Origin of the sequence: Okeanomitos corallinicola TIOX110 (genome assembly GCF_038050375.1) — a bacterium.
GTDB lineage: Bacteria > Cyanobacteriota > Cyanobacteriia > Cyanobacteriales > Nostocaceae > Okeanomitos > Okeanomitos corallinicola.
The window spans coordinates 173,015-230,514 of sequence record NZ_CP150886.1 but is presented as its reverse complement, the minus strand read 5'-3'; the positions used below and the strand labels follow the sequence as shown (position 1 = coordinate 230,514).

Genomic DNA, 57,500 nt, shown 5'->3' with positions numbered 1-57,500 from the left:
ACCAAGTCTGGTTCAGCTTTGTGGAAAATTTCTAAAGCTTCTTCTCCATCACCAGCTGTGACTACATCATAGCCAATCATGGACAGGCGCGTTTCTAAAATCCGCCTAATGCTGGCTTCGTCGTCTACTACCAGGATTTTTTCTTTATTACTTTCCAAGTTTCCCTACGCTCCCTAACTAAATTTTTACATTATGAATTTTATTACCATAATATTAAGATATCATTGCATTAGTTAATTAGAAAAAGCTGTAAACACTACTATTATTTAACTTGATTTTTTTCGGAAACTTAAGGAAAAGTTAAGATTTTTAAAGAAAAATTACACATGGCAAAGCCAAAAACTATTTTTATATGTAACAAGTGCGGGGCGGAATTCTCTCAATGGTTTGGAAAGTGTGCAAATTGCGATACTTATGATTCTTTGGTAGAAGAGAATGCTACACCCTTTGGGGTAGATATACCTACTAAAGGGGGTGTGGGTAATTGGCACGTTGCCCCAGGGGGGATTAAATCTAGTAGCAAGAAACCTGCCAAAGCAAGGGCATCTCTGACTTTTGACCAAATTAGCGATCGCCAAATTGCTCGCTGGGAATCTGGTTACGGTGAGTTGGATCGGGTACTCGGTGGCGGTGTTGTTCCCGGTTCAATGGTGCTGATTGGTGGTGATCCCGGTATAGGTAAATCTACTTTACTTCTCCAAGTTTCTAACGAATTATCCCAAAGATACCGTATTCTCTACGTTACTGGTGAAGAATCAGGACAACAAGTAAAATTACGTGCTTCTCGGTTGGGAATGTCTAACCCTATAAATGTTGATTCTGAGGCAGATGATACTAAAAAAGAAGCAATTAAAAATACAGAAAACAATGTAGAAAATACTGAAGATGACCTAGCACATCATAGCATTGCCTCAGACCTGTATGTTTTACCAGAAACGGATTTAGAGGAAATTCTCCGGGAAATTGATTCCCTCAAACCAAACTTGGCTGTGATTGATAGTATACAAACTGTCTTTTTTCCAGCTTTAACATCTGCACCCGGTTCAGTAGCACAAGTCCGGGAATGTACCGCTGCTTTGATGAAGGTGGCTAAACATGAAGATATTACAATGTTAATTGTGGGTCATGTTACTAAAGAAGGTACTATTGCTGGCCCCAGGGTTTTAGAACACTTAGTAGATACGGTTTTGTATTTTGAGGGCGATCGCTTTGCTTCCCACAGATTATTAAGAACTGTTAAAAATCGTTTCGGAGCTACCCACGAAATTGGTATATTTGAAATGGTATCTAATGGATTAAGAGAAGTACCCAATCCCTCAGAATTATTTCTAGGAAACCGTGACGACCCCGCACCGGGAACAGCTATTGTAGTAGCTTGTGAAGGAACAAGACCAATAGTAGTAGAATTACAAGCATTAGTTAGTCCTACCAGTTATACATCACCGCGCCGGGCTGGTACGGGCATAGATTATAATCGTTTAGTACAGATATTAGCAGTATTGGAAAAACGGGTAGGGATACCAATGTCAAAATTAGATTCCTACGTCGCATCTGCGGGGGGTTTGAATGTAGAAGAACCTGCGGTAGACTTAGGAATTGCGATCGCCATAGTAGCCAGTTTTCGGGATAGGATAGTTGATCCTGGGACAGTATTAATAGGAGAAGTAGGTTTAGGAGGACAAGTGCGATCAGTTTCTCAAATGGAACTAAGATTAAAAGAAGCAGCAAAATTAGGATTTAAACGAGCGATAATACCCAAAGGTCAGAAATTTCCTGATTTAAACATAGAAATATTAGCAGTTTCTAAAGTCATAGATGCCATTATTGCTGCCATTCCCCATCAATCTTTAGAAGATATAGATTTAGAAACAGATGAAGATGAAGAATAAAAAATATCTGCGTTTATCCGTGTTCATCTGCGTTTGATTTTAATGAAATGAACCGCACAGACGCAGAGGAGACAGAGTTTTTATCCCCCTAAACCCCCTTATTAAGGGTTAAGGGGATCTGATTTTTCAACTATCAAGAACTAATTTTAAAGCTTGATCCCATTCTGGGATTTTTAAACCAAAAGTATCAGACAATTTCTGATTATCTAATAAAGAAAAAGCTGGTCTACTTGCAGGTGTAGGATATTCTTGGGTGGTAATAGGAATTAATCTTTGTAATTTACGTTCATTATTGGAAAAATCATCATTAAAAATCGCTTTAGCGAAACCATACCAGCTAGTTTTTCCACTAGGAGATAAGTTATATATTCCCCCTTTATTACTGAAAAAATCAGAGGGGTTTTGTTGAAATTTAGCAACTATTTGAGCAGTAATTTCTGCAATCATTCTACTCCAAGTCGGTGAACCAATTTGATCATCAACAACCTTAATTTCTTCCCGTTCTCTAGCTAATTTTTGCATAGTTAATAAGAAATTTTTACCACGCAAACCATAAACCCAGCTAGTCCTGAAAATGATATGGTTGACACCAATAGAAGAAATAGCTTCTTCACCTACTAACTTTGTTTTACCATAGACATTTTGCGGATTTGTTAAATCACTTTCCCGATAGGGAGTATTTTGATTCCCATCAAAAACATAATCAGTAGAATAATGAATTATCGCTGCATTTAAACGTTTAGCTTCTTCAGCTATTATACCCGGAGCAACACCATTAATGGCCATAGCTAAATCTATTTCTGATTCCGCTTTATCCACCGCAGTATAAGCAGCAGGATTGACAATTAAATCAGGTTTAATATCTCTAATCGTAGTAGTAATTGTATCGGGTTGGGATAAATCTAATTGATTTCTTCCCATGTAAATTACATTTCCCAAACTCATCAAGCTACGTTGTAATTCCCACCCAACTTGGCCAGAAATACCAGTTAAAAGAATTTTCATGAATAAACCTCCGCTTCTGAAAACAACTTACCCACTTTATCCTTAGTAGATACAATCGGTTCACCATCAATAGGCCAAGAAATTCCTAAATCTGGATCATTCCAAAATAAAGTACGATCATATTCTGGTGCATAATAGTCAGTGGTTTTATACAAAAATTCTGCATATTCAGACAATACCAAAAAACCATGAGCAAAACCAGGTGGTATCCACAATTGATGTTTATTTTCAGCAGACAAATTCACACCTACCCATTTACCAAAAGTAGCAGAATTTTTTCGTAAATCAACAGCTACATCAAAAACTTCACCGACTGCAACCCGCACAAGTTTTCCCTGTGGTTGCTGAATTTGATAATGTAAACCTCGCAAAACATTTTTACTGGAACGTGAGTGATTATCTTGAACAAAAGAAAGTGATATTTCAGTGTTTTCTAAAAATGATTTAGCATTGAAACTTTCGTAAAAAAACCCCCTTTCATCTCCAAAAACTTTTGGTTCAATAATCAACACATCGGGAATTTTTGTTTTGACAACCTGCATAAAATAATTCCTTTTTCCTGAATTTTATTAATTAATAATCAATGAAAAGTAATTTCATCTTCTAAAAGTCTTCGTAAATAAAGACCATAACTACTTTTACCCATAGATTCAGCCAAATAACGTAACTGATGAGAATCAATATAACCTTGGTTATAAGCAATTTCTTCAATACAAGCTATTTTGAATCCTTGTCTTTGTTCTAGAGTTTGAATAAAATTTGCAGCTTGATGTAAAGATTCATGAGTACCCGTATCTAACCAAGCATAACCCCTTCCTAAAATTTCTACCTTTAATTGACCTTGGTTTAAATAAGCTAAATTCACATCAGTAATTTCTAACTCACCACGAGGAGAAGGTTTTAAATTAGCAGCAATTTCTGTAACTTGAGAGTCATAAAAATAAATACCCGGTACAGCATATTTTGATTTAGGATTTTTTGGTTTTTCCTCAATACTAATTGCTTTACCAGCAGCATCAAATTCAATCACACCATAACTTTCAGGTTGTGTAACTTTATAACCAAAAACTAACCCTCCCTGTTGCAGTTGAGCAGCACGATTTAAAACTTCCGTTAAACCATGTCCGTAAAATATGTTATCTCCTAAAATCAAACAAACCGAATCATTTTTGATAAAATCTTTACCCAAAATAAAAGCTTGTGCTAAACCTTCCGGTTTGGGTTGTTCCACATAACTAAACTTTAAACCCCACTGACTACCATCTTTGAGAAGTTGTTGAAACAAGGGTAAATCTTTGGGAGTAGAAATTATCAAAATTTCCCGAATTCCCGCTAACATTAAAACAGATAAAGGATAGTAAACCATCGGTTTATCATAAACAGACATTAACTGTTTACTGACAACTTGAGTTAAAGGATAAAGTCTTGTACCAGAACCACCAGCGAGAATAATTCCCTTCATTTTACCATCCTGATATGACGTAATAAATTATTGATTTTCTATCTAGTTTCATAATTTTGTTTAATCCAATTTTGGTATGTTCCCGTAAAAATAGACTCTACCCAAGCAGAATTATTCAGATACCATTGCACGGTTTTTAATAAACCACTCTCAAAATTTTCCTGGGGTTTCCATCCTAATTCTTGGTTAATTTTACTACAATCAATAGCATAGCGGCGATCATGTCCCGGACGATCTTTAATAAATGTAATTAAATCAGAATAACGGAAATTATTTTTAGGTGCTAACTCATCCAAAATTGCACAAATCTTGTTTACTACCACTAAATTAGTTTGTTCATTCAGTCCACCAATATTGTAACTTTCGCCAATTTTACCTGCTTTTAAAACCAGATAAATAGCATCACAATGATCACCCACATATAACCAATCCCGAATATTTTGACCATCTCCATAGATAGGTAAAGGTTGATCATTTAAAGCATTAAGAATCATTAAAGGAATTAGCTTTTCAGGAAATTGTAAAGGTCCATAATTATTGGAACAATTAGTGGTTAAAGTCGGTAAATTATAGGTATGATAATATGAACGAACTAAATGATCTGCACCAGCTTTAGAAGCAGCATAAGGACTATTAGGAGCATAGGGTGTATCTTCGCGGAAAGCTGTATCTGTTGGATTTAAAGAACCATAGACTTCATCAGTAGATATGTGTAAAAAACGGAAACTTTCCTGTTTTTCAGAGTTGAGTTTTTGCCAATATGTTTTACTAGCTTCCAATAATTGAAATGTTCCCACTACATTAGTCTGAATAAAATTTAAGGGAGTGAGAATTGAACGGTCAACATGAGTTTCCGCAGCAAAATTAATTACTGCATCTGGTTGATGTTTTTCTAATAAATAACTCACCAACTCATAATTACTAATATCTCCTTGCACAAAAGTGTAACCAGAGTCATTTTTTAACTCTGCTAAATTCTGAAGATTACTAGCATAAGTTAATTTATCTAAATTAATGATATTACCCCATTTTCCTTTTCTTGCTTGAAGTACAAAGTTAGCTCCAATAAATCCTGCACCACCTGTAACTAATAAAGTCGGGAGGTTATTTTTGTTAGGGTTTGACATATAAATTTATCCTTTCTTAGTTTCTTAGATAGCTTTTTTTAGATTTGATATTGAGTATTGATGTTTGATACATCTGAATAATTTATCAGTTAGGAGAAATCACAGAATGTTTGTGAAAGTATTGTCAATTCACAGATATATGAAATATAAACAGGATTTTTTCGTTCTAATTCGTAGGGTTAGATTTTTTCAATCCCAGTTTATAGGCAATTTTTCTAAGTGTATCTTTGGGAAACCAAACCATAAAAATTCCTCCTTTATCAAAAATTGTCAAATTCCAAATATAACCAAAACTAGCAAATAGTTTTAACAGTAAAATTTCCGCTAAAACATAACGTCTATTAACACGCGGTTGGTTTGGAGGATTATCTTCTGTACGCAATTGTTCTGGTAAACATAACCAATGTCCTGCTATTTTTCCCGGTTCAAAAAATTTCGCTTGTACAGATAATCCCATCAATCTATCAGCTGTCCAAAATGGTACATATTTGAATGGTCCAAATAAATTAAAAGTTGTGGCTATTTCTGGAAGTGTTGCTTGAACTAGCTCATTTTTCCAAACTTTTTTATCAAAGTTCTCTTGATGTGGTCCCCTGTGATCTTTACGTCCTCGAAATAGTGCAAAAAAGTCTTTTTTGTTATTCAAAGGAACAATAGGAACTTCTCGCATTGTATATTCTATTTCTTCAGGAGAATAAGTTTTTCCATCATTTCGTTTCCTGATTCCAATATCTTTAATATTTGCTAGAGAATTCCAATCTTTACCGATGGGGGCTTTGCCAAATGGGAATTGGACTTGATTTAATCTAAAGAAATAACTATCAGGAAAGTTGCTAAAATAGTCTTCTGTAATTGCTAATATATCTGGATGAATATATTCATCACAATTAATAGAAAGAACATATTTGCCTGAAGCATTCAGTAAAGCTGTTACCCTTTGCACAACTTCTCCCTTCAAAGGACTCTTAATTTGACGGAGACGAGGATCAATAACTTTGAAAAAAGGGACATGAGGAGGGTAAACTAAAATAAACTCAGTGCTACCTTGAATTTTTAATAGTTCTTGTAGCCATGAATCTTCAACGCCTCCCCTCATGGGAATAATGATTGAAAGTTGAGGATTTGTCATGAGGTTTCAATTATTAAATTTATGTGTATTTAGAAAAACTTTTTACTCTCAATTTTAAGGTGATAAAAACATTAAGAATAAGCTTAGATAATATTTTTGTGATTAAAATAGTTCTAAATACTTATTGTGTTAAAAAATCAGAAATTCTATATAATTACTCTTGAGAGGATATTGATACAGAATTTTTAATTAAATCAACTTACCTTAATAAACTTAAATAACTTAAATAATATGTAAATTATCCTCCTACTTGTCTGTCCTCAGTAAAATTATACACCCTATAGATGATCATTTATGTAGAAAATTTCATCAGTAACAATAACAGATTTTGCTATGACAAAGTAAAGTAAATACCTAGTATGAGCATAAGTTACATACAAAAGTATATGTGAAGTGTATAGGCTATAAATAGCAATGATTAAATTAAAAGCCCGTAAACAAGGTAATTTGTGGTTTGAACGGTTAATGGCAATTACCGCTACCGTCAACTTAGGGTTAGTATTCTTTGACTTGAGTTATGTACCTTGGAGAGATTATTACTTCCGCAGAGTTCCGCAAATTACCGAAATTTATGATCCAATTAAAGGTATTGAAGCCCATCGGGATACCAAAAGATATCTAGACACCGTAACTGCTTTAGAAGCACAGATTAGTCAAACAGGTTTAAAATCCCCTCAAGCAAAAACCCAGTTAGCAGAAATTAGCCGTCTTAGCATAGAGATGATTGATAGTAATCCCTTTGCAGGTGCTAATAAAAGTGGAACTTTAGAAAAAATCAAAAATAAGATGCGAGAACACGTTGGCCAAGAATCGGCAAAACTCGCTTTTGATACTTTCTGGAGTTCAGAATATTTATCTAAGCAAGGTTGGTTAAAAGAAATAGAGTTTTTCAATCAACAGATTCGTCCAGGCATAGCGGCTAACTATTACCGTAAAATTGGCGAAAATGGGGAATTTGTAGATGATTTTTGGTTAATTGACCTCCCATTTGTACTGATATTTGCCATAGAATTATTGGGACGCACCCTACACATTAAAAGTAAAAATCGCTATTTAAGCTGGATGGAAGCGATTTTATGGCGTTGGTATGATCTATTTTTGTTAATTCCCTTGTGGCGTTGGTTGCGAACAATTCCGGTATTGATACGTTTAGATCAAGCAAATCTCATTGATTTACATTTAGTGAGGAAACAAATACACCAAGCCATCGTCGCCAACTTTGCCGAAGAAATTACAGAGATTGTAGTAGTGCGGGTAATCAATCAAATGCAAGGTTCAATACAGCGGGGTGAATTAGTAAAGTTGTTATTGCAACCAGAAAAAGAACGTACATATATAGACATTAACAATATAAATGAAATTGAAGCGATTACAGGACTATTAGTAAAAACAATAGTTGATCAAGTTTTGCCAAAAATCCAGCCAGAAGTAAATGCGATTTTGCGCCACAATATTAACAGTGCCTTTGGACAAGTGCCTGTTTATCGTAACCTGTTAATGCTACCGGGAGTAGGGGAAACACAAACACAACTCAGTGATCAACTAGCTAATCAAATTACCACTAATCTTTATGCTGTATTAGTTAACGCTATCAAAGATCCGGTAGCAGCAAAGCTTTCTAGTCAATTATTAGAAAAATTTACTACTGTTTTAGGCTCAGAAATCCAGCAAAAGCACGTAGTATCAGAATTGCAAAGTTTGCTGAACGACTTTTTAGAAGAAGTCAAGATTAACTACGTCCAGAGATTATCCCAAGAAGACATTGATCAAATTATCGAACAAACCAGACAGATGCGATCGCAAGCTGCTGTCAAAACAGTTCTTGATAAAAATTCATTACCAGGAATTCGAGAGAAGTAGAGAGCTTAGGGTGATGGGGTAATGGAGAGAATAGATAACCCAATGCCCACTAATGAGTAATGACTAATGACTAACGAAAAAAATACGCTACACTCATGTTAGGGGCGAATCAATAACGGTTCGTCACAGAACTTCTTGGAAGATATCCCTATCGCAGGAAGTGGGTAAGAAGCCCACTTTTTTTATTGAATTCTCCCATGACTCATCCTCTAGTTACACAAATTATTGAATTAGCCAAACCAGTAGCAGAAGAACTGGAATTGGAAATTGTTGGCATAGTTTTTCATACTAACCAACGTCCACCAGTGTTGCGAGTAGATATTCGTAATCCTCAAAAAGATACTGGTTTAGACGATTGCGAAAGGATGAGCCGTGCCTTAGAAAATTCCTTAGACGCGACAGAGATCATTCCAGATGCCTATGTATTGGAAGTATCTAGTCCTGGCATTTCCCGACAAATAGAAACTGATAGGGAGTTTATCTCCTTTAAAGGATTTCCCATCATCATCTCCACTTCCCCACCCTACGAAGGAAAACAAGATTGGATAGGGAAATTAGTCCGCCGGGATGAAACAAAAATTTACTTAAATCAAAAAGGACGAATAGTTGGAATTCCCCGATCCCAAGTAACCAGGGTGCAACTGGACGAGGGCATTTAACTAAATTGAGATTTTAGATTAAGGGTTTTAGATGAGGAGTTTTAGATGAGGGGTTTTAGATAAAAATCTGAGATCCAAGATTGAAAATACAAAATTTTGCTGGTTAATGACATAGAAATTAAGGAGATAATGCGTATGTCAATGGTTACGTTACCTAAATTAAAAGAGTTAATCGAAACAATTAGTCAAGAACGAAATTTACCGCGTTTGGCTGTACAATCATCTATAAGAGAAGCATTACTAAAAGGTTACGAAAAATATCGCCGCGCCCAAAATTTAGAACGCAAACAATTTGACGAAGAGTATTTTGATAACTTTGAAGTAGAGCTAGACATAGAAAGCGAAGGATTTCGAGTCCTTGCCACCAAAACCATAGTGGAAGAAGTTAGTAACTCTGATCATCAAATTTCCCTAGAAGAAGTACAACAGGTAGCTCCTGAAGCCCAATCTGGAGATTCTGTAGTCTTGGATGTCACCCCAGATCAAGGAGAATTTGGACGCATGGCCGCCATGCAAACCAAACAGGTACTGGCGCAAAAATTGCGGGATCAACAGCGCCAAATGGTACAAGAAGAATTCCAAGATTTAGAAAGCACAGTTTTACAAGCAAGAGTTTTAAGATTTGAAAGACAATCTGTAATTTTGGCAGTCAGTAGCGGTTTTGGACAGCCAGAAGTAGAAGCCGAACTACCAAAACGAGAACAACTACCAAACGACACCTATAGGTCTAACACAGCCTTTAAGGTGTACCTGAAGAAAGTTTCCCAAGGACAACAACGCGGACCCCAGTTACTCGTATCCCGTGCCGATGCCGGCTTAGTAGTTTACTTATTTGCCAACGAAGTCCCAGAAATAGAAGACGAAGTTGTCAGAATAGTAGCCGTAGCCAGAGAAGCCAACCCACCTTCCCGTTATGTTGGCCCACGAACAAAAATAGCCGTAGACACCCTAGATCGGGACGTAGACCCAGTCGGAGCTTGTATTGGTGCTAGGGGATCAAGAATTCAAGTAGTAGTAAATGAACTACGGGGGGAAAAAATAGACGTAATTCGCTGGTCTCCAGATCCAGCAACCTATATCGCCAATGCTTTAAGTCCAGCCAGAGTAGATGAAGTCCGCTTAATGGATCCCGAAAGCCGACAAACCCATGTGTTAGTAGCAGAAGATCAACTCAGTCTAGCCATTGGTAAAGAAGGACAGAACGTCAGACTAGCAGCTCGTTTAACCGGTTGGAAAATAGACATTAAAGATAAAGCCAAATATGACTATGCCGCAGAGGATGCTAAATTTGCAGAAGTCAGAGCCAAATATCAACCGGAAGATGATGAAAATGAGATGGAGGAACTAGAAGATCAACAGCAAGAAGAATTAGAATTAGAAAATGATAATTTTGACATGAGCGAGGAATATCAACCCGCCAATGCCGATACTTTTGGTGATTAACTTTTAACAATCAACTGTTAAAGGTAAACTAGAAAGTAATTAGTCGGGGTCAAAATTAGTTCACACTAACTCTCAAAGACTACAAACTGCCGACCTCTAGCTGAACACAAATCCGATGAAACCAAATTATCGGCGTTGTCTGAGTTGTCGCCGAGTAGGACTTAAACAAGAGTTTTGGCGGATTGCCCGCGTCTTTCCATCTGGGAAGGTACAATTAGATCAGGGCATGGGGCGTTCTGCCTATATGTGTCCTACAAGTAGCTGCTTACAAGCTGCTCAGAAAAAAAATAGATTAGGGCGATCGCTACATGGAACAGTGCCAGAAACACTGTATCAAACACTGTGGCAGCGTCTAAATCAAAGCAATACCCAAGAAAAACAAATTTAATTGGAACATCTTGCAGACGGTAATTTCTAGAGAAATTGTGATGAAAGCCGAACAATTGGCTCTTTCATCACGTCCTCTGGTATCGTTGGGGTTAGTGCCAAAATAGTAAATGGGTGTAAAAGCAAGCGGCTCTCCAAAACTAAGGGAGACGAATCAGCAATACTCCCAGAAAGTTTTACTCGATTGTGTTGTGAAAGACTCAGAATCAGCAAAACCAAAAATTCAAGCATGGAAACCTGGTAGCGATCAAGCGCAATTCGGAGTAAAAGCTGGACAAAAACTCTTTAACTAGAAGTTCTTGTGCAAATCCGTCCAAAATCCTTCCTGATGGAAATACCAGCATTAAACCGAAACATCTCTCTTTCCTAAATGGAGGCACCGGCAAAATCACCAAGGGCAACCTAAAAAACAGTGATCAAAGGATGGAGATGTCGCCAACCAGGCAACCATCCGCTAAAACTGTAAATTAAAGGGGAAAGAGTGGATGAACAACGGCAAAGTTAGAATCTACGAATTATCAAAGGAATTGAATTTGGATAATAAAGAGCTATTAGCAATTTGCGACCAGCTCAGTATCGCGGTCAAAAGTCATAGCAGCACGATCTCAGAATCCGAGGCTGAACAAATTCGTGCATCTGCGGAAAAACTCGCAGTCACGGGTGTCTCGCCTAGAAATGAATTAGGTACAAACAGTAATAAATCAAATTTGCACCAAACAGGTGGAAGTAACCGACCTGGTACAAACCACAAACAGCAAATTTTGGAAATTCGTAAACCCAAAATCTTGAGAAACACTACCTCCAACGCACCAGATGCGTCAGTTGCTATAAATAATCAACCAGCTTCATCTGATAGCACAGATGATGAAGCTACAGTTAACTCTCCTTCTAATCCTTCACCTCCACGGCCTTTCGCTACACAAGTTTCGCCCATGAAGCCGACGGCACCACCAACTCGACCTGTATCTAAGAATCAATCAGAAACACCACAAAAACCCAGTGTGGTCAAACCTGATCATAAACCCAATGGTCAATCAGGAACAGATAAAATCAAAGCAGAAAAACCAGAAAAGGGTGTTTCTTCCAAACCAAAACCGGAAAAACCCCAAAAACCACAATTGGTTGCTCCACCAGCAAGACCACTAGAAGAAAACCTTACTGCCAAAGAACAGTTATCTCCAGCAGAGAAACCAATTCTCAAACACGAACGCAAGCGGCATAATCAAGAAGAAAGGGAACAGACAAAACCCAAGATTGGCAAAGGGACAGGAGAAGAGGCAGGACAAGGAACACCACAAAAATCAGGTCGTTCATCACCATCGAGACCAGAACATAGGGGTGCTAGATCTGCACCTACACCAATAACTGAGGTGCAACGGCCTAACAAACCTACCCGTTCTAGTGAAGGGGCAGTAGCAGCTATGCCAGTAGCTACTCCACCTAAACCAATGTCTGCCGGGCAGAAAAAAGATACATCTTCCAATGAAGTAATCAGCCCGGAATTACTGGACTTAAAACGTCCAACACCACCACGGCCAGCCAAAGGTGGTAAGAAATGGCAAGAAGAAGAAATAATAGACGAAATTAAAGAGAAGTCTAAGGTAGGACCAAAAGGCAAACGAGTTAAACCCATCGTCGAAGACGACTTTGAAGAAGACTTAGATGAAGAGGGTTTGGAAATTCCAGCTACCGTTCAGGTCAGTCTTTCCATTGCTCGTCCACCCAAACCCAAGTCCGCTAAACCAACACAGCAACCAACATTAGTTACTGCTGCCCCTACTAAAAATAGAAAGTCTGGCTCTTACCGCGACCAAAACCGTCGTCAACAGGAAGTAGAAGTCAAGCGAGAAAGACCAAGTACACTGGTCATCACCGGGCCAATGACTGTACAGGAATTAGCTGATGCCTTAGTTATGGCCGACACAGAGATTGTCAAAATCCTGTTCATGAAAGGCATGGCTGTCAGCATTACCCAAAATCTGGATATTCCTACCATTACCTTAGTGGCTAAAGAACTAGAGGTAGAGGTAGAAACAGTTGAACCAGAAGCAGAAGCCCGCAAAGTCACAGAAATGATTGACATTGCGGATCTGGATCATTTAATCCGTCGTCCTCCCGTAGTGACAATTATGGGTCACGTAGACCACGGTAAAACCACCTTGCTGGATTCAATTCGCAAGACTAAGGTGGCTTCTGGGGAAGCTGGTGGTATTACTCAACATATTGGTGCATACCACGTTGATGTGGAGCATGATGGCAAAAAACAACAAATTGTGTTCCTTGATACTCCTGGTCACGAAGCTTTTACAGCTATGCGAGCTAGGGGCGCAAGGGTTACAGATATTGCTATTTTGGTGGTTGCTGCCGATGATGGTGTGCGCCCTCAAACAGTAGAAGCCATTAGCCATGCTCAGGCCGCAGGTGTACCAATTGTTGTTGCTATCAACAAAATTGATAAAGAAGGGGCGCAACAAGAGCGAGTTAAACAAGAACTAACTAATTATGGGTTGACCGCAGAAGATTGGGGCGGTGAAACCATCATGGTTCCAGTTAGTGCCATCAAGGGCGAAAACCTCGATACACTCCTAGAAATGCTGCTGTTGGTAGCAGAAGTAGCCGAACTATCTGCTAACCCAGATCGTGTGGCGAAGGGAACAGTAATTGAAGCTCACCTAGATAAAGCTAAAGGTGCTGTTGCTACCCTACTGATTCAAAACGGTACTCTCAAAGTTGGAGATATGCTAGTAGCCGGATCTTCCTTTGGTAAAGTCCGGGCGATGGTAGATGACAGAGGCAAACGTGTAGATGTGGCGACTCCCTCCTGTGCAGTTGAGGTACTAGGTTTAAGTGATGTACCCGCGGCTGGTGATGAGTTTGAAGTGTTCGAGAACGAAAAAGAAGCCAGAGCGATCGCTGCCGAACGAGCTGACCAACAACGTCAATCTCGACTGTTGCAAGGAAGAGTTACCCTAACTACCCTATCTGCTCAAGCTCAAGAAGGAGAATTAAAAGAACTCAACCTGATCTTGAAAGGAGATGTCCAAGGTTCTGTAGAAGCTATTATTGGCTCTCTCAAGCAGATTCCCCAAAACGAAGTCCAAATTCGGATGTTGTTGTCTACTGCTGGAGAAATTACAGAAACAGATATTGACTTAGCCGCTGCTAGTAACGCTGTCATCATTGGTTTTAATACCACCTATGCTAGTGGTGCAAGACAAGCTGCTGATGAGGCTGGTGTGGATGTCCGGGAATACAACATCATCTACAAACTCTTAGAGGATATCCAAGGAGCTTTGGAAGGTCTCTTAGAACCAGAGTTAGTGGAAGAATCCTTGGGACAAACGGAAGTACGTGCCGTCTTCCCCGTTGGCCGTGGTGCGGTTGCTGGTTGTTACGTGCAATCGGGCAAACTCCTCCGTAACTGCAAAGTCAGAGTCCGTCGTGGCAGTAAGGTAGTATATGAAGGTGTTCTAGATTCCCTCAAACGGATGAAAGAGGACGTGCGCGAAGTCAACGCTGGTTATGAATGTGGGATCGGTATTGATAAGTTCCATAACTGGGCTGAAAGTGACATTATTGAAGCCTACCAAATGGTAACTAAACGCCGTACCCTCAACCTGACGAAGTAGTCAGGTGGTGAGTAAAGAGTGCTGAGTGCTGATTGAATTGATGAATGTTGAATTGACTTAGTTTTTGCTTCAACATTCCAACAATCTCAGCGCTCAAGGCTCTCAATACTACAGAAAACTGAAGATGTTTACAGATAGATCGGTGTTTAAATCCTCAGTGTGTGATATTTAAAGACTATTGAAGGATTAATGTTTACAGATTTAGTAGACGTAGAAACAAAAAAACACAAGAATCTATTTTTTAATTAAAAAAATAAGTGCTTTTGATGACTTGAACCGGGTATTTCCCTGGTTTTAGTGATCAATAACACAGAATTTTCTTTTAGATCAACGTTATCTTAATAAAAGATTAAGTAAGATTTTAGATTTTTAGGGTCTAGATGGATGACATCTTGCCCAATACACAGATGTAAGATTTGGTATTCTGAATTTATTTCTTTTGGGGAATAGAGTAAATCTTTAGTCTAAAACTCAAAATTCTTTAATTCTGGAAGTTAAAAATGAGGAATGAAAAAATTATGGCTCAAATTTCAGCTTCTAGCACTGTTCAACTTTCTCCTGACATAAATATTTGGCAAAGCCTAAAATATGCAATTTCTGCTAGTTCTGGGTTTCAAAGCTGGCAGTTAGAGAGCAATGATCAAGTCAAGGGTTTACGCTTAGAGCAGCAAGTACAAATATACCTGAGAGAGACCCTAGAAACTTTAGCTTACTAATAACTGTCGAAAAGGTTATGGGAAAACTTGATCTATAGCTTATGACGGAATAAACAAGAATAAAATTGTATAACCACAGTAAATTTAACTTTTTTTACATTGAATAAGATTCAGTTAATACCATACTCAGCATGATGGTGAAAATTAACTGAATCTTATTGTTTTTTAACAACTATTTTCACTGAATAACAGTCTTTGATGGAGTATGCTTTTGCATGAGTTTTACAGTTAGACATTCTTACTTTAGACTGTGTGGAAAGTACAGCAAGCAAGTACATCAAAAATATGAAATCTAGGGGTTTTAACATCTCTCGTTTATCCGTAACCAGCAGTCTAACAGCTTTGTTGGTCGTTGCTGGTAGTTTTATCCTGCCACCTAATCAGGTACAAGCTGGTTATAGTCCTCAGTTTATTGCCCAAATTCCCGCCAGTGCAACATTAATTTATGTTAATCCTGCCATTGGTCAAGATCGTTCTGGTGCTGGTTTGACTGAGGGAACACCTTATAAAACTATTACCTTTGCTCTTTCGCGGGCGCAGTCGAATACAGTTATTAAACTAGCTCCTGGTAGCTATACCAAAGACACTGGGGAAACTTTCCCTTTAATACTTAAACCAGGTGTAATACTTCTAGGTAATGAATCTACCAGAGGTCAGGGAACAGCAATTATTGGTGGTGGTTATTACACCAGTCGTACTTTTGCTAGACAGGATGTGACAATCTTAGCAGAAAACAATACTACTATTACAGGTGTAAATATTACCAATCCTAATTTACGGGGTACTGGTATTTGGGTAGAATCTAGCAACCCTACTATCAAAAACAATACTTTTACTAATAGTGGTAGAGAAGGGGTTTTTATCACAGGTGAGGGAAATCCCAAAATTGAAAATAACATTTTCTTTCAGAATCGAGGAAATGGGGTTTCTGTAGCTAAATCTGCCCAGGGAGAAATTAGAAATAACTCATTTGAGGATACTGGTTTTGGTTTGGCTATTGGTGGTGATTCTATGCCTTTAGTGGAAGGAAACCAAATTACCCAAAACCAAGATGGTCTTTTTATCTCAGAATCTGCAAAGCCTATCCTGCGTCAAAACGTGATTCAGAATAATAAGCGAGATGGGATTGTTGTTACCATTAATGCTCTTCCTAACCTTGGGACTAATGAGAATCCCGGTGGTAATCTGATTCGGAATAATACCCGTTACGATTTGAATAACGCTACGAGATCAAACCGGATTCTTGCTATTGGTAATGATATTGATCAAGCGCGGATTTCTGGGGAAGTTGATTTTGTAGCAGCGACAGTTAACCCACCTGTTGATAATGGTGGTGTTGGTACTTCTGGTTTTCGAGACGTACCTAATGGTTATTGGGCAAAAACATACATTGAAGCTTTAGCCTCTCAAAATATTATTGCAGGTTTTCCTGATGGGACTTTTAGACCAAATGAACCTGTAACTCGCGCTCAGTTTGCAGCTATTATTACCAAGGCTTTACAACCTCCTGTTAAACGTCCAGCGATTAATTTTAGGGATGTTCAGACTAATTTCTGGGCTTATAGTGCAATTCAGGAAGCTTACAAAAGTCAGTTTGTCGCTGGTTATCCTGATGGTACTTTTAAACCACAGCAACAAATTCCGAGAGTACAAGCTTTGGTAGCTTTGGCTAATGGATTAAATTTCAGTGCTAACAATAACAGTGTTCTTGGTATTTATGCTGATGCCAGTCAAATCCCTAATTATGCTATTGGGTCTGTGGCTGCGGCTACTGTAAGAGAGTTAGTAGTTAATTATCCTTCAGTTCAACAACTTGATCCTAATCGTCAGGCTACTAGGGCGGAAATTGCAGCCTTTGTTTATCAAGCACTTGTGTCTATTGGTAGGGCCGAACCTATTTCTTCTGCTTATGTAGTGAAACCGCAGTAAGAGAGGTGACAGGTGACAGGTGACAGTGGAAACATTAATTTTTCATTCTGAATCCTGTAAGGGCGAACGGCCGTTCGCCCCTCCTGACTCATACCTTTTTTGAGTGCTTTTGTTCCCATCTCCACAGGAATACCATGAGGGCAATTATTCCTGTCTGTAGGGCAAAGTTAGGTAAGGCAGTTTCTATGTTTCTACCTGCTAGTAGTTGGAAGAAAAAGACAAATGCACCAATAAAACCGGAAGCACCAACACCAATATAAATAAATTTTCTTAATCCCCGATAGGGTGCAGCAGCTTCGGCTTTTAAACGATTTTTGAGCTTTTGGTCTACCATTTTTGTAAATATATGTTATGCTTTTATATCGTAGTATGCCGATGTGGCTCAGTGGTAGAGCAACTGATTCGTAATCAGTAGGTCGTGAGTTCAAATCTCATCATCGGCTTTTAAGTGAAGTATACCAGTAGTGGGCAAGATGGTTGCACTATAAGCGTTGTATAATTCGTGTCTGTACCGCATCAAATTGAGAAGTCCAGGTGTAATATGCGAATGTACAGTTAACCTCACCGTTTATTGTTTCTGCAATTAATGGTGATTTTATTTGAGGATGTCCTATCTGTAGCAAACTTTGTTTAGATTGGTATAAAAATACATTATTTATACTAAAATAATATCAATTATTAACCACAAATAGACATTCAAATATTTTCAATGGCAAATCAACTGGAGCAAGAGGGTGCAGAGGTATTTAAAGCAATAGGTCTAAAAGGCAAAAATAAACCAAAAACTTCTTTCTTGCTATCGAAATTTTGGGGTGGTTGGGTTAATTTATTAGATGTCTTCTTAGAAGAAGGTTTAGACTGGAATTCAGTTAAAACCGAACTTAATAAAATCAAAAAGAATATTATGGAATTACGTCAGATGCAAGATTATAATGATATTATCTTTAAATCCGATGAACTTGTAATACCGGACTCAAGTCATGCACCAACCAAAGTTTGTGAATTCTTAAATCAAAATCGGCAAACATCTGTTTCTATTCAAGAAATCAGTTAATATAAAAATGTAGGTGAAAGAAAGTAAATTAACACTAGGCACTCGATAAAATTAGGGCGGTGCAATCACTGTTTTATCAGTAGTTAAGAGTAGGTAATGGTACAAATATCAATATATTGAAATATTAAATACAGCATCTTACCAAAACCTGCTCAAAACTAGGTCTTGCAACCAAGCAAAAATAATTAATTTAAACATCCTCTAATTCAAGTTGTGCAACTGTCACCGCATTAAAAGCAAAAGCAAAAACCAAAGGCATGGGACATTTAAGAATAAAGGTATAAAAGACAGATAAAATAGTAATAACTACAGCGATCATAGACCATAACATTTCCTGATTTGTTAAGCCATTCTTTTCTTTAATCATTCTCAAAACATGAACCGGAATTGGTTCTGGCATAACTCCTCCTGGGGGAAAAGCCCAATAATTATCACGGCGTTCTACAAATAAATCTGTCCAGCCATTTTCTACACACCAAGCTTCTATCCATTCGATAGAGTAATGATTAATCATGAGCATACCAAGTCCTGTTTTCATTAGTTTGTGAATATAGATTGATCGGAAATTTCTGAATAGCTAATAAATGCTTATAGGATTAACGCTAATTACATAACCATGAAATGTCAGCAAATCAAGTCAAACAATTTATATTACTACCCTTAATCAAAAGAATAACAGTTACTAATCATGGCTGACGAAAAAATATAATAAACTTTACTTATAATCAGAAAATGTCAACAAATGTAAACTAACGTGTGAGTAAATGCTAATATCTAAAGTAATAATAAAATTCTCTACTTCTTGATAATTGAAAATTAGCCAAATATGAAAAATTATCTAGAAATATTCAGCCAGCACAGACTTTAAAGCCAAGATAATACGGTAAACTGGAATACAAGAAACATTACAAATGATTAATAAATGATGTATTGGCGACAAGCAATAGGATTAGTGTTAGCAGCTATAGTTTGGTGTGTGGCATTTCCAGCATTAGCAGACTGGACTCATCCCCTATCATTTAGTAACGCAGAACTAGCAAGACGTGATTTTTCAAAACAAAGTTTACAAGCGGCGGAGTTTTCTAACACAAACTTAGAAATGACAAACTTTAGCGGTGCTGACTTGAGAGGAGCAGTATTAAGTGCTTCAGTCATGACAAAAACAAATTTACATGGGGCAGATTTAAGTAATGCGATGGTTAATGAAGTAACATTAACTGAGGCTGATTTAAGTGATGCCGTTTTAGTAGAAGCTCTTTTTCTCCGTTCTGTCTTTAATGATGTGAATATCGCAGGTGCAGACTTCAGTTATGCAATGTTAGATAAGGCGCAAATTAAAGAACTATGTAAAAAAGCCAGTGGTGTAAATTCTCAAACTGGTGTAGAAACTCGTGAGTCGTTAGGATGTCAATAAAGCGGATTGGTGTAATTGGTGGTGGACAACTGGCCTGGATGATGGGGGATGCGGCCACAAAATTAGGATTGGAATTAATAGTACAAACTCCTAATAAAAATGACCCCGCAGTATCCATAGCTGAGGATGTAATTTTAGCGGCTGTTGACGATGCAGAAGCAACAGAAATTTTAGCAACAAGATGTGATATTATCACCTTTGAAAATGAATTTGTTGATCTAGAAGCTTTACATTTATTAGAAAAACAAGGTGTTTGCTTTCGTCCTAGATTATCAGCTTTATCACCATTATTAGATAAGTATCATCAACGTTGCTATTTGCGGGATTTAGGTTTACCAGTTCCCCAGTTTTTCCCTATTGAATCATCAGACAATATTGAATCTAAAATCAAAGATTGGCATTTTCCTGTTGTTCTCAAAGCCAGACGACATGGTTATGATGGACAGGGGACTTTTATAATCAATGATTTGCTAGATTTATTAACAGTAATTAATCAAAGTAATACACAATTCTTAGTAGAAGAATTTGTCCCCTTTACCAAAGAATTAGCGATAATTGCAGCGCGTTCTATTAATGGGGAAATAGTTACGTATCCAGTTGTAGAAACCCAACAAGAAGAACAAGTTTGTCGGCGAGTAATTGCACCAGCGGAGATTACACCAGCACAAATAACAGAAATTGAAGCGATCGCCTGTAAAATCTTAAACAGTCTCGAAGTAGTTGGTATTTTTGGCATTGAGCTATTTATCACCGCTGATGGCAAAATACTGATTAATGAAATTGCACCAAGAACCCATAATTCCGGGCATTTTTCCTTAGATGCCTGTGAAACTTCCCAGTTTGAACAACATTTGAGGGCAGTTGCTGGCTTACCTTTGAGTAATTCTAGTTTAATTGTTCCTGGTGCAGTTATGGTCAACTTGCTAGGGTATGAAAATTCCCATAGTGATTATCAAATACAAAGACACAAATTAGCAGCTATTCCCCAAGCTTACCTGCACTGGTACGGAAAAACAGAATCTCGTCCTGGACGTAAATTAGGACATATCACCGTCTTACTAGAACAGCCAACCCATAGCCTAGAATCTATTGTACAAACTATAGAATCTATCTGGTATCCCAGTTAGGTGATAGGCAGATGGGGGAGGTAAATAACCCAATACCCAATAGCTAATTAAAAATTTTTCCTACCCCTCTACACAAATTGTTCTTCAAAGCTATAATGAATTAGTTGCACTACGACGTTGGTGACTGCCCCCAAGTTTTTTGATCTATGTCTTTAAAAACAAGGGAACTAAAAAGTTCTTGTGGCAGTAGACCGAGCCTGTACTCGGAAACTTTAAACAGGGAAAACCAGTTCCCACCTGGTAAAACCAGGTCATAAACTTAGGTAAGACGGCGTTGTGGTGAACTCAAAATTTTTAGCTCCCAGGTTCTTGTAACTTGGGAGTTTTGTTATTGAGGTGTGCTGAAAAAGTCCTGCCGTGGGAACTGATAATATTACACTTTAAGTTTGAGACAAAATCAGTTAACATCCCTATATGGTTATAACAATAACATTGCTCAAGCAGAATTAGCGGTTGCTTATCCTCAGCAAATTCAGTATTTTTAGAGTCAATAGCTGAAAACATTAGTTAAAAACTATTTTTCACCACAAAATTACGTAGTTATTATTCTCAATCCCTATTAGTGATTCTATGTCTTCTATTCATCGCACCGTATTACCCAATGGTATTGTTTTATTGGTCACAGAAAATCCCGCAGCAGATATAGTTGCAGGGCGGGTTTTTGTCCGTGCTGGTAGTTGTTATGAAAATCGGGAAAAAGCTGGTTTAGCAAACTTATTATCAGCATTGATGACAAAAGGTTGTGATGGTTTATCCAGCTTAGAAATTGCTGAAAAAGTTGAATCAGTAGGAGCAAGTTTAAGTGTCAACACTGGTACTGACTATTTTTTACTGTCGTTGAAAACAGTAACTGCTGATTTTACAGAAATTTTAGCACTGTCTGGTTTGTTGTTGCGATCGCCTACATTTCCTCAAAACCAAATAGAACTAGAAAAACGATTAGCAATCCAAGATATTCGTTCCCAAAAAGAGCAACCCTTTAATTTGGCTTTTGAACAAATACGAAAAGTCATGTACCAAAATCACCCCTACTCTGTATCAGTGCTAGGTACAGAAACAACTGTCAATAACATTACTCGTGCAGATTTAGAAGAATTTCACCAAACACATTTTCGTCCAGATAATATGGTGATTAGTATTGCTGGACACATCACATTAGACACAGCTTTAGAAATAGTATCAAAAGTATTTAGTGATTGGCAGCCACCCAATAAACCACGGTACATATTAGATTTACCTGCAATTTCTGTTAAACCTCAATCTTGCATCAAACCCTTAAATACACAACAATCTATAGTCATGTTGGGTTATATGGGTACATCAGTCAGCGCTCCTGGATATGCCGCCCTCAAATTGTTGTCTACATACCTGGGAAATGGACTTTCTAGCCGCTTGTTTGTGGAATTAAGAGAAAAACGAGGTTTAGCCTATGAAGTCTCGGCCATGTACTCAACTCGTCTTTATCCTGCTTCATTTATAGTTTATATGGGTACAGCACCGGAAAATACTCAGATTGCGCTGGAAGGACTAAGCCAAGAAGTGGAACGTTTGTGTAATACCGAACTCTCTGAGGATGAAATACAAACCGCTAAAAACAAAGTTCTGGGACAGTATGCTTTGGGTAAACAAACTAATGGCAAAATTGCTCAAATATACGGTTGGTATGAGATTCTGGGCTTAGGAATTGAATTTGATCATGAATTTCCCAAACTTATTCATAAAATCAGTTCTAAGTTAGCGATGACAGCAGCTAACAGCTATTTGCAAGAACCTTATATATCTTTGGTTGGCCCAGAAGAAGTAATTAATTCAGTTATCAGTTAGTTAAGAGCGATCGCATCAAATGTAAAATGACTATCAGAATAAACCAGGGAAATTTTATGCAATTGATGAAACTGAGTCTGACTAAAAATATTACCGACTACGCAAAAAAAAATCACTATTATTCTTTACTGTTACTTTCTTCCACATCTCTACTGTTTTCGCTATCTACTTTACCATCCCTGGCAGCACCTTTAGAACTTGCTCAAGCAGTTGCTGTCAGTAAAATTAACCGTCCTAACTTACAAATTGGTAGCAAAGGTGAACGTGTGATAGAATTGCAAGCCGCACTCAAACTTTTAGGTTTTTACACAGGTGCAGTAGACGGAAGTTATCAAGAAAATACAGCTAGGGCAGTTTACCAGTTTAAACAAGCAGCTGGTTTAATCCCCAATACCGTTGTAGATGCTATTACCTGGCAAAGACTATTTCCTAATGTTTCCACAGTGGCTATAAATCAACCAGTATCACCTATACAACCCACAGCCAGTAGTAGTTTTACAGTTCCCACTCAACCCAGTATCAATAGAAATAATACCACAGTCATCCCTAAACCTAAACCAACTATTCCCCCATCTACCATTCCTAAAAAAACTACAACCCCCCCAAATAACCCTAAAAATAGTTTTCAGCCTACCCCAACTAACAAGCAAAATCCCAACATTCAATATACCCCAGCCGGATGGCCAATTCTGCGTTTAGGTAACAGTGGAGCAGAAGTTATAAAATTACAAACACTTCTACAAACTTTAGGTTTTTTGAAAGGTTCTATAGATGGTGATTTTGGTGTTGCTACAGAAGCAGCTGTGAAAGCAGCTCAAGTTCGTTATGGTTTACAACCAGATGGTGTAGTTGGTGGAGCTACATGGAATACTTTCTTGCAAAGATTACGCTAGTAAAGTTAAAGTGAACTGCAAATTATAGTTATTCTCAGCATAACATGAAACACTTTTTATTAACTTGGTTAGGTACGGCGATCGCATTATTAATTACGTCCCAAATAGTCTCAGGTTTTATTATTAAAACCTTGACTGCGGCTTTAGTTGCTGCTATTATCATCGGCTTGGTAAATGCTGTCATCCGCCCAATTTTGGGTTTTTTAGCATTTCCCATTACTTTAATTACCTTTGGTTTATTTACTTTTGTCATTAATGCTGTGACTCTGTGGATAGCAAGTGCTATTACTCCCGGTTCAGGTTTTGAAATCCAGGGTTTTATACCTGCTTTTCTTGGTTCTATAGTTTTGTCAGTTGTTTCCAGTCTTATCAATTATATTTTGCGTGTAGGTGATTAGTAGAAATATGCTCTAAAATTATTATCTCAACCACTTTTGAGAAAAAATATCATCGGAATATATGCTTTATAAAGGATAAAAATTTTGAATAGAATAGAGCTTATTTAGTAATTGCTGCAACAGCAATTGTTACCGCTCCTACTTCTCCTGGTAAACGAAAAATTTGCTTAGGAACTAATAACTTTATATCTGATGTAATTTGCGATGCAGCAATAATAGCTGATGCTTCTGCTACACTTGGTGTTCCCACTGTTGCAGTAAGTTTGGTATTAGGATTAGGAACGCAAACACTTGCTAACACTTCTGCTGTGAAGGTTTTTAAGGGTAAATTATTAACTCGACAAAATTCTCTTAAACCAAATTCTGAAGCTTTGATATCAATAGTGGCAATACCTGCTATGTCATGATAAAAAAGTTGGTATTTTTGACAAATCTGTTCAATACCCGCACCAATTAATTGTAAAGAAATTCCTTTTTGACAACCAATACCTATCCATAAAACCACTGGTGATAATAACTGTAATTTCACAATTCAATCGTTGAATCCTAATTGAGAAAGATTTAATTTTTTGGATTGAATTCTTTCAAACCCTTGTAAACACAGAATAAATCATACTTAGGAAATATTTATCTGATTAGATTGTTTCCTTTAATACAGAAGATTTGATAATTCTAACACTTTCTTGGCAAATAAAAACCGATATATTGATTACATATAGCACAGTAGGAAACATCAAAGGATAGAGCAGAAAGTAAAAAGTAAATTAAGTCTTCATGTTTACTTTTTACAACCTTTGTCATCAAAGCTTTTGATTTTGGTGTTTTAGTTTCTCCGTCGTAGCAATTTCACAACAGTTACGGCGGATTTTTACTAGGTAGGGTTTGCTGAAAAAGTTAGAAATAAACTTTTCAAAAAATGCAATATTTTTGACTAAATTTATCTTAAAAATACGACTTGATAAGTATATCTGAATATAACCCATCAAGTGTAAAATTCAATTATTAGTTACCTTTTTCAGCAAGTGCTTCTAAATGAAAAGCAAGATTATTGAGTGCAAATTTAATCTCTGTGCTGTAAGCAAGACTTTTCCATCTAGGAGTTGTTGCATGATCTAACGCAGTTGTATCCAAGTATCGCGCAAACACAACCAATTTTTCTGAATCTGTATCTGCTGTGGCTAAATTGTCCAAAAATTCTTGAGGAGTCATGACTTGGTGAAACCTGTAAACATCTAATTAGTGCCAATATACTAAGAGTATAAACGCCAGATTATAAATAATCTGTTCAGAGTGGGATTAAAATTAATTTAAATTAAAATCTTGGGAATATTGATTGAATGGTTTATACCAACCTTTAGTTTTACAAATTGTTTGTCCTGTTGTTAGCTTTTTTTCTTGATTTGGTTCAGGACTAAATTTTATTAGATATTGTATACTCAGACAATATTTTTCAGTTTTCTGACAAAAAAATAGAGCTTCTGAATTATTTACTTCAGAGTCTTCTTGTTGATATAATTTCAAACAATCTGCATATTGACTAATAGAAAATCCTGTCCGTAGTAGATCACTATTTCCTGCATTGTCTTCATTTTTCAACAACGGCTTTTTTGTTGCTTGTTTTGATCCATTTGTTGAATTCTTGAGCATAGAATCTGAATTAAAAAGAGTAGATATATTATTTGTAAATTGTTCAGTATTTCCAGAAAAAATTAAAACAGTTTGGGTATATATCCAGACAGAAGTTAAAATAGTAATAAATAATATTATAAAAATGCTGAAGGGATTAAAAACAAACCGCTGATATTGCTCAATTTGTAATATCTTCAGGAATAAAGGTAATATCACCTTAAAAATAAATATTGCAGATAATATACAAAAAATAATTGCACCAAATATAAACATATTTATGATTTGAATCTAGGAATATGGAAGTTTTTAAAAACAAATTAAATATTTTTGAGCATTTGAATGGCGATCAAATTTAGTTATAGCAAAAATAAAAATTTCTAGCGGCTTCCCAGAGGGAATACCGCTGTAACAACAACTATCCCACAACTTCAACTGACTTCGATTCTGGTAATAAACGTTTTACACCTTGTTTCACAAAAGCTTCCAAAACAGCAATTTTCTGATTTTGTTGGAATACTGTTTGTAAAACTTGGCGTAATTTTTCTAAGTTTAAACCATTACCTGTTTCTAGTGCTATTTCTTGCTGTTCAAAATATGCAACTAAACTTAAACCAGCAATTCTAGTTAAGTAAGCAGCACTTATACCTTCAACTACTCCTCCAGCTACAAAGGTGACAAAATTAGTTTTGAGAATACCTGTAACTGCTCTAGTAGATAATTCTACTAAACCTAACTTCAACATCAAGCTTCCCATAGTTCCAGCCACTTGTTGAGCCTGTTCCCAGGATATTTTTTGTTGATAAATATTACCCAAATCCATTACCATTTGAGCATTAATAGCCGCAGTTGCTAATATATCTAAGGCGGGAACTGGGTTAGCAAAGGCAGCAGCAGCAGCTATCCACTGATTTTGTTCTATGATAGGGTTAGAGCGATCGCGTCTGATCTGATTTAAACAGTTTTTCGCCTCAGATTTGAGTAACAGCACTTTCCGCAGAGTAGTTTTACAAACTATTTGCTGTGTTTGTTTTGCTAATATTTCCCCCAACTGTTGTGTCAAATCTTGAATATTTGGTGCTGGTTGTTCCATCCACTCATTAACAGAACCATCAGCTTCATGTTTTCTCACTTTTACAGCTAAAGGAGAAACAGCAGTTGCAACTACATTACCAGCAGTTCTTGTTTGCAAAGATTGTAAAATCGTAGCTCGTTCCTCGGCAATGTACTGATCTTGTTTATTAAAAACCAGTAATGTTGGCAGTTTGACTGCATTTAATTGTTGCAAAACCTGAAATTCCGAATCTGTCAAATCTCCATTGGTAAGAAACAAGACGACATCAGATTTTTGCAGTTCTGATAATATGACTGCATCGGAATTTTCACTTAGTTCTGCAAATAAAGGTGATGTTTCCGAAAAATGCAGAGAATGTTTAGATAAACCCACTGCATTGTGAAGAGTTTTAATAACTGTACTTTTACCTACTGACTTACCACCAGTAACAACAATTTGAATTTCTTGTCTCTCTAACTCTAAGGGTAACTGAGCCAGTTTTTCCCGTAGAGTTGTTAAGGTTGGGTGGTTGACTGCTTCTTGTGCAAGTTGGTTAATGACACATTTGGTTTTAGTAATTGCTTTTTCTACAGACTCTCTATCTACAACTAAATCATTGAGATGTTCAGTGATTTGTGGGCTATTTTTGTTAATTAACCACAAACCTCCACCAACAGCTAAAGCACTCAACAGGCCAAACTCTCCCACTTGAACTATTGAATCATGCCAGCTGTTTAACATCCATAGGGTAAAGGACAATCCTAGTCCTCCCATCAAGATTGGTTTATTTAACTTCACAATTCTGATTCTCCGCGCTTTTGATGGCTTCCTCTTCACTTTACCTCAAAGGCTGAACCCAAAACTGAGCTTTTCTAAGGATAATCAGCTATTGATTAACCACAGCCTTTTTCAACTCCTTAAATAGCAATTTACAGCCATAAGCAACGATTTAACTGATAATAAAATCACCAAAACCTTTCTTGAAATTCCATCAAATCTAACTCCAGCATCGCTAAGAATTCTTCACTAATCCTTTCTATAGCAATGCGCGAACACATTAAGGGACAGGCTGGAAAAAAATAAAAAATTACCCCAACTTTCAGTTTGTCAGGGCTGGTAGGTAGTTATTTTACTCCCTAATCTTCAAAAATCAGGAAATGTACTATTACCAATGATGATCGGCAGATTTCAATTACTTTTGCAACATTCTTTGACGACGACGAAGAAAAGTCATTGCTGCTACTGCACCTAAACCTAAAATAGTAGTTGGTTCAGGTACTGTGGCTGTGTTTCCGCTTCTAGCAATCAACTTAAAATCGGGACCATTAAAAGTCTCATCAGCCGTGAGTCGTAAACCACTTAATCTACCAACTCCCAATTCGTTAAGATTTACACCCCAAGCACCAACACTTTGAGGTTCATCAATTTCTGAAGTATTAATTTGGAAACCAGCATAGTTACTACCAATGCGTGTTTCTGTAATTCTTTTGAAATCACCAATTACATTTCCACTAGCATCCAAGGCTTGAATACCCAGATCACTATTCATCCCCCGTTCCCAGAAAAACAGACTATCTAATCCTGAGTTATCTTGTACGATCTCCCTATCAAAGAATACGTCAAGTATGAAAGAGCCAACATCTTCAGTATCAATAATATTATTTAAGTTATCAGTTCCTAAAAATGCTGTGATGGCTTCAGCGGCAGGAGTTTCTTCAGGTAATTCTGGTGTATAGACATTATCACCTCTATCTGTACTAGCGGCACCACTGTTGGAATCATCTGTCCTTGGTGTATTGTACTGGATAATAGTTCTGTTTACAAAAGAGAAATCATTGAATGTTGTCCCATTTTGGGTAATGGAATTCAATGTTACATCGTTAGTAGGATCTGTATAAGTTATGTTGCTCACAAAACCTGCGGCTTGAGCAGAATTTGTATTAACTGCAACACCAGCAAACAGTAAACTGATAGAAATCAAAGCATTCTTAATTTTCATTCAATGTCCCCAATATTTAGTATAAGTGAATTATTTACTCAGTTATTACTGTGTAATTAATATTTATTATCTAGAATTGAGTTGATATTTGTAATCAGGAAATATGCGGTTTTATGGCTTTTATCAATAATTCAGAGAAAATATTGATAATTTTATTAATTCATAAATAATTCATAAATAATTTATATTTAGACCGTATCATTACTTAAATAAAATACATACCAATACATTTTAATTCACTGAATTACTGATACTTGTATCTGGTGCAGTACGGCAGTTGCCAATCCTTTGATTATATTTTGCGTAATCCATAGATATATAAATATACTTAATTTTTCGGTTACTGATAGTAAACTACGATTGACTCTAGTAACAATCAAAATAAAAATTAAGTATTAATCAGGTTGGAAAAATTTACCTATTAATTAATTTTCTAAATATTGAGGTATCTAGAGTTAAACTACCAGTGGTTTTAAGTATAGATACTTAAATAATGTGCAGTGTAAACATTATCCAAGCATTCATGTACTTATAGGAAATGAATAAATTTATACACTTGGGGTATGATTAACAGGAATGATGCAGATAGTTAAGTTCATCTCCTAGCTAAAACAAAGAGTATTAAGTGGTGATGAAGGATGGTCAATTGACTATTGGTTTTATTCCTGATAATGCCTAAAATAACCAGGTACTATCCTGCTATCGCTTTAATAAGTAGTTACGGTATTGAGAATGATCCCCAAACATGGGCAGAAATTTAAGAATAGGTTGAAAAAAAGGAGAAAGTGAAGTAACTTATCATCCTACAGGTGATTGAGCTAAACCATCCTCAGTATCTGTGGGATCAATTTATCTGAGGCATAATAGTATTTACTTTTCTAGCCCTGTTTATGATTCTGGTTTAGATAAAATGACTAGCCATAACCCTCAAATTCAAAACCGCTTTTGACTGCGACATGATGATAAATCAACTGAACAATGGTTTCACTATATTTCTGAGTCTGCTAGTCGAGGCGATGCCTTTTTTACTGCTAGGTGTATTATTTTCCAGTTTGCTCTTGTTTTTCGTTGATGAACGCAAATTGGTAGAAATGATGCCCAGAAATCCACTACTGGGAGCATTAGTGGGTAGTATGATTGGGTTTTTGTTTCCTGTATGTGAGTGTGGTAATGTACCTGTGGCACGAAGATTATTGATGCAGGGAGTACCCACACCAGTAGCAATTGGATTTTTACTAGCAGCACCAACAATTAACCCCATTGTCATTTGGGCAACTTGGACAGCATTCCGAGATCAACCGGAAATAGTAGTTTTGAGAGTCTTACTATCCCTGATAATTGCTACTACTATTGGTTTTGTATTCAGTTTTCAAAAAGATTTAAGTCCTTACTTGCAACCTACAATTGTTCGTTATCTTAAATTTAATCCCCCGCCTACACCAGAAACAAAACGAACGAAAAAACGCCCACTGGTAGAACAAGAGCCAACTGTGAATATTTTGCAATCAGGAAATTACATTCTTGGCGGTAAGGCAGGTATATCTACAAGAATAGGTGCAACATATAACCAGAGTAATGTCACACCGGTTAATGCAAATAAAACTATCAAAGATAAACTTCTCCTAGTCTTAGATAATGTAGTTCAAGAATTACGGGAATTAGGAGGAGTAATGATTATAGGTAGCGCAATCGCCGCCTCAATTCAAGTGTTAGCACCCCGTGAATTAATTCTCAGTTTGGGAGCTAGTCCTGTGACATCAATTCTGGCTATGTTGGTACTAGCCGCAGTAGTATCAATCTGTTCCACTGTTGATTCTTTCTTTGCTCTCTCTTTCGCTTCAACTTTTACCAGTGGTTCTTTACTAGCATTTCTTGTATTTGGTCCGATGATTGATATTAAGGGTGTAGGTTTGATGTTATCAATCTTTAAACCCAAGGCCTTGTTTTATCTATTTGCTTTAGCTGGACAGTTGGCATTCTTATCTACCCTTTTCTTAAACTTGCACGTTATGTAACACCTGTAGGTTGTCAGCCGTGAATAATTTACAGTTACTAATAACTGACAACTTACAAAATATCTAATCACTTAATCAATCATGGCTTCCATTAAAAATACACAATCAAAAATTAAACATAAATTACTTTCTTGGCTAGATGTGGCAGCAATTACAGCTTGGGGAGTTGTGATGCTCAAATACTGGCTAACAGGTAAACTCAATTTATTGATTCACCCGGATTACTTTTGGTTAGTAATTTCCGGTGGTACTGGTTTGCTGATCATTGGTTTTTTAAAAGGTGTGCAGGTGTGGAAACATCGCCGTCGTGATCAACCACCCGATAATCAACAGCATATCAATATATTTCCCCCTGGTTGGAGTAGTGCTTTATTGCTAACAACCGCTATTTTAGGACTTATGATCACCCCTCGCGTTTTTGCCTCTCAGACAGCTTTGGAAAGAGGTGTCACCGATTTACTAGGGGCAACTCGCTCCCAACCTCAATCATTTCGTGCTACTGTTCGCCCAGAGGAGCGATCGCTTATAGATTGGATACGCACATTGAATGTTTATCCAGAACCTGATGATCATGCAGGTAAAAAAGTTAAAGTCCAAGGATTTGTGATCCATCCCCCAGAATTAGATCAAGAACATTTAGTATTGGCAAGATTTGTAATTACTTGTTGCGCTGCGGATGCCTATCCTGTAGGTTTACCTGTTCAACTACCAGATAGTCGAGATAAGTACCCACCAGATAGCTGGTTGGAAGTGGAAGGACAGATGATTACAGAAAATGTAGCCAATAAACGTCAACTCACTATTAAGGCTACATCCCTGCAAGAAATTCCCCAACCCAAAAATCCCTACAGTTATTAGGAAGTAGGGAGATGTGAAGGATGAATAACCCAATGACTAATAACTAATAACTAATAACTAATGATCAAATCATATAAATCTTTTCAAGCATTAGATCGTGTGGCGATCGCCATGATGCTCTTCCTGAGCATACTGATTAGTTTGATGATCTGGCAAGGTGATGCAGTCAGACCTATAGTTCGCAATTTTACCTGGGAAAATAAACGCATCGGCGCTGAGGATACAGCTTTTAGTCTGACCTTTAGCCGTCCTATGGACACTAAAAGCGTAGAAGAAAATTTAAAAGTATGTCCTGTAGAGAACAAACAAGAAACAGAAAACTTCCAAGATTGCCCAGTGCTACCAGGTAAAATTAGTTGGGCAGGACGCAGAATGGTTTATACCCTAGTAGCTCCAGCACCCTATGGTACAGAATATACAGTAACCTTGCAGGGAGCAAGAGACAAATTTTCGGAAACAGAATCAAAAAAGAGAGAAATACAGCCGTTTATAGGTAACTTCAGTAGCAGAAACCGCGCTCTTACTTACATAGGAGCAGATGAAGAATATCAAGGCAAGTTGGTACTCTACAACCTCACCAAAGAAGAAAAAAAGGTACTGACACCCAAAGATTTGATTGTGATGGATTTTGAACCATTTCCCAATGGAGAGAAAATCATATTTTCTGCTCGTTCTTCCCAAAATCCTGACCTGCTTTCAGCCCAAATATACACAGTCACCACAGGTATTACTTACAACACAGATAAAGAACCAGAATCACCAGGAAAAATTGACCTAATTTTAGATAATAAAGACTATCAAAACCTGAAATTTGACCTATCCCCCGATGGACAAACAATAGTTATTCAAAGGGGAAAAAGAGATAATCCTGGGGATTTTGGACTCTGGTATATATCAATGGCTGAGAATAGCAACAGAGAAAAACCCACGGCCAACCGCTTACAAAGCCAACCAGGAGGAGACTTTCTGATCACACCTGATAGTAAAGCGGTAGCAGTTGCCCAAGGACAAGGAACAGCAATTATATCCTTAGAAGGAGATACCAGCAAACCTCTGGATTTTCTGCCGCAATTTGGCTTAGTTCAAGCCTTTGCTAAAAATGGTTCTCAAGCGGCAATGGTCAAATTTAACACTGACTACACCAGAGATTTATTTTTGGTGACCAATCAAGGAACGCAAAAACAACTCTTAAAAACTACAGGTTCAATCCTTGGTTGTCATTTTGATCCTGCTTCACCAACTATCTATTGCTTGTTAACACAACTGGTATCACAAGAACAATACATAGAACAGCCTTATTTAGTCGCAATTAATCTCAAAACCCTGGAACAAAAACCATTGTTAATGTTGCCTCCTGCCCAAAGAAATGTACAAATGAGTTTAGCACCGGACGGTTTAGGTATCTTGTTTGATCAGATAGTGGAAATAGAAGATAATACAAAATTACCAGCTAACTTCTTAAAAACTGATGATGGAGCGCCAATTGCCACCAGCAGTCTGTGGTTAATGCCTTTGTTACCCAGTGGAGATCAAGCAGAACTGGAAATCAAGCCAGAACAATTACCCCTGATTGGGTTTCATCCTCACTGGCTACCCTAAATCAAGTCAAAATTCAAAATCAAAGCACTTCCGTCTCCTGCCCTCTGGCTATCTTGTAAAATTTAATACCTTTATAGCCAATTATCTCTATCTCATGGCAGTGGCTCAAAATATGGGAACAGGATCATAATACTATTTTGATGACTTGGGTTAATCTTTGATAAACGTCAAGTAGGTTCACACCCTCTACCCCAGATCAGAAAAAAGACTACATCATAATAAAAGACAAAGACGCAAGCAACAAAAAATCAGAGGTAATAAAGACTCAGATTCTTTCAAGGTTAGAGCTTTCTGGCTTTTATCTCTGGTATAAGCAGCTTTTCTACACTAGCCAGTCATGCTGAAAGAGAGTTAAACTTGGCTTCTAGAGGGAATATAAATTACCTCGTAGTTAAACATACTGGATCAGCAATCCTGGCATGAGCTTTGTTGAATATTTTTAAGCAGGTGGGTCAAGAGTGATGAATATAGCTGACACCTCAAACAACGGCACAGCAAGAGAAACGATAAATTCTGCAAATTCGCCGAGTCCAGAACAGGCGAATTGTCCCTTTTACTCTGTTTTAAATGATGAAAATATGGCTGTGAGTAATTTACCACTCCTGAACCCAGCAACAGATGTCTATGAAGAACCGCCGCAGTGTGAATCTTCTGCAACCAACGATGTGCAAAATAAAGCTCAACAAGACTGGATTGCAGAACCTGATATTGAAAAACAAATTCAGGTAGATTCAGAATTTCAGAAGTTGCTGATATTAAACGAGGAGTTACAAACAGCTAATACTAATTTGTATGCTCAAGTGGAGCAGTTAAAACAAGAACTAGCTGAGGCAGAAAAAATTTTACATTGGCAAAAAAAACGCTCCAGTGTAACTGAATCTATACTAAATCAGCAAGCTCAGGAGTTAGCTACTTCCCAAGCACAAATACAATCTCTGTTCCAACAGCTAGAAACATCTGTGCAAACTGTGCAGAGTCAGGAAATTTTTATTAACACCCACAAGTCACAGTTGCAGATTAGCCAAGAACGTGTAGCCCAGTTAGAAAGGGAATGCACTCTGTTACAAACTAAATATGGTGAACAATCTCAAGATTTATTACATTCAGAAAATACCTGTCGGGAATTACGGACTCGGTTAATTCGTCAACAACGTCAGACTTTACAGTTTAAAGCTGCACTGGAAAAATGTCTGGAGACTACTGTTCCCAACTATGACATCCTAGATGACACAGCCTACCATCCCTATGATGTCACCAGTAGAAATACGAGATTTTCTCGAAAGGCGCGGTCTTTATTTCCTCATGCCCAACCCATTAAACCTTGGTCTGCGGAAACAGATACAACTTTTGATAGTTGTAACACCGTAGGTCAACACCTGGAAAATTCTTGGATGCAGCCCCCTAGCCCATTGGTTGACTCAGCAGATGCTGCTGATCAGATTTATACACCTAAAAATTTAACTGATTTAACTGATTTAACTGATTTAACTGATTTAACTGATTTAAATCATATTCCAGCACCAACACCGGAGGTTGAGGTTAAGGAATTTCAGGGTGAGGTTGCAGATATTCCTCCTGTTCAAGAATCCAATTTAGACCGACAGTTGGAAAGTTTGATTGAAATGTTTTTTGCTGCCCCTCAATCATCAAATCCACCTCCAGTTACTGATACTCATACCTATCCAATGGGAGATGAAAATTGGGAAACTCCACCATTAAATCCTGAACAGGAACAGCCGCAAACTACAGAATCTAATTCTGTCAATGAGTTTGATATTTCTGCGCTGACAGAGTTTTCATTGCTGTTAAATCATGAATCATCTGTGAATGCTTCTGTTCCAGAAATAAAAGATACAATTCCAGAAAATTCAGAAAATCAGGATTATTGGGCAGAGTTACCTGTAGATGATTTCAATTTACAGCCTTTGGGTGAATATCATCTAGATCATAAATCCCCTTCGCCGTTAATTTATCCCCAACGTCCACCTAAAGGAAGGAAGTCTTTTGCTTCAGTGGAGTTACCTAATTTTCCTTCTCAGGTTAATGGCCAAAAGTCTCATGACTAATGACCACTAACTACTACTAATTTGTTTGACTTAACTTGGGTTTAAAGGCAATTACTTGATTACGTGGTCTTGGTTTACCGATAAAAATGGCGTAGTTGGTGGCCAATAGGTTTAACCATAGGCTTGGATAGCGTGGTTCTAACCAATTTTGACTCCATTTCAGAAATGAGGGAAACCAGGTGCTGAGTAAAGCATTAAAGAAGGCATTAAAACTAAAGTTGACGTAGTTACCTAACCAGCGAACTAAATCTCTAAAACCTGCTAGTTGCCAAATCCATAATAGTAAGGCAGGATTTTTACTGGCGGCTTTGAGTGCTAAACGGTTAAATGTGAACCAATCACAGCGGTCTTTAATAAAGTTATCTGCTACTTCTAGGGGTTCATCTGCTAATAACCCAAAGAAGGTGTTTAACATGGCGTTAATTAGTTGGGGTTTGATAAATTTCCCCGTAGGAACCATCATTCCTTTAGAAAATAGCCAGGTGACAGCGACGTTACTTTGATAAGCCCGAATTTTATTCAGGTGTCGGAAACTTAAAAGGTCATATTTGAGGGCGGTATTTAAAAGGTTTGTTAACCGTTCCAGATTACGGACGAGAGAACCAAAACCAGTGAAGACTAGGGGAGATTGCAGGGATGCAGCATCACCTATGGTAATTAATCTATCAAAGGCTACGGTGCGATCGCTACTATTAGCACTAAAATGCCCAGGAATATAGCCAAAGGTCGGTTTTTTCCACACCAGTTTATCCATGTCGCAACGGCGATATTCTGGCAGAATTGCGAAAAAGTCTTCGTACATTTCCAAGAGAGAGCCGGGATTTTTATCATTCACTTCATGGTAATGAAATAGGTAAATTGTCAGTTCTTCATCTGTGGCGGGAAACAATTCCCAAATTAACTGTCTACCTCTAGAAATATCTCCGTGACTGTTGAGAACATCCCCATATTGACTATCCCACACACCAGGTGCAAATCCTTTTTCCACTACTGCTCCTACTGTGGGACACACACTATCAAAGGCTCTACCACCGTTTAATTGCCATGCAATAGGTGAAGCTGTACCCATTGCATCTATTAGTAATCTAGCAGTGATTTTTTGTTCTTTTTCAGTATTTGCATCCTTGACAGTAACGCTAACTTGTGATTCATTTATATCTGCACGGATAAAATCTGTCTGGTCTAAAATTTCACCACCTGCGGCTTTGAGTTTCTCCCCGCATAATTGCAAGAATTTATCTGAATCTAAAGCAATATTTAAAACGGTTGGTGTATGTAAAACTTTGGCTTTGAGGTGAGGCGGGTTATTAGCATCAAAAAATTTATTGAACCCGTCTTTATATTCCCTAGCTATAATACTTTCTAATTCAACATTTGTTAGCAAACCTAAATTTAATAAACCTTGAATTTCGTCGCGGGAAATATTCCATTCCCGGTTCATGCGTCCAAAAGGCATTCTTTCCACTAGTAGAACTTTATAGCCTAATCTGGCCATAATTGCGGCATGAATTGAACCTAAAGCACCACCAATATAAATGATGTCATAGTTATTTTCTGTTGTCTTTTTACTATCTTGATCATAAAAAATGACTTGACGAGGTTTTTGTGGGTTTTTCACCCCTTCCCGCCATTTTTGCTCCCACCAATAAGCACGTTTCAGGTCATATTCCCCATTAGACATTTTCTGGAAATACTTTACAGTTAGGGGATAGTATGGTTCTAATTCTGTAAAAATAGATTTTTGTGGATCAATTTTTGGCGGTTCTGGGTATTGGTGGGGAAAGCTGCTTCTAATTCCTGTGGTGAGACGTTGCAAAATAGAGGCTTCGTTAGTGAAAGGTTGATTTCCCCAACGAAATACTTTTAAATAAGTGGTACGCTGTACAGACCAAACAAAGACAGATAATTCATTTGGTAAGCTTTCTTTAACAGATGCAGTAGGATTTCTGAGGCGAAAACCATCTGGAGTGATAATTTTTTCTCCATATCCAGGTTGAAAGTCCATTTGTAACCACTGCCGGACTGCGTTAGTATCTGGAGTAGGGATTTCTAGGTAAAGAACTTCTTTCATTGTTGGTTAACATTGTGATCTATTCTCAGTAACTAATATATATTTATTTAGATATGAATTTTGCAAATGCTAAATTTAAAACTTTAATTATTTGTGCGATTGTGTCTTTGGGTGAGCTATATTTATACAGCTTTTAACAAAGCTTCCTTAAATTCTAGCGCAGTTTGAAAATATATCTGCGGTTTTTCGGTTAAAGCTAAATCTATAACTTCTGCTAACTTTTCAGGAATACTATGATCACGTTGATGAATGGGTACAGGATGATTATTTAAAATACTAGCCCAAGGATGACGATCAAAATCACGGGGGAATTTTCCTGTTAACATATTATATAAACAGGCTGCACTTGCCCAAACGTCAACTTCTGGTAATGAATGTTTAAAATCTAAAACTTGTTGACGAGGCATAAATAAAGGAGTTCCCATTTTTGCACCTGTGAAAGTTTGTCCACTTAAACCAGCTAAATCAAAGGCTTTGGCTAAACCATAATCACCTATTTTTACTACCATTTTACCATTTATTTTAGTAATAAAAATATTGTTGGGTTTTAAATCTCGATGAACTAAACCTTTACCTTTTCCGAGTCTACCATCTGCTAATCTCACATAGGGAACTTCGACGTTATGGGCATAAATTAAACCATCAAGAATTTGTAAGGTGATATCAACTGCAATATTAACCGGTAAACTTCCTCCTAGTTTCTCCATTAAATCCCAAACATCTCCACCTTCGCAATATTCCATTGTGAAGAAAAAGGTATTTTCCGCAAAACCATAATCTAAAAGTTGCACTACGTTGGGATGTTGTAAATATTTGCTATTTTCAGTTTCTCTTAAAAACATTCTCACACCTTTTTCTGTAGCTGCAACTGCGGGTAACATGATTTTTAAAGCTACAAGTTGTTTGGTTTTTTGATGTTGAGCTAAAAATACTTCTCCACATCCACCTTCACCTAATGATTTGATAATCTGATAATTAGAAATAACTTTTAAATTTTGATTACCTTGACTAGCTAAGTTAAAAAGATTTTGAATAATATTGAAAATGTGCGGTTTTTTATTTTCGGGTTTGTTTTCTGCGGGGATGGGAATATTTGGAGTTTTCTGTTTTTCTATTTCTTGTTCTACACCAATATCAAAAATAATATCGCCAATTTGCACTTGATCATTATTCGTTAAATCATATTCAGGAAATACTATTTTTGCTGCTGCTTCTGGTGTTTCCTCTGATTTTCTTTGACCAATGATTTTACCATTAATATAAGTTCCATTTAAACTGCCTAAATCTCTAATTCTAATTTCTGGAGGATTGATATCTAATAAGCAGTGATAACGGGAAATTTTCATATCTATATTATCGGCAATTTGTAAATTGCAATCATCGTTTCTACCGATAATACAAGTGCTGCGGTTATCAAATATATATTGTTTTCCTGATAGTTTCCCTGTGGTGATGGTGAGGGTAACGGTAGGTGGCATTTTTGCGGTTGTTTGTTTTGGGGTTCAATCAATATTATATTCGGTTTGTGATTTTTTTAGCACGCAGAGAGAATATGAGTTATTTGGATGTGATTTGAGAAAAAAAGTTTTTGTGGCAATAAAGGGGGGTCTATTCTCAATATTATTGAGAATGGTGTCAATAATTCAACGAGTTTTGGTGATTTCAGCTTGGGGGGTTGACAGTGTTCTGAGTTTTTGCTACTCTAATGTTATATATAGAAATCTGTGCGCGCCATATATATAGGGTTTTTAGGTAATCAGGTTTTGAATTATTGAAGTTGGGATTTTTAATATTTTAATTTGTCTGAATCAGGATGTCCAGGATTTGAGGATGTATACGATGTGATTGGATGATTGTTTGTTGGGAAGTTGGGGATTTTTCAGGATGTTTTAAATGATTTTTTTTGAATAATTTAAGCTATCTAAAAACTACCATCCTGTAAATCCTATAATCCTGGTTATCCTGATTCTAACAAATTAGACTAAAAAATCACTCAAAACTAAAATCGTTAATTCTGTAACTCGTTTCAACTGAATATCATTAGTTAAGAAGATATCACATTGAGAAAATATAGCTACGGAAATTTGTAAAGAATCTAATAAAGCTAAATTATATTTAGCTCTTAATTGGGATGCTTGTTTAGCAATTAATTCATCAATTTGTACAAATTCAACATTGACACCAGAAACAATCAAATCAATAAAATCCTGTTGTAATTCTGTTAATCCTAAACGATAGGGATAAACTAGACACTCAGATAATGTGATAGGAGAAGTAACCGCACCTAGTAAACCTGAATCTATACCGTGAAAAACATAGTTGACTAAAGACTGATATTGAGGATGATTCTCTACATAGTAAATTACTGGTGCTGTATCCAAAAATAACTTTTTACCCTGAATTAAATAATCTTCAATGTTCATAGATATTTCTGAGATTTAATTCCCTATTTTTACTTTCCTCGTTTCTATTTCTGGAAACCCAATTTTGAGCATCTTCACTAACTAAAGGATAAGGTGCTTTACCTCTGATTTCTTGCCATTTTCGAGGTTGTTTTTGTTCTATATCATTTGGTTGTGATTGCAGGGATAATGAATCAATAAAAATTAACACCTGTTCTTGTTGTGCAGGTGTTAATTTGTCTATTTTTTCTAAAATAGATTTTTTATTTTCCAGTGCTGTAGTCATCATGAAAATCCTCATCATCTGTAAAACACAATCTTCTTTAATTATAAAGTGTTGGTATCTAAAACATACATTTTAGAAACTCTCCCTTAAAACATCTTCTCCCGCACTGCTGCGAATTTCTTCTAAACTCGGAAAATCATCTTTCCAAGTTCCTGCAAGGGAATAAACTAATTCTTCCCAAGAAAGGTTTTGAGAATCATTGATATTTTGGTTAGTGTTGAGGTGTTTATTACGGATAAATTCTGCAAAGTTGAGAATTCCTTCAGCTTGTGCTGGGGGTAGAGTTTTTACAAGTGCGTAAATTTGGTCAGCTATTGTCATAATTTTTTATTTGAGTTATTCATTCGGGATATTGATTTTATCTGTGATGTACTAATATTTTAATTTGTCAGAATCAGGATGTCCAGGATTTTAGGATTTTCAGGATGTTTTTTAATGATTATTTGTTGGGAAGTTGGGGATTTTTCAGGATGTTTTTGAATGATTGTTTTTGAATTATTTCAACGATCTAAAAATTACCATCCTATAAATCCTATAATCCTGGTTATCCTGATTCTGACAAATACAAATTTTATCAACAAACAAACTATCTAAAAATTACATAAGGATAATAATTCTCGACTTTCAGCAGGTAATTCCAGTAAAATAAAATAGGAACTAGGATAAAGATAATCTTCTCCTGATTCATCTATTACACGAATTTGATGATGTTGATTTGCTTTTTCATCAGGTAAAATTTCATAGATTTTTCTAGTTTCTAAGGATGCTGGGTAATTATCATTTTTGATACAAATAGCGAATTGTTTAGATATATTTGTATTTGACATAAGTTTACTCATCTAAAAGGTACTTGATTTTTATTTCCTTTTTACCAATACCATGAGCTTCATACCAGTGAAGTTCAGCTTGACAGATGCTTTCATCTTCTAATTTAATGGTAGCAATTCCTTTTAATTTTCGCCATCTCCCTTGTCCATAGATTTTCTTTAATCTTTCTACATCACGAATTGATTTATCAATAGCAATTATTTCTATTTGCTCAATTTTTCCTAATATTTCAAAATTCAATGTTGTTATCCTTGTGAAAATAAGTTTTTATAATGATGTTATCTATGATGTACTGATATTTTAATTTGTCTGAATCAGGATGTCCAGGATTTGAGGATGGACAGGATGTGATTGAATGATTGTTTTTTGGAAGTTGGGGATTTTTCAGGATGTTATTGATGATTGTTTTTGAATAATTTAAACTATCTATAAATTACCATCCTGTTAATCCTATAATCCTGGTTATCCAGATATGGCTACGCCACGCTTCGCTATCAGACAAATGCAACTTTCATCAGCAACAAACCATCTAAAAATTACAATCCTGTAAATCCTATCATCCTGGTTATCCTGATTCTGACAAATACAACTTTCATCAGCAACAAACCATCTAGAAATTACCATCCTGTAAATCCTATAATCCTGGTTATCCTGATTCAGACTTAATAATTTTATGTAACCTTTACAGACTACAATCTACAAGTCTCGACGCGAGAGAGACCAGACCGACCAGCTACTGCGGAACAAACATATCTTCTCCAAAAACAATGCCCACCCCACCGGGAGGTGTCCTTCTGGTGCTTTTATATCAAAAGTAATATCTTTGTAATACAACCAGCTTCCTCCTTCTCTCCATCCTACCTTGTCTCCGAACTTCTCCCAGATTTCATCATATTCTCTTGTTCCACCGAAACTTTGATAAATTCGTTTCTGTACAGAAAAACCAAATTTACCATTACTGTATTTTACCCACAATTGGTCAATAGTACGCAGGTCAGCACAGGGAAAATTATCAATACTATTAGTATCTAAGTAACCTTCTTTTTCCCGTTTTGCAACTGCTAACATTACCCTTCTAGTTTGCTCATCCGCTTCTTTCCAGTTTCCAGCTTTGAGGTAGTTTTGCAGTTTTCTATAATCCATTCCTACATCTGATTTTAATTCTACCTCATCATCACCAGCACGGGGAAATAAACCCACCCATTCCTGCATAGTTTGGGGACGGTTTTGGGGTTCTAATTCTAAACCTTTAATAATTGCATGATTTAATTTTTCACTAATTCTAGAATTTAACTCCTTTGGTGGTATTAAATCACGGTTTGTCATTTTCCGAGCTAAAGAAGAAATGGGAGTATCTCCAGTCACTAAATAAAACAAGGAAGCTGCAAGGGTGTAAATATCTAAAGTTGGTAATTTTTCCGTTTCTAACATTTGTTCCCAAGGTGCAAAAGCTAGATTCCCGTTTTGATTGATGCTTTGACTATTGATGTTTCCCGCTAAACCAAAATCTATTAAAACTACAGTATTGCTATTTTCTCGTAAAATCATATTACCAGGATGTGCGTCCCGGTGAATAATTCCTTGTTGGTGACAAATAGATAAAGCTTGGGCAATTTGTTTGATATAATCAATGGCAACTTGTTCTGATAAAATGCCTTGTGCTTGAATCAAATTATATAAATTTTCACCTTTAACAAAATCCATCACTAAACAGGGTAAATTATCCTCTTCAAAGAAGTCTATAATTCTGACTATGTTGGGATGATGATTTTGGGTAATTTCTGCTAATATTCTTCCTTCTTTGCGAAAACCTTTGACGTATTTGGGATAATTTGCATCTTTCTGTAACCGACTATTGGGAGTTTTGATGACAACGGGAAAATTCAAATCTCGGTGTTTAGCTTTAAAGGTGACACCAAAACCTCCACCACCTATTTCTGCTTCTACTATAAAATGAGGACGTTGTTTTAAATATTGACCTGGTTGTAACATTATTCAATAGGATGGTATTTAATAGGATTGGTAAAAATATGTATATTGTTTAGTATATCTGAATCAGGATGTCCAGGATTAAAGGATGTACAGGATGTCCAAAGATCCCTGACTTGCATGATAATTGATTTTATACAGGATAGGTGAAAAAAGAAGTCGGGGATCTGAATGTTTGATTTTGTCTGATAGCGTAGCGTGACGCAAGTCTAAATCAGGATATCCAGGATTTTAGGATTTTCAGGATGTGATTGATAAATTGATAGTTGGGATTTTTAAGATTTAAGTTTCGCGCAGAGACGCTGAGGAGCGAAGACGCAAAGAAGAAATTAGTTTACTATCTGCGTTCATCTGCGTTTAATTATCAGAATCAGGATGGGATTGATAAATTGGTGGTGGGGATTTTTTGATGTGGGTGAAAATAACAATGTTGAAGATTAAAAACCCTATATATATGCGCCCACAGATTTCCACTCATAACATAATTGTACAACAGTATTTTCGGCTTGTCAAGTCTAAATGCTAAAATAATATTAAAAAATCATCTCACCGTAGTGGGTGAAAGTGCAAAATAGAGATTGCACCTAACCCTGTCTACAGATTAAACCTCTGTTGATGTCTCAGTGGCTTCTAACTCAGGTGTATTTTCCTTAACTCTGCGTATAGGTAAATTTGCGATTAAAGCCGTCGTTCTTTGGTTACTTTCCAAAGAAAACTCCAAACCATCGGAATCAATTTCTACATAACGACAGACAATTTCTAGGATTTCCTGACGCATTTTTTCCAAAGTAGACGCGTCTAGGTCGGCGCGGTCATGGGCTATGACTACTTGCAGACGGCGTTTTACTTCGGTGCGGCTGGTGTCTGGTGTACGAACAAAAAGTCTTTCTAAAAGTTCAAGAATCATTGCTGCTAAGTATTAGGCGGAGACTGGGAAAAAAAATTAAACAATCTTTGTCCACAACAACTTCCGTAAGCGGGAAAAGATGGTGTCGTTGGGGGAGTCAAGATCAAGAAATTCGACAGTTTCCCCCTCTAATCTGCGAGCAATGTTTTCAAAGGCTAAAGCTGCCAAAGAAGGAGTTTCTGATAATACTAAAGGTTCACCTCGGTTGGTGGAAACTATGACACGCTCGTCATCTGGGATTACCCCGATCAAGGGAATAGCGAGAAGTTCCTGAACATCCTGCACAGACATCATATCATTTGCCCGTACCATTGCTGGTCTGATGCGGTTAATTATTAAGTGAATTTTTTTGACACCTTGGGCTTCTAATAAACCGACAACCCTGTCAGCGTCCCGAACTGCGGAAATTTCGGGGGTAGTGACAATTAAAGCTTCTTTTGCGGGGGCGATCGCATTTTTAAAGCCCATTTCAATTCCCGCTGGACTATCAATTAATATGTATTTATATTTTTGTGATAGGGCATTGACCAAGATTTTCATTTGGTCGGGAGTCACTGAATCTTTGGTACGATTTTGGGCAGCAGGTAATAAAACAAGATTAGGTTGACGCTTGTCTTTAACTAAAGCTTGGTCTAACCGACATTCTCTGGCTAAGACTTCTACCGCTGTATAAACAATACGATTTTCTAGTCCTAGCAGCAAATCTAAATTTCTCAGACCAAAATCTGCATCAACTAAGGCTACTTGTCGCCCTATTTTGGCTAAAGCCATGCCTAAATTTGCGGAAACCGTGGTTTTACCCACTCCTCCCTTTCCGGAGGTAGTAACAATAATGCGACTCATAACAGCAATCTGCTCAATTGGGGATGGTGGAAATAATACTAAATATTTAGAGATATTTAGAAACTTTGATTTATTTTACTTAAAGGTGTGCGCGAAAAATCAGTAGCTTTAGCGATGCGAATTCCCTGGGGTGTGATATGAGCAACTTCTGGGAAAAACTGTGTCAGTGATTTCTCTGGTGATCTAGCTACTGCATCAGCAATTCTCAGTTGGGTGGGTTCCATTTGCAAAGCCATAATTAGACATTCACGATTTCCCCCAGCACCAGCATGAGCTACCCCCCGTAAACGCCCCCAAACGATGATATCTCCATCGGCAATGACCATACCACCGGGGTTGATATCTCCTAAGATGATCACAGTACCAGGATGGCGAATTTCTGCACCTGATCTTACCGTCATTTCTAGATAAAGTGCATCTGCTAAAGGTTTAGCAGTGGTGAGAGGATCATTGACAAAGGATGGTTGTAACTGGACTTGTTCGACGGAATAACCCAAGGTACAAGCGGCGATCGCTGTTTGTCGGCGACTGGTAGATACAGATTTTAATTCCAATTTGACTTCTTTTAAAGTTTCTGCCAATTCTTGTAGTTGTCTACTGTCTAATAAACGGTCTTTTGCTATTAAATTAACTGTGGTATTAGCAGTTCTCAGGCGATCGCTACCATTTAAACGTTGTCGCATTTGTTGCCAAATTTCTGACCAACTCACCTCTGAAGCTGGTAATTCAGATTCACGGGGTAAAATTAATGATAGTTTCCCATCCTGGGTTTTAAATTGAACTTGGATATTTTTGTTTTTTGCTGCTGCTAATTCTAAATCATTGCTATTTAAATCTATATCTAAATCTAAATCCATATCAATTAACTCAGAGTTAGATTCTCCTTCCTTGATATTTTCAGATTTTTCAGAATTAGGTAGAAAATCAGAATTTTGATCTTCTGATTTCTGACCCTGTAAATACACCAGCACAGAATTTACATCTTGATCAGGAATTACAGGATCATCATGATCTTTCTTGCTATTAGCAACTTCCTGAATATCAACCCCTGGATAATTTTTTTCCTCTTCTTGAATATCTAAAATTGATTGCGGATCAGCAAGTTCAGAATTTAAATCTTTATCCAAATTTTTTGATGGTTGAATAGAATCAGAATTCATTTTTAATTTGCTACTAATGGGTAACATCTAACAAGAAAAACCTAATGAATAACAACTAATGACTAACTAATCTTTGATAAATTGTCGCCAAAGCATCAGTATTACCAACATTGCCGGGAAATAAAACCACTGGTAAATTAGGAAATTGGGGATGATCAGATGCTGTAATTACCATGGAACAACCTGCTAAAATTTGACCTAGTAACCGAGCAGAAGTTAAAGTTAAACCCGTACTCAATACATCATTAGAAGTAATACCCCCCTTGCTGATTAAAAATCCGATATCAGCCGGTAAACCCTTCACAATATCCATCAATAAAGCCGAAACTATCGCCCCAAAATCTAACCTGGTTTTAACATCTTTAAAAGTCAATTCCTGGCGACTTGTATAAATTACTGGTGTTTTACCAGTATTATATACTTCCCGAACTTGTTCTAAAATTTCGGTAAGTATTTTAGCAGATTCATTGACTCCATGATCAAGTAATCTACTAACATTAACTTCTATCCCTACCGTTCCCTCAACTGTTAATAATGATTCTAACTGTTGAGTCGTCTTTTGCACATGAGAACCAACAATTACTGCACCCGGTTTACCCCCACGCACATATTCTGACATATTTTCAGCGGCGATGGGTTGGGGTGGTAAAGCTGCTAAGGCTGTTAATATACTGGCAGCGGAACGAAATAAAAACCGTTTACCTTGACTGGCTGCTGTTAATAAGTCTTGGGCAAAGATGTTAAGATCAGTTTGATTTTCTCCATCTACAACTGCACATTGATTATCATGTAGTTGCAATAATTTTTCTAAGCTCCCTTTACGGATATCTGCAAGCAAAAATCTGGTGACAGTATCTTCTTTGATGCGTCCTTTGGTTTTTTCTTCTACATATTTAGGTAAGTAGCTGTAATTGTAACTAAAGACGGAATCACGAGCAAATTCTGTTTCGTGTACGGGGGTAGGAACACTGTCAATGATTAAATAATGGATGCTATCACGGGTAATTCTCCCACCTTCAAAAAATGCTGGGACAAGGAAATGAGCGTCAAATGCTCCAAGTTCTTCGGCAATGACATCGGTTTCGATGGGATAATGACCGCGTAGGGTGGAGTCAGAACGACTGACAATCAGGAAATCTGTGATTTGTTCTGCTTCTATTGCAAGTTTGAGGTTATGACAAACTTCTCTGGTGACATTTGCGGCATCTTCTGGGGTGAGGGAACGGGTATTGGTTAAGATGAAGAAAATGGGAGCATTGTCTTTTAAACCCAAACGCAAGGTTTCTACGTCCCAGTGCATTAATAATAGGCAACTGTGAACGGTTTGAGAACCGGTAGGATCATCATCTAAAACGATTATTTTTGGTTGGTTATTCATCAGATTTTGTGTATGCAACTTAATTAGACTTTTTGTAATTTTCTGAGTTCTGCTTGTACATCAAGAGCAATTTGCAATGATTGATTTAGCAATTGTCCATATTCTCCAGCTTGACTACTCACTTCTAAAGTTTGCAAATTAGCTAAGTTATTGACAAGTAACTCTTGGTTGTTAGCAAGCAGTTTTTTATTATCGCGCAAAATCCGTTCACTTTTTAAAGCGCGAACTAAATCTTCTCTGATGAGTTGCAGTGCAGATATCACTTGTTCGCGGTCATCAATGCTACTTTGGGTATTGCCAGAGGAGGCAAGTTGATCATTAATATCTATAGCTTGAATAATGGTGTGATATTTGTCTACTTCGTCTAGGAGTGTGGTTAATGCTTGGGGAGAGGTGAATTTTCGCCAGAGCGATCGCCCTAAAAATACAGCAATTGGTACAATAAGAACTAAAATAACACCCAGTTTATTAGAAGATCCCAAGGTGGGTAAAATGATAAAAGCATAAATAAAGCCGACAATTACTGGTGTTAGTGCTAAAGCAACTAAGGCTTCGTTAATAAAAAAACCGATGCGTTTTTCCTTGTCTGCCATTATGGACGGACGATATAAGTCTTCTGTATCAAACCCTGTTAAGCGTTTTAGTTCACCTTTGCTAATTTCCAAGCCTACTAAATCTGGCTGCACTGCTAGATACTCCTGGGGGAAGGGTAATTGGTGTATCTATTCTAGTCGGCTTTATTGTGATGATTGCATCTGTATTCGGGGAACCAGTCTTCATCTAATATTTGTTCTAAAGAACCAATGGGGATAAGGGGGAATGTATCAAGAGAAAGTTGAGAACTATCACTGACTAATTTTCTTGCTTCTTGATAACATTCATCAAATATTTCTAAGATGTAAGGTTTTAAACTTGGACTATCTTGGAGATAATCTTTTATTTGTGTTCTAAATTTTCTAATTTCACCTTTCCAATGTCCTTGATTTCGTTCTCTTTCCTGATCCCAATATTTGAGTTTTAGGAGATATTCAATGAGGTTAATTAATAAATTTTGAATTGTTCGTTTTTGACTTCTACCTAGAGTTTCTAATTCTTCTAATAAATTCTCTAAATCAACAGCGGAAAATTGACCTGTGCGAAGTTGGTTAATGGTTGTTTTTATCCACAGGTAATAATCTTGGTCGTATAGGGTTTGAGTTTCGGGTTTTGTTGGTGTTTGCATAGAATAGCGGTAGTTTTGCTATTTTTTTATTTTACATTAATTGAATTGCAGTTTGTACAAATTTGACTTATAATGAAAAACAAAATTGTATGTAATCAATTATATGTCAAATTTACTAGAAAGAATTACCATTAATCCTAAACAATGTGGTGGTCGTCCTTGTATTCGGGGAATGAGAATTAGAGTATCAGATGTGTTAGATTTGTTTGCTGCTGGTTTAAGTGCTGAAGAAATTCTAGAGGAAATGCCGGATCTTGAAGCTGATGATCTTAAATCAGCACTTTTATACGCTTCACGAAAACTCAATCATCCGGTGTTAGTTGCATGATAATCTGGATTGATGCACACTTATCACCATCTATTGCTACTTGGATTACTCAGACATTTAATATAACTGCTTTAGCCTTGCGTGATGTCGGTTTAAGAGATGCTGAAGATGAGGAAATTTTTGCAGCAGCAAAAGCTCAAGGAGTTATTTTTATAACTAAGGATAGCGACTTTGTTGATTTAGTTGAACGTCTGGGAATACCCCCACAAATCATCTGGTTAACCTGTGGTAATACTTCAAATGCTAGATTGAGAGAGATTTTGAGTGCAAATTTGCTGGAAGCTTTGAAGATTTTATCTTCTGGTGAAGCACTAGTTGAAATTACTTAAGTCAAATGTACACGCATCCTATAATAAACTTGATATTAAGGATACAATGCTTAGTAAAAAGTAGAAAGGATTAATAATATGATGTCATCCGATGATAATGCACAGCCACAGAAACAGGATTACCGGAACGAAGAAGTAGAAGTAGAAAACTCCACTGGTGAGAGATTTCCCATAGAGACTTATCTGCTGCGCGTTTATCCCGAAAGTTTCAACAGTTATGATGCTTACATGGAGATTCATTCCTATGTCAATTACAATTTATAAGGAAATCCAGAAAGTCATCTCACCACGTCTTTGTAAAACATGGAAAGTAATCACTGAACCTACAAAGTTATTTCCTCCTAATCCTCCAGGTTGGTTATTTTGGCTTCGTTTGAATCAAGAGGATGTTTCCTAACATTTCACATTAGATATCTTCGAAAAAAAAGATAAAACCCTTGTGCATTCAGGGTCAATAGCTATTTTTTGGAGATGTCTATTGAATAATTCCTAGTTAGGTCGAACCATTTCTAAGTCATCTTGAGTTACTTGTCTAGTAATTCCACTTGGGAAGAAGTCTCTTTCAGGATCAAGCAATTCAACCACCTGATAGATGTTACCCCTCTGTGTAGAACTGTTTCCTATCTGATTAGCCATGAAGTCAATTCCTGAAGGGATACATAGTTCACCAGTTGACTTGATTAGTAAAATTTGTTTACCCATAACTGACTAGCTATTATTTTTAATGTTGTCTTGTTTGAGAATATCACACTAAGTATGATGAAAAAATCTTAATTGATTAGGTGCTAAAAGCGCCATAGCACCCTCAAATTAACTCAATATGTAGAGCGATCGCTTATCCTAGAAAATAGATAAATACCTTATCTTCCTATTGAGGTCAGTTAACATGGACATCAGTGTAGCTTTAAATGAAATCAAAACCCTTAGTATTGCAGATAGAATTCGGATTGTACAAGATATTTTGGAAAGTATCGCAGCAGAACAGGCTTATCCAGATTTAACAACAGCGCAAAAACGAGAACTTGATCGTCGGATTACTGATTATGAAGCAAATCCAGATGATGTCATGACATGGGAAGAAATTAAATCTTCAATTAGAGGACAACAATGAATTATGTCCTAGTTTTTCGTCCAGAAGTTCGTGAAGAACTGGATGATGCGTATAACTGGTATCAAACTCAGCAAATAGGACTTGGTGATGAGTTTTTAGAATGCGTGGATAATATGCTAAATCGGATTTGTCAAATGCCAGAATCCTATGCAGTTGTGTATCTTGATGTTCGACGAACAGTAGTCCGACGTTTTCCTTATGCTATATACTACCGAATCGTGTCAAGTCGTGTGATTGTGACAGCAATTTTTCACAGTCGAAGAGATCCAAAATCATGGCAAACGCGAACCTAAAAAATAGAAGTTAATCAACAATAGCAATTAAAGGAGAAGTATTAATAACAATTTCACTGGTGTTAGGCATTTTCTATATCTGATAATAATTCTTCTTCACTTAAATCAATTAATGGCACTCCATAATCATTTAATTTAAGGATAAAAGTTACTCTCTCTACTCCCAATAAATCCGCAGCCATACCACAAGAAAGACGTTTCATTTCATATAGTTTAACTGCCATTGCCCATTTTGCTTCTTGTTCAAACTGTTCTCTAGTTTTGCCAACAGCATCAGGTAAAGTTTCAGGGTAGTTAATTTTGAGTTGCAAAGACATTTTTTATTGTATAGCAAAGGTAGTTGATATTATTAAATTATAACAAATATAATAATTAACTCAAAGCGTAAGGCGATATCTGGGTTCTGGTACTATCGCTCCCCCAAATTAACTCAAAGCTGAGAGCGATCGCACCCCAAAATCTACTAATATCAAAATATAGCATCCTTGTACGCGATAATACTGAAAAAAAAATTTAACAGCCTTGGGAACTTGCAAATAAGACATCCCGTCATAAGTAACTGAAAATCAGGTAATTTATCTTACCCATCTACTTGCAAGGATATCAATGTCGCACAATAACTCTTTAACTTCCTTTTGTAAACAGCTTTTGACAGTTACAAGTTTATCTGTAATCACCGCTGTATCAATCCCTTCTCAGGCTTTCTCCTTAACCACAGAAATAGCAGAAATCAAAGATAAATCGGTTTCAGTTCAAGAACTACAAAATAATTCAGCTACCAGTTTTTTAAGTGGTGAAACATCAGAACTACTGCTTGCAAAAAAAGATAAAGATAAATATAAAGATCGTGACTATAAAGATCGCAAAGGTAAAAAGCGCTCATCAAAGAAACATAGACAGAAAGATTGGGATTGCGATTTTACAGTAGGTAGACTACTAAATTCTAACAATAAATCCTTAGTGCTGTATTTAGATATTCTGCAAAAACCAGAAACTAAATATGCAAATGTTGTTTACCAAGTTTACGCCAAGAAAAAAAATACATGGAAAGCTGTATACACAAGCACTGGATCAAGATTAATCAAAAAATACGGTGCAAAATACCGTTTAGAACCAGAAATTATAGAGTTTAAAAAACTAGGAATCAAAGATAAAGACTTTGATAAAACAGACCTAAAGTTTGTTGCCCAAATTCGCTATGATTACCAAAATAGACGCGATGAAAGATTCGTAATTGAAGATACTTGGAATTATGATTATATCACCGAATACACCAATGTTTCTCAAGTAACTGAGGTCAACTATACCGAAGTAAATGAAAGAGAAGGTTCTTACAGAAGGGATGATAGGTATGAACGTAGAGACGATGATAGGTATGAACGTAGAGACGATGATAGGTATGAACGTAGAGACGATGACAAATATGAGCGTAGAGAAGTAAAAGATAAAGGTAAAAAACGCTATTCCTATAAAGCCTATAAAGACAAAGATTGGGATTGTGAATTTAAACTAGGCAAATTAGTAAATACCAATAAAAAAGCCTTTGTAGTATATTTGGATATCTTCAATAAACCAGCTACCAAATATGCAAATGTAGTTTATGTACTTTATGCTCGCCAAAATAATCGTTGGGTGCAAGTTCATACCAGCACTGGTGCAAGACTAATCAAACAGAAAGGCAAAAAACACTATCTAAACCCAGAAGTAATTGAATTTAGCAAACTACGATTAGGCAATATTAACCTATCAAAATCCGACCTCAAATTTGTTACAGAAATTCGTTATGACACAGAAACCAGACGTGAACAAAGAGTAGTGGTAGAAAATACCTGGAACTACAGTTCAATCAGCGAAATTAGTAGTGTTAGAGAGCTAGATGTGGTTGAATATTAACTTTCTAATTGGAAAATAAATAATCACATTTAGCGGTGAGGGTTTAGCAGTGCTAAACCCCTACTAAGTAATCTACACAACTAAGGATACAAACCTCTGTCTGTCAAAGCCTGAGCAACTCTACCCACACCCAGAGTATAGGCAGCTAACCGTAAATTTACTTTTCTATTCTGTGCTTGTTGCATCACCTGACGGTAAGCATTCACCATCAAATTTTCCATTTCTCGGTTGACTCTTTCCTCATCCCAGAACAAGTAAGAAAGACCTTGCACCCATTCCAAATAACTCACCACCACACCACCAGCATTAGCCAAAATATCCGGTAAAACCGTCACCCCACGAGCTTCTAGAACTCGGTTAGCTTCCAGCGTCACAGGGCCATTAGCAGCTTCAGCGACAAAGTGGGCTTGGATTTGATTAACATTTTCTTCCGTAATTTGATTTTCTAAAGCAGCAGGAATTAATACATCACAAGGTAAAGTTAGTAAATCTGCGTTACTGATGGCAGTTCCTTGGGGAAAACCGACGACACTACGACGATTTTCAGCAGCATAGACTTTTAAAGCTGGAATATCAAGACCAGTTGCCGAAAAAATACCCCCAGCACCAGTGGAAACAGCAATAATTTTTGCGCCTTCTTTGTGTAATAATTCAGCCGCAGCACCGCCAACATTACCGAAACCTTGGATAGCAATTTTTACATCTGCAAGAGATTTACCTTGATCTGCCAAAGCTTCACGGACAATAATCATTACACCCCGGCCTGTAGCCATTTCCCGACCCAGAGAACCACCAACGGAAATGGGTTTACCCGTCACCACACCTGGTACAGCATGACCAACATTCACAGAATAGGTATCCATCATCCAAGCCATTTCCCTGGCTGAAGTTCCCATATCTGGGGCTGGTATATCTACAGAGGGTCCAATGTCTTTAATTAACTCACTGATATAACGGCGGCTAATGCGTTCTAATTCACCCGCACTGTATTTTTTCGGATCTATGGGTATTCCTCCCTTAGCACCACCGTAGGGAATACCTAACAACGCACATTTCCAAGTCATCAACATGGCTAAAGCGGAAACTTCCCGTAATGTCACCGCTGGATGGTAACGAATACCACCTTTATAGGGGCCTAAAATATCCGAATGTTGTACCCGGTGTCCAGCTAAAACCCTTATTTCCCCACTATCCATTTTGACGGGGATGGAAACAGTAACGACTTTACGGGGATGGCTGAGAATTTCTAATAAACCTGAATCTAATTTTAATTCCTTAGCAGCCCATTCTAAATAACTACAAGCTTGATCAAATGGGCAAATATGCGCTGGGGAATGATTTTCCCACACTGGACGAGAGGTTGTAACCATCACATTTACTCCTCATCACGGTATTTAGGTGAACCGGATATGCTTAGTTTACCCCAAGTTTAAAAATTAATGGCAATTTTGTAGTTTTCGTTACAATTTTATGTTTAAAAATATGATGCGAGTTCTAGATACTCTCAAATTTGCACTTTATTTGAAGTTATGTTAAGGTCTAGTCAAAATAGTCAGAATAGTCATATTATGCAAACTTACACTCTTACAGATGCTCGAAATAAACACGGTGAGGTTTTTGATCAAGCTGCCATTGAACCTGTTTTACTTACCAAACAATCACGTCCTAGTCATGTCATTCTTTCTGCAAGTAGCTATCAAAAACTAATTGATAGGATTCAAGAATTAGAAAGTTTACTGTTAGCTCAAAATCAGGATATTCCCTAGTAAATATAATCCTAATATCCAGTCCCAATATCCAGAAAATATTCACTCTGTAAATATGATAAAATCTTAGAGTCATAAATCACTATTTACCAAAATAGACAAATATGATAAATATTCACAAAAAAGAAAACAAGTTACCTCTACCTCCTGGAAACCTTGGGTTACCAATTATTGGTGAAACAATTAGTTTTTTGAATGATCCAAATTTTGCTGAAAACCGACAGAAAAAATATGGTAATGTTTTTAAAACTAATCTATTTGGTTCTCCTACAATTATAATGATAGGAGCAGAGGCAAATCGCTTTATTTTTAGCACTGAAAATAATAATTTTGTGGGTAAATGGCCGGAAAGTTTTTCCACTTTACTAGGTCCTGCTTCTGTATCAATACAAACAGGTAGCATTCATCAAAGCAGACGCAAATTATTATCCCAAGCTTTTCAACCACGAGCTTTAGCAAGTTATATTCCATCAATAGTAGAAATTACTAATAGCTATTTACAGAAATGGGAAAATTTAGGTCAATTAACTTGGTATCCTGAAATAAGAAAATACACCTTTCATGTAGCTTGTAAATTATTAGTAGGAACAGATACTACTAATGATCCTCATTTTGCTGAATTATTTGAAGAGTGGTTTCAGGGATTATTTACTCTTCCTATTCGGTTACCTGGGACTAAGTTTAGTAAAGCTTTAAAAAGCAGAGAGCAGTTATTACTAAAGATTGAGAATATTATTTTACAACGTCAAAAACAACCAAGTTCAGAACAGGATGCTTTAGGTTTATTCTTGAATGCAAAAGATGAAGATGGTAGTAGTTTGAGTGTAGATGAACTCAAAGACCAAATTTTAAATTTACTTTTTGCTGGACATGAAGCCTTAACTTCTGCACTTTCTTCTTTTTGTTTACTGTTAGCTCAAAACCCGGAAATTTTAGCAGCAGCAAGGAAGGAACAAGAAAAAATAATTTGTACAGATATGCTTACATCTGTACATCTCAAAGAAATGACTTATTTAGATCAAATTCTTAAAGAAGTCCTGCGATTTATTCCCCCTGTTTTTGGTGGGTTTCGGGAAGTAATTCAAACTTGTGAATTTAACGGTTATCAACTTCCTCAAGGTTGGAGTATTTTATATGAAGTTGGTAAAACTAATCAAGATGAAACTATCTATAAAGATGCTCAAAAATTTGATCCGGAAAGATTTAGTATAGAGAGAAAAGAGGATAAATCTAAACCTTTTAGTTATGTAAGTTTTGGAGGTGGAATGAGAGAATGTCTAGGAAAAGAATTTGCTAAGTTGGAAATGAAAATATTAGCTACTTTTTTGTTACGTGGTTATGAATGGGAACTTTTACCAGGACAAAATTTAGATTTAAAAATGATACCCACACCTAAACCTCGTGATGGTTTAAAGGTGGTTTTCCGTTCTATTAATCAGAATTAGTTTGAAATTATTTAAAAGTTGGGTTGTGCTATCGCTTAACCCAACCTACTTTATTTAGATAAATGTTTCTGAGGTAAAACTCCCATGTAAACCGTAAGGAATATGATGTTTTAAATGTAGTTTTGCTATTGCACCTTGTTGAATGTTTTGAGCATCTAAAATCACTACATCTGTACGATGATGTTCAGCATCATAAACTAAAGTTATTACCCAACCTTCATCTTCTTTTTCAGAATTGGGACGAGGAATAAAAATTGGTTCACCAACAAAACCACAGGGTGCTGCGCTCCAAATTTCTCTTGTATCTGATGTTATATCAACTTTCCAAATTGCTTGTAAAGGTGCATTTCCACTAGGGTTATGTGTAGCAGCACTATATAAATAACGATAGGGTTTACCTACATTATTGGGATGAATTACAGGAAACTCACAAGCACGATTATCTATTAACTGATTTTCTACTTTATTTTCTGATAAATGTAGATTAAATCGCCAAAGTTGACCAGGTGCGTTAGCTTCAAATTTGCTTTCTCGATAATCACTATTAGCTTCAACCTCGGTTAAGGAATTATAGCAAATTGAGTCAACAACAATCTCATTTCCGACTTCAAAAGCATTCACATGATGGAAAATAAAACCTGCTTTTGTTTCTAAAACTTTTACCTCATTTTCAGCAGTTTGGCTGTTTGTACGAGGAATAAGAATGATTTTTGTGGGTTGATTTTTTTGGACTTTAATACATTGTCCAGCACTAGCTATTCCTAAAGCAAAGGGTAGGGGATTAAACTTAACAGGATTTTGAAAGAAGATACAGTAATTTTCGGTGATAACAAAATCATGAATGAAGCAAAAACCAGGAACACTATGATTTTGTTTGCTGATGATTTCCCCGTTAGTATTCAATTCAAAAATATTAATTGTGGTTGTTGGACCCGGTTTAATAGCAAAGTTCACTAATTTAGCATTGGGGTCTATGCGGGGATGGGCGCTAAATGCTTCACCTGTGGATAAAACACCATTGAAATATTCATTTCCTAATGTTTCTAAAGTTTGGGGATTTAATAAATAGGGTTCTGCTGCTTCCCATAGTGCTAATAGTTTGTTACCCCAATAGATAACATTTGTATTAGCGATGTGTTTGATTTTAAAATCGAAGATATTAGCTAACCAACCGCCTGGTTTTTGTGTACCAAATACGCCTCGATAGAGAATTTTACCTGCTTTTTTTTCTGTTAAATAACCTTCAGTTTCTACAAATCGGTTACGGAAATGAGCGCGACCATTGGTAAATGTAATCCGGCTAATCATTCCGTCTCCATCAAAGGGGTGATGTAATCTTTGTCCATTTACATCTAGTAAACCGGGACCGTTTCTAAATAGTGTACCTTGTAATTCTAAGGGTATTTGTCCTTCTATTTCATCAATCCAATAATCATATTCTTGGTTCAGAGATTCATATCCACCTTGCCAATCTTTTTGGCTATAGGATTTTTCTAAAGAGAGATTGTCTTGATTATCTACAGTCTGCATATTTTTCAGATTTTTATTGTTTTAAAAAAGCTACAGCACTTTCCGTCATGAGGTACACTATTGGCGGGCAAGATGCCCACCCCACAAGAGTTTCATTATTATAATTTGTACCTCATAAGAATGCAATCTGCTGTATGTTATTTTTGTGAGGTCAAAATCAAACAATTGAAGTATCGGCAGAGGTAATTGTTTCTGTTTCTTCTGTAGGCAAGAAGTTGATAAATAATATGGGAATAACAGCTATTAGGTTAGTGATGATTACTAATAACCAGAGGCTATCAAAGTTGGTTTCTGTAATACCTAACCAGTGCATAACTATTGCCCCAAATTCTTTAGAAATAGCCCCCCCTAAGTTGAAGATTGACATCAGGAGTGCAAACAATGTGGCTTCTATTCCCAATGGACAAATTCTGGCTGCTAAGACCATAATGGGCATGAAGGCAATTTGTCCCATGACGGCAAGAATTAAACTGTCACCTAAACTGAACCATTCATCATCTATTCCTAATGCTCTGTTGGTGTGTGTTACTAACACTAACATTGTCATTCTTAATGCT

General features: G+C 36.8%; 60 protein-coding genes, 1 tRNA gene, 1 other RNA gene and 1 pseudogene (2 of these 63 running past the window's edge). 31 read left to right on the top strand and 32 right to left on the bottom strand.

Annotated elements, in window-relative coordinates:
* On the bottom strand, positions 1-158 hold the 5' portion of the coding sequence (rpaB, locus tag WJM97_RS00975; protein WP_353931213.1) for a response regulator transcription factor RpaB. 571 nt of this gene lie to the left of the window's left edge; 158 of the gene's 729 nt are visible here — the first part of the coding sequence; its start codon is at positions 156-158; the stop codon falls past the left edge of the window.
* Between the two features lie 168 nt (positions 159-326).
* Between rpaB and radA the strand changes: the two genes are divergently transcribed.
* Positions 327-1,889: a DNA repair protein RadA gene (gene radA, locus WJM97_RS00970; protein ID WP_353931212.1), complete on the top strand. Its 1,563-nt coding sequence runs from the start codon at positions 327-329 to the stop codon at positions 1,887-1,889.
* A 126-nt stretch (positions 1,890-2,015) separates the two neighbouring features.
* Here radA and rfbD read toward each other — a convergent pair whose 3' ends face one another.
* From rfbD to WJM97_RS00945, 5 genes are all read right to left on the bottom strand, one after another.
* Positions 2,016-2,894 (bottom strand): dTDP-4-dehydrorhamnose reductase, encoded by an 879-nt coding sequence (rfbD, locus tag WJM97_RS00965; protein WP_353931211.1) that lies wholly within the window; start codon positions 2,892-2,894, stop codon positions 2,016-2,018.
* The gene (rfbC, locus tag WJM97_RS00960; protein ID WP_353931210.1) at positions 2,891-3,436 is read right to left on the bottom strand and encodes a dTDP-4-dehydrorhamnose 3,5-epimerase; all 546 of its coding nucleotides are present in this window, start codon (positions 3,434-3,436) and stop codon (positions 2,891-2,893) included. Before rfbC ends, rfbD begins: the two co-directional genes overlap by 4 nt.
* A 38-nt stretch (positions 3,437-3,474) precedes the next feature.
* A complete protein-coding gene (rfbA, locus tag WJM97_RS00955) occupies positions 3,475-4,356 on the bottom strand; it encodes a glucose-1-phosphate thymidylyltransferase RfbA (protein ID WP_353931209.1) in 882 nt (293 codons plus the stop codon).
* 38 nt (positions 4,357-4,394) lie between these two features.
* Positions 4,395-5,483: a dTDP-glucose 4,6-dehydratase gene (gene rfbB, locus WJM97_RS00950; RefSeq protein ID WP_353931208.1), complete on the bottom strand. Its 1,089-nt coding sequence runs from the start codon at positions 5,481-5,483 to the stop codon at positions 4,395-4,397.
* A gap of 166 nt (positions 5,484-5,649) precedes the next feature.
* A complete protein-coding gene (locus WJM97_RS00945; RefSeq protein ID WP_353931207.1) occupies positions 5,650-6,612 on the bottom strand; it encodes a glycosyltransferase family A protein in 963 nt (320 codons plus the stop codon).
* A 414-nt stretch (positions 6,613-7,026) separates the two neighbouring features.
* Between WJM97_RS00945 and WJM97_RS00940 the strand changes: the two genes are divergently transcribed.
* The 8 genes from WJM97_RS00940 (at position 7,027) to WJM97_RS00905 (ending at position 17,235) form a co-directional block, all read left to right on the top strand.
* Positions 7,027-8,472 carry a hypothetical protein gene (locus WJM97_RS00940; RefSeq protein WP_353931206.1) on the top strand — a complete coding sequence of 482 codons (1,446 nt, stop codon included), beginning with the start codon at positions 7,027-7,029 and terminating at the stop codon, positions 8,470-8,472.
* A gap of 197 nt (positions 8,473-8,669) precedes the next feature.
* Positions 8,670-9,131: a ribosome maturation factor RimP gene (rimP, locus tag WJM97_RS00935; RefSeq protein ID WP_353931205.1), complete on the top strand. Its 462-nt coding sequence runs from the start codon at positions 8,670-8,672 to the stop codon at positions 9,129-9,131.
* A gap of 135 nt (positions 9,132-9,266) precedes the next feature.
* Complete coding sequence (gene nusA, locus WJM97_RS00930) at positions 9,267-10,574, top strand: transcription termination factor NusA (RefSeq protein WP_353931204.1); 1,308 nt, start codon at positions 9,267-9,269, stop codon at positions 10,572-10,574.
* Between the two features lie 115 nt (positions 10,575-10,689).
* A complete protein-coding gene (locus tag WJM97_RS00925) occupies positions 10,690-10,962 on the top strand; it encodes a YlxR family protein (RefSeq protein ID WP_353931203.1) in 273 nt (90 codons plus the stop codon).
* 109 nt (positions 10,963-11,071) lie between these two features.
* Positions 11,072-11,254 (top strand): hypothetical protein, encoded by a 183-nt coding sequence (locus WJM97_RS00920; RefSeq protein ID WP_353931202.1) that lies wholly within the window; start codon positions 11,072-11,074, stop codon positions 11,252-11,254.
* Positions 11,255-11,446: 192 nt separating this feature from the next.
* Positions 11,447-14,590, top strand: coding sequence for a translation initiation factor IF-2 (infB, locus tag WJM97_RS00915; protein WP_353931201.1), 3,144 nt, complete (start codon positions 11,447-11,449; stop codon positions 14,588-14,590).
* Between the two features lie 518 nt (positions 14,591-15,108).
* Complete coding sequence (locus tag WJM97_RS00910) at positions 15,109-15,306, top strand: hypothetical protein (RefSeq protein ID WP_353931200.1); 198 nt, start codon at positions 15,109-15,111, stop codon at positions 15,304-15,306.
* 285 nt (positions 15,307-15,591) lie between these two features.
* Entirely contained in the window at positions 15,592-17,235 is a 1,644-nt protein-coding gene (locus WJM97_RS00905) for a DUF1565 domain-containing protein (RefSeq protein WP_353931199.1), read from the top strand.
* An 88-nt stretch (positions 17,236-17,323) separates the two neighbouring features.
* Here the strand turns inward: WJM97_RS00905 and WJM97_RS00900 are convergent, their stop codons facing one another.
* Positions 17,324-17,569 carry a DUF3493 domain-containing protein gene (locus WJM97_RS00900; protein ID WP_353931198.1) on the bottom strand — a complete coding sequence of 82 codons (246 nt, stop codon included), beginning with the start codon at positions 17,567-17,569 and terminating at the stop codon, positions 17,324-17,326.
* A gap of 37 nt (positions 17,570-17,606) precedes the next feature.
* Here WJM97_RS00900 and WJM97_RS00895 point away from each other — a divergent pair.
* Positions 17,607-17,678: transfer RNA gene (locus tag WJM97_RS00895), tRNA-Thr, on the top strand.
* Between the two features lie 266 nt (positions 17,679-17,944).
* On the top strand, positions 17,945-18,289 hold the full coding sequence (locus tag WJM97_RS00890) for a hypothetical protein (protein ID WP_353931197.1): 345 nt from the start codon (positions 17,945-17,947) through the stop codon (positions 18,287-18,289).
* Between the two features lie 190 nt (positions 18,290-18,479).
* On the opposite strand, the gene WJM97_RS00885 is transcribed toward WJM97_RS00890, so the two are convergent.
* A complete protein-coding gene (locus WJM97_RS00885) occupies positions 18,480-18,803 on the bottom strand; it encodes a hypothetical protein (protein ID WP_353933076.1) in 324 nt (107 codons plus the stop codon).
* A 411-nt stretch (positions 18,804-19,214) separates the two neighbouring features.
* Here WJM97_RS00885 and WJM97_RS00880 point away from each other — a divergent pair, with 411 nt between their 5' ends.
* From WJM97_RS00880 to WJM97_RS00850, 7 genes and pseudogenes are all read left to right on the top strand, one after another.
* Positions 19,215-19,703, top strand: coding sequence for a pentapeptide repeat-containing protein (locus WJM97_RS00880; protein WP_353933075.1), 489 nt, complete (start codon positions 19,215-19,217; stop codon positions 19,701-19,703).
* A complete protein-coding gene (locus tag WJM97_RS00875; protein WP_353931196.1) occupies positions 19,694-20,830 on the top strand; it encodes a 5-(carboxyamino)imidazole ribonucleotide synthase in 1,137 nt (378 codons plus the stop codon). The genes WJM97_RS00880 and WJM97_RS00875 overlap by 10 nt, the downstream gene beginning before the upstream one ends.
* Before the next feature lie 103 nt (positions 20,831-20,933).
* Positions 20,934-21,117, top strand: a non-coding RNA gene (gene ssrS, locus WJM97_RS00870) — 6S RNA.
* 108 nt (positions 21,118-21,225) lie between these two features.
* Positions 21,226-21,393, top strand: a pseudogene (locus tag WJM97_RS00865) (insulinase family protein); the annotation flags it as partial.
* Between the two features lie 7 nt (positions 21,394-21,400).
* Entirely contained in the window at positions 21,401-22,654 is a 1,254-nt protein-coding gene (locus tag WJM97_RS00860) for a pitrilysin family protein (RefSeq protein ID WP_353931195.1), read from the top strand.
* Between the two features lie 65 nt (positions 22,655-22,719).
* Complete coding sequence (locus WJM97_RS00855; protein WP_353931194.1) at positions 22,720-23,547, top strand: peptidoglycan-binding domain-containing protein; 828 nt, start codon at positions 22,720-22,722, stop codon at positions 23,545-23,547.
* Between the two features lie 44 nt (positions 23,548-23,591).
* Positions 23,592-23,945, top strand: coding sequence for a phage holin family protein (locus tag WJM97_RS00850; protein ID WP_353931193.1), 354 nt, complete (start codon positions 23,592-23,594; stop codon positions 23,943-23,945).
* A 100-nt stretch (positions 23,946-24,045) separates the two neighbouring features.
* On the opposite strand, the gene WJM97_RS00845 is transcribed toward WJM97_RS00850, so the two are convergent.
* The 5 genes from WJM97_RS00845 to WJM97_RS00825 form a co-directional block, all read right to left on the bottom strand.
* Positions 24,046-24,474: a cobalamin biosynthesis protein gene (locus tag WJM97_RS00845; RefSeq protein WP_353931192.1), complete on the bottom strand. Its 429-nt coding sequence runs from the start codon at positions 24,472-24,474 to the stop codon at positions 24,046-24,048.
* A 473-nt stretch (positions 24,475-24,947) separates the two neighbouring features.
* Complete coding sequence (locus WJM97_RS00840) at positions 24,948-25,154, bottom strand: hypothetical protein (protein WP_353931191.1); 207 nt, start codon at positions 25,152-25,154, stop codon at positions 24,948-24,950.
* 93 nt (positions 25,155-25,247) lie between these two features.
* Positions 25,248-25,847, bottom strand: a complete 600-nt coding sequence (locus WJM97_RS00835; RefSeq protein WP_353931190.1) for a hypothetical protein — start codon at positions 25,845-25,847, stop codon at positions 25,248-25,250.
* 142 nt (positions 25,848-25,989) lie between these two features.
* The gene (locus tag WJM97_RS00830) at positions 25,990-27,366 is read right to left on the bottom strand and encodes a DUF697 domain-containing protein (protein ID WP_353933253.1); all 1,377 of its coding nucleotides are present in this window, start codon (positions 27,364-27,366) and stop codon (positions 25,990-25,992) included.
* Between the two features lie 451 nt (positions 27,367-27,817).
* The gene (locus tag WJM97_RS00825) at positions 27,818-28,624 is read right to left on the bottom strand and encodes an exosortase-dependent surface protein XDP2 (RefSeq protein WP_353931189.1); all 807 of its coding nucleotides are present in this window, start codon (positions 28,622-28,624) and stop codon (positions 27,818-27,820) included.
* Between the two features lie 959 nt (positions 28,625-29,583).
* Between WJM97_RS00825 and WJM97_RS00820 the strand changes: the two genes are divergently transcribed.
* The 4 genes from WJM97_RS00820 to WJM97_RS00805 all read left to right on the top strand — a co-directional run bounded on the left by WJM97_RS00820 (position 29,584) and on the right by WJM97_RS00805 (position 35,162).
* On the top strand, positions 29,584-30,639 hold the full coding sequence (locus tag WJM97_RS00820) for a permease (RefSeq protein ID WP_353933252.1): 1,056 nt from the start codon (positions 29,584-29,586) through the stop codon (positions 30,637-30,639).
* Between the two features lie 81 nt (positions 30,640-30,720).
* Positions 30,721-31,497, top strand: coding sequence for a TIGR03943 family protein (locus WJM97_RS00815; RefSeq protein ID WP_353931188.1), 777 nt, complete (start codon positions 30,721-30,723; stop codon positions 31,495-31,497).
* 60 nt (positions 31,498-31,557) lie between these two features.
* Positions 31,558-33,096, top strand: a complete 1,539-nt coding sequence (locus WJM97_RS00810; RefSeq protein ID WP_353931187.1) for an Ig-like domain-containing protein — start codon at positions 31,558-31,560, stop codon at positions 33,094-33,096.
* Positions 33,097-33,557: 461 nt separating this feature from the next.
* The gene (locus tag WJM97_RS00805) at positions 33,558-35,162 is read left to right on the top strand and encodes a hypothetical protein (protein WP_353931186.1); all 1,605 of its coding nucleotides are present in this window, start codon (positions 33,558-33,560) and stop codon (positions 35,160-35,162) included.
* A gap of 16 nt (positions 35,163-35,178) precedes the next feature.
* On the opposite strand, the gene WJM97_RS00800 is transcribed toward WJM97_RS00805, so the two are convergent.
* The 14 genes from WJM97_RS00800 to WJM97_RS00735 all read right to left on the bottom strand — a co-directional run bounded on the left by WJM97_RS00800 (position 35,179) and on the right by WJM97_RS00735 (position 48,248).
* Positions 35,179-37,233, bottom strand: a complete 2,055-nt coding sequence (locus WJM97_RS00800; protein WP_353931185.1) for an FAD-dependent oxidoreductase — start codon at positions 37,231-37,233, stop codon at positions 35,179-35,181.
* 122 nt (positions 37,234-37,355) lie between these two features.
* The gene (locus WJM97_RS00795) at positions 37,356-38,711 is read right to left on the bottom strand and encodes a protein kinase (RefSeq protein ID WP_353931184.1); all 1,356 of its coding nucleotides are present in this window, start codon (positions 38,709-38,711) and stop codon (positions 37,356-37,358) included.
* 498 nt (positions 38,712-39,209) lie between these two features.
* The gene (locus WJM97_RS00790; RefSeq protein WP_353931183.1) at positions 39,210-39,656 is read right to left on the bottom strand and encodes a PIN domain-containing protein; all 447 of its coding nucleotides are present in this window, start codon (positions 39,654-39,656) and stop codon (positions 39,210-39,212) included.
* The gene (locus WJM97_RS00785) at positions 39,646-39,924 is read right to left on the bottom strand and encodes a hypothetical protein (RefSeq protein ID WP_353931182.1); all 279 of its coding nucleotides are present in this window, start codon (positions 39,922-39,924) and stop codon (positions 39,646-39,648) included. Before WJM97_RS00785 ends, WJM97_RS00790 begins: the two co-directional genes overlap by 11 nt.
* A 69-nt stretch (positions 39,925-39,993) precedes the next feature.
* Positions 39,994-40,242, bottom strand: coding sequence for a DUF2281 domain-containing protein (locus WJM97_RS00780; RefSeq protein ID WP_353931181.1), 249 nt, complete (start codon positions 40,240-40,242; stop codon positions 39,994-39,996).
* Between the two features lie 269 nt (positions 40,243-40,511).
* The gene (locus tag WJM97_RS00775; RefSeq protein WP_353931180.1) at positions 40,512-40,748 is read right to left on the bottom strand and encodes a hypothetical protein; all 237 of its coding nucleotides are present in this window, start codon (positions 40,746-40,748) and stop codon (positions 40,512-40,514) included.
* Positions 40,749-40,752: 4 nt separating this feature from the next.
* Positions 40,753-40,989, bottom strand: coding sequence for a hypothetical protein (locus tag WJM97_RS00770; protein WP_353931179.1), 237 nt, complete (start codon positions 40,987-40,989; stop codon positions 40,753-40,755).
* A gap of 456 nt (positions 40,990-41,445) precedes the next feature.
* Positions 41,446-42,741, bottom strand: a complete 1,296-nt coding sequence (locus tag WJM97_RS00765; RefSeq protein WP_353931178.1) for a serine/threonine-protein kinase — start codon at positions 42,739-42,741, stop codon at positions 41,446-41,448.
* Between the two features lie 598 nt (positions 42,742-43,339).
* Complete coding sequence (gene minE / locus WJM97_RS00760) at positions 43,340-43,645, bottom strand: cell division topological specificity factor MinE (protein WP_353931177.1); 306 nt, start codon at positions 43,643-43,645, stop codon at positions 43,340-43,342.
* 36 nt (positions 43,646-43,681) lie between these two features.
* Positions 43,682-44,488: a septum site-determining protein MinD gene (minD, locus tag WJM97_RS00755; RefSeq protein WP_353931176.1), complete on the bottom strand. Its 807-nt coding sequence runs from the start codon at positions 44,486-44,488 to the stop codon at positions 43,682-43,684.
* Between the two features lie 56 nt (positions 44,489-44,544).
* On the bottom strand, positions 44,545-45,648 hold the full coding sequence (minC, locus tag WJM97_RS00750; RefSeq protein ID WP_353931175.1) for a septum site-determining protein MinC: 1,104 nt from the start codon (positions 45,646-45,648) through the stop codon (positions 44,545-44,547).
* Between the two features lie 55 nt (positions 45,649-45,703).
* Positions 45,704-47,026 carry a four-carbon acid sugar kinase family protein gene (locus tag WJM97_RS00745; protein ID WP_353931174.1) on the bottom strand — a complete coding sequence of 441 codons (1,323 nt, stop codon included), beginning with the start codon at positions 47,024-47,026 and terminating at the stop codon, positions 45,704-45,706.
* A gap of 23 nt (positions 47,027-47,049) precedes the next feature.
* A complete protein-coding gene (locus WJM97_RS00740) occupies positions 47,050-47,712 on the bottom strand; it encodes a hypothetical protein (RefSeq protein WP_353931173.1) in 663 nt (220 codons plus the stop codon).
* 41 nt (positions 47,713-47,753) lie between these two features.
* Complete coding sequence (locus tag WJM97_RS00735; RefSeq protein WP_353931172.1) at positions 47,754-48,248, bottom strand: DUF29 domain-containing protein; 495 nt, start codon at positions 48,246-48,248, stop codon at positions 47,754-47,756.
* A gap of 103 nt (positions 48,249-48,351) precedes the next feature.
* On the opposite strand from WJM97_RS00735, the gene WJM97_RS00730 reads away from it, so the two are divergent.
* The 4 genes from WJM97_RS00730 (at position 48,352) to WJM97_RS00715 (ending at position 49,302) form a co-directional block, all read left to right on the top strand.
* On the top strand, positions 48,352-48,576 hold the full coding sequence (locus WJM97_RS00730) for a DUF433 domain-containing protein (protein ID WP_353931171.1): 225 nt from the start codon (positions 48,352-48,354) through the stop codon (positions 48,574-48,576).
* The gene (locus WJM97_RS00725; protein ID WP_353931170.1) at positions 48,573-48,905 is read left to right on the top strand and encodes a DUF5615 family PIN-like protein; all 333 of its coding nucleotides are present in this window, start codon (positions 48,573-48,575) and stop codon (positions 48,903-48,905) included. The genes WJM97_RS00730 and WJM97_RS00725 overlap by 4 nt, the downstream gene beginning before the upstream one ends.
* Positions 48,906-48,983: 78 nt before the next feature.
* Positions 48,984-49,169, top strand: coding sequence for a hypothetical protein (locus tag WJM97_RS00720; RefSeq protein ID WP_353931169.1), 186 nt, complete (start codon positions 48,984-48,986; stop codon positions 49,167-49,169).
* Positions 49,150-49,302 carry a hypothetical protein gene (locus tag WJM97_RS00715; RefSeq protein WP_353931168.1) on the top strand — a complete coding sequence of 51 codons (153 nt, stop codon included), beginning with the start codon at positions 49,150-49,152 and terminating at the stop codon, positions 49,300-49,302. The genes WJM97_RS00720 and WJM97_RS00715 overlap by 20 nt, the downstream gene beginning before the upstream one ends.
* 92 nt (positions 49,303-49,394) lie before the next feature.
* On the opposite strand, the gene WJM97_RS00710 is transcribed toward WJM97_RS00715, so the two are convergent.
* Positions 49,395-49,607, bottom strand: a complete 213-nt coding sequence (locus WJM97_RS00710; RefSeq protein ID WP_353931167.1) for a hypothetical protein — start codon at positions 49,605-49,607, stop codon at positions 49,395-49,397.
* Positions 49,608-49,791: 184 nt separating this feature from the next.
* Here WJM97_RS00710 and WJM97_RS00705 point away from each other — a divergent pair, with 184 nt between their 5' ends.
* Both WJM97_RS00705 and WJM97_RS00700 read left to right on the top strand, forming a co-directional pair.
* A complete protein-coding gene (locus tag WJM97_RS00705; RefSeq protein WP_353931166.1) occupies positions 49,792-50,016 on the top strand; it encodes an addiction module protein in 225 nt (74 codons plus the stop codon).
* Entirely contained in the window at positions 50,013-50,309 is a 297-nt protein-coding gene (locus WJM97_RS00700) for a type II toxin-antitoxin system RelE/ParE family toxin (RefSeq protein ID WP_353931165.1), read from the top strand. Before WJM97_RS00705 ends, WJM97_RS00700 begins: the two co-directional genes overlap by 4 nt.
* 62 nt (positions 50,310-50,371) lie before the next feature.
* Here the strand turns inward: WJM97_RS00700 and WJM97_RS00695 are convergent, their stop codons facing one another.
* Entirely contained in the window at positions 50,372-50,626 is a 255-nt protein-coding gene (locus tag WJM97_RS00695) for a UPF0175 family protein (protein ID WP_353931164.1), read from the bottom strand.
* A 289-nt stretch (positions 50,627-50,915) separates the two neighbouring features.
* On the opposite strand from WJM97_RS00695, the gene WJM97_RS00690 reads away from it, so the two are divergent.
* Entirely contained in the window at positions 50,916-52,202 is a 1,287-nt protein-coding gene (locus tag WJM97_RS00690; protein ID WP_353931163.1) for a hypothetical protein, read from the top strand.
* Positions 52,203-52,282: 80 nt separating this feature from the next.
* On the opposite strand, the gene WJM97_RS00685 is transcribed toward WJM97_RS00690, so the two are convergent.
* Complete coding sequence (locus WJM97_RS00685; protein WP_353931162.1) at positions 52,283-53,572, bottom strand: Glu/Leu/Phe/Val dehydrogenase; 1,290 nt, start codon at positions 53,570-53,572, stop codon at positions 52,283-52,285.
* Positions 53,573-53,770: 198 nt separating this feature from the next.
* Here WJM97_RS00685 and WJM97_RS00680 point away from each other — a divergent pair, with 198 nt between their 5' ends.
* Together WJM97_RS00680 and WJM97_RS00675 are read left to right on the top strand one after the other, a co-directional pair.
* Positions 53,771-53,968, top strand: coding sequence for a type II toxin-antitoxin system Phd/YefM family antitoxin (locus WJM97_RS00680; protein ID WP_353931161.1), 198 nt, complete (start codon positions 53,771-53,773; stop codon positions 53,966-53,968).
* 104 nt (positions 53,969-54,072) lie between these two features.
* A complete protein-coding gene (locus WJM97_RS00675) occupies positions 54,073-55,413 on the top strand; it encodes a cytochrome P450 (protein ID WP_353931160.1) in 1,341 nt (446 codons plus the stop codon).
* 54 nt (positions 55,414-55,467) lie between these two features.
* Here WJM97_RS00675 and WJM97_RS00670 read toward each other — a convergent pair whose 3' ends face one another.
* Positions 55,468-56,943 carry a carotenoid oxygenase family protein gene (locus tag WJM97_RS00670; protein WP_353931159.1) on the bottom strand — a complete coding sequence of 492 codons (1,476 nt, stop codon included), beginning with the start codon at positions 56,941-56,943 and terminating at the stop codon, positions 55,468-55,470.
* A gap of 157 nt (positions 56,944-57,100) precedes the next feature.
* On the bottom strand, positions 57,101-57,500 hold the 3' portion of the coding sequence (locus tag WJM97_RS00665) for a folate/biopterin family MFS transporter (RefSeq protein ID WP_353931158.1). 956 nt of this gene lie beyond the right edge of the window; 400 of the gene's 1,356 nt are visible here — the last part of the coding sequence; its start codon lies off the right edge, out of view; the stop codon is at positions 57,101-57,103.

What these genes read in the sequence shown, in the direction of transcription:
- radA (WP_353931212.1), top strand. Translation starts at nt 327, where the DNA reads ATGGCAAAGCCAAAAACTATTTTTATATGTAACAAGTGCGGGGCGGAA.
- rfbD (WP_353931211.1), bottom strand. Translation starts at nt 2,894, where the DNA reads ATGAAAATTCTTTTAACTGGTATTTCTGGCCAAGTTGGGTGGGAATTA.
- rfbC (WP_353931210.1), bottom strand. Translation starts at nt 3,436, where the DNA reads ATGCAGGTTGTCAAAACAAAAATTCCCGATGTGTTGATTATTGAACCA.
- rfbA (WP_353931209.1), bottom strand. Translation starts at nt 4,356, where the DNA reads ATGAAGGGAATTATTCTCGCTGGTGGTTCTGGTACAAGACTTTATCCT.
- rfbB (WP_353931208.1), bottom strand. Translation starts at nt 5,483, where the DNA reads ATGTCAAACCCTAACAAAAATAACCTCCCGACTTTATTAGTTACAGGT.
- WJM97_RS00945 (WP_353931207.1), bottom strand. Translation starts at nt 6,612, where the DNA reads ATGACAAATCCTCAACTTTCAATCATTATTCCCATGAGGGGAGGCGTT.
- WJM97_RS00940 (WP_353931206.1), top strand. Translation starts at nt 7,027, where the DNA reads ATGATTAAATTAAAAGCCCGTAAACAAGGTAATTTGTGGTTTGAACGG.
- rimP (WP_353931205.1), top strand. Translation starts at nt 8,670, where the DNA reads ATGACTCATCCTCTAGTTACACAAATTATTGAATTAGCCAAACCAGTA.
- nusA (WP_353931204.1), top strand. Translation starts at nt 9,267, where the DNA reads ATGTCAATGGTTACGTTACCTAAATTAAAAGAGTTAATCGAAACAATT.
- WJM97_RS00925 (WP_353931203.1), top strand. Translation starts at nt 10,690, where the DNA reads ATGAAACCAAATTATCGGCGTTGTCTGAGTTGTCGCCGAGTAGGACTT.
- WJM97_RS00920 (WP_353931202.1), top strand. Translation starts at nt 11,072, where the DNA reads ATGGGTGTAAAAGCAAGCGGCTCTCCAAAACTAAGGGAGACGAATCAG.
- infB (WP_353931201.1), top strand. Translation starts at nt 11,447, where the DNA reads ATGAACAACGGCAAAGTTAGAATCTACGAATTATCAAAGGAATTGAAT.
- WJM97_RS00910 (WP_353931200.1), top strand. Translation starts at nt 15,109, where the DNA reads ATGGCTCAAATTTCAGCTTCTAGCACTGTTCAACTTTCTCCTGACATA.
- WJM97_RS00905 (WP_353931199.1), top strand. Translation starts at nt 15,592, where the DNA reads ATGAAATCTAGGGGTTTTAACATCTCTCGTTTATCCGTAACCAGCAGT.
- WJM97_RS00900 (WP_353931198.1), bottom strand. Translation starts at nt 17,569, where the DNA reads ATGGTAGACCAAAAGCTCAAAAATCGTTTAAAAGCCGAAGCTGCTGCA.
- WJM97_RS00890 (WP_353931197.1), top strand. Translation starts at nt 17,945, where the DNA reads ATGGCAAATCAACTGGAGCAAGAGGGTGCAGAGGTATTTAAAGCAATA.
- WJM97_RS00885 (WP_353933076.1), bottom strand. Translation starts at nt 18,803, where the DNA reads ATGATTAATCATTACTCTATCGAATGGATAGAAGCTTGGTGTGTAGAA.
- WJM97_RS00880 (WP_353933075.1), top strand. Translation starts at nt 19,215, where the DNA reads ATGTATTGGCGACAAGCAATAGGATTAGTGTTAGCAGCTATAGTTTGG.
- WJM97_RS00875 (WP_353931196.1), top strand. Translation starts at nt 19,694, where the DNA reads ATGTCAATAAAGCGGATTGGTGTAATTGGTGGTGGACAACTGGCCTGG.
- WJM97_RS00860 (WP_353931195.1), top strand. Translation starts at nt 21,401, where the DNA reads ATGTCTTCTATTCATCGCACCGTATTACCCAATGGTATTGTTTTATTG.
- WJM97_RS00855 (WP_353931194.1), top strand. Translation starts at nt 22,720, where the DNA reads ATGAAACTGAGTCTGACTAAAAATATTACCGACTACGCAAAAAAAAAT.
- WJM97_RS00850 (WP_353931193.1), top strand. Translation starts at nt 23,592, where the DNA reads ATGAAACACTTTTTATTAACTTGGTTAGGTACGGCGATCGCATTATTA.
- WJM97_RS00840 (WP_353931191.1), bottom strand. Translation starts at nt 25,154, where the DNA reads ATGACTCCTCAAGAATTTTTGGACAATTTAGCCACAGCAGATACAGAT.
- WJM97_RS00835 (WP_353931190.1), bottom strand. Translation starts at nt 25,847, where the DNA reads ATGTTTATATTTGGTGCAATTATTTTTTGTATATTATCTGCAATATTT.
- WJM97_RS00830 (WP_353933253.1), bottom strand. Translation starts at nt 27,366, where the DNA reads ATGTTAAACAGCTGGCATGATTCAATAGTTCAAGTGGGAGAGTTTGGC.
- WJM97_RS00825 (WP_353931189.1), bottom strand. Translation starts at nt 28,624, where the DNA reads ATGAAAATTAAGAATGCTTTGATTTCTATCAGTTTACTGTTTGCTGGT.
- WJM97_RS00820 (WP_353933252.1), top strand. Translation starts at nt 29,584, where the DNA reads ATGATAAATCAACTGAACAATGGTTTCACTATATTTCTGAGTCTGCTA.
- WJM97_RS00815 (WP_353931188.1), top strand. Translation starts at nt 30,721, where the DNA reads ATGGCTTCCATTAAAAATACACAATCAAAAATTAAACATAAATTACTT.
- WJM97_RS00810 (WP_353931187.1), top strand. Translation starts at nt 31,558, where the DNA reads ATGATCAAATCATATAAATCTTTTCAAGCATTAGATCGTGTGGCGATC.
- WJM97_RS00805 (WP_353931186.1), top strand. Translation starts at nt 33,558, where the DNA reads ATGAATATAGCTGACACCTCAAACAACGGCACAGCAAGAGAAACGATA.
- WJM97_RS00800 (WP_353931185.1), bottom strand. Translation starts at nt 37,233, where the DNA reads ATGAAAGAAGTTCTTTACCTAGAAATCCCTACTCCAGATACTAACGCA.
- WJM97_RS00795 (WP_353931184.1), bottom strand. Translation starts at nt 38,711, where the DNA reads ATGCCACCTACCGTTACCCTCACCATCACCACAGGGAAACTATCAGGA.
- WJM97_RS00790 (WP_353931183.1), bottom strand. Translation starts at nt 39,656, where the DNA reads ATGAACATTGAAGATTATTTAATTCAGGGTAAAAAGTTATTTTTGGAT.
- WJM97_RS00785 (WP_353931182.1), bottom strand. Translation starts at nt 39,924, where the DNA reads ATGATGACTACAGCACTGGAAAATAAAAAATCTATTTTAGAAAAAATA.
- WJM97_RS00780 (WP_353931181.1), bottom strand. Translation starts at nt 40,242, where the DNA reads ATGACAATAGCTGACCAAATTTACGCACTTGTAAAAACTCTACCCCCA.
- WJM97_RS00775 (WP_353931180.1), bottom strand. Translation starts at nt 40,748, where the DNA reads ATGTCAAATACAAATATATCTAAACAATTCGCTATTTGTATCAAAAAT.
- WJM97_RS00765 (WP_353931178.1), bottom strand. Translation starts at nt 42,741, where the DNA reads ATGTTACAACCAGGTCAATATTTAAAACAACGTCCTCATTTTATAGTA.
- minE (WP_353931177.1), bottom strand. Translation starts at nt 43,645, where the DNA reads ATGATTCTTGAACTTTTAGAAAGACTTTTTGTTCGTACACCAGACACC.
- minD (WP_353931176.1), bottom strand. Translation starts at nt 44,488, where the DNA reads ATGAGTCGCATTATTGTTACTACCTCCGGAAAGGGAGGAGTGGGTAAA.
- minC (WP_353931175.1), bottom strand. Translation starts at nt 45,648, where the DNA reads ATGAATTCTGATTCTATTCAACCATCAAAAAATTTGGATAAAGATTTA.
- WJM97_RS00745 (WP_353931174.1), bottom strand. Translation starts at nt 47,026, where the DNA reads ATGAATAACCAACCAAAAATAATCGTTTTAGATGATGATCCTACCGGT.
- WJM97_RS00735 (WP_353931172.1), bottom strand. Translation starts at nt 48,248, where the DNA reads ATGCAAACACCAACAAAACCCGAAACTCAAACCCTATACGACCAAGAT.
- WJM97_RS00730 (WP_353931171.1), top strand. Translation starts at nt 48,352, where the DNA reads ATGTCAAATTTACTAGAAAGAATTACCATTAATCCTAAACAATGTGGT.
- WJM97_RS00725 (WP_353931170.1), top strand. Translation starts at nt 48,573, where the DNA reads ATGATAATCTGGATTGATGCACACTTATCACCATCTATTGCTACTTGG.
- WJM97_RS00720 (WP_353931169.1), top strand. Translation starts at nt 48,984, where the DNA reads ATGATGTCATCCGATGATAATGCACAGCCACAGAAACAGGATTACCGG.
- WJM97_RS00715 (WP_353931168.1), top strand. Translation starts at nt 49,150, where the DNA reads ATGTCAATTACAATTTATAAGGAAATCCAGAAAGTCATCTCACCACGT.
- WJM97_RS00710 (WP_353931167.1), bottom strand. Translation starts at nt 49,607, where the DNA reads ATGGGTAAACAAATTTTACTAATCAAGTCAACTGGTGAACTATGTATC.
- WJM97_RS00705 (WP_353931166.1), top strand. Translation starts at nt 49,792, where the DNA reads ATGGACATCAGTGTAGCTTTAAATGAAATCAAAACCCTTAGTATTGCA.
- WJM97_RS00700 (WP_353931165.1), top strand. Translation starts at nt 50,013, where the DNA reads ATGAATTATGTCCTAGTTTTTCGTCCAGAAGTTCGTGAAGAACTGGAT.
- WJM97_RS00695 (WP_353931164.1), bottom strand. Translation starts at nt 50,626, where the DNA reads ATGTCTTTGCAACTCAAAATTAACTACCCTGAAACTTTACCTGATGCT.
- WJM97_RS00690 (WP_353931163.1), top strand. Translation starts at nt 50,916, where the DNA reads ATGTCGCACAATAACTCTTTAACTTCCTTTTGTAAACAGCTTTTGACA.
- WJM97_RS00685 (WP_353931162.1), bottom strand. Translation starts at nt 53,572, where the DNA reads ATGGTTACAACCTCTCGTCCAGTGTGGGAAAATCATTCCCCAGCGCAT.
- WJM97_RS00680 (WP_353931161.1), top strand. Translation starts at nt 53,771, where the DNA reads ATGCAAACTTACACTCTTACAGATGCTCGAAATAAACACGGTGAGGTT.
- WJM97_RS00675 (WP_353931160.1), top strand. Translation starts at nt 54,073, where the DNA reads ATGATAAATATTCACAAAAAAGAAAACAAGTTACCTCTACCTCCTGGA.
- WJM97_RS00670 (WP_353931159.1), bottom strand. Translation starts at nt 56,943, where the DNA reads ATGCAGACTGTAGATAATCAAGACAATCTCTCTTTAGAAAAATCCTAT.